Annotated in this window: 51 protein-coding genes and 1 pseudogene (1 of these 52 only partly in view); 31 read left to right on the top strand and 21 right to left on the bottom strand. The window is 63.4% G+C overall.

What is annotated here, in order from left to right; all coding sequences use genetic code 11:
* Both Y88_RS09555 and Y88_RS09560 read left to right on the top strand, forming a co-directional pair.
* The coding region (locus Y88_RS09555) for a TonB-dependent receptor domain-containing protein (protein WP_157132632.1) at positions 1 to 1,168 on the top strand (1,168 nt) is incomplete at its 5' end.
* A 41-nt stretch (positions 1,169 to 1,209) separates the two neighbouring features.
* Entirely contained in the window at positions 1,210 to 2,835 is a 1,626-nt protein-coding gene (locus Y88_RS09560) for an alkaline phosphatase D family protein (protein WP_008068812.1), read from the top strand.
* 215 nt (positions 2,836 to 3,050) lie between these two features.
* Here Y88_RS09560 and Y88_RS09565 read toward each other — a convergent pair whose 3' ends face one another.
* The 7 genes from Y88_RS09565 to Y88_RS09595 all read right to left on the bottom strand — a co-directional run bounded on the left by Y88_RS09565 (position 3,051) and on the right by Y88_RS09595 (position 10,291).
* A complete protein-coding gene (locus Y88_RS09565; protein ID WP_018075912.1) occupies positions 3,051 to 4,526 on the bottom strand; it encodes an NCS1 family nucleobase:cation symporter-1 in 1,476 nt (491 codons plus the stop codon).
* Between the two features lie 20 nt (positions 4,527 to 4,546).
* Positions 4,547 to 5,344, bottom strand: coding sequence for a pyrimidine utilization protein D (rutD, locus tag Y88_RS09570; RefSeq protein ID WP_026167001.1), 798 nt, complete (start codon positions 5,342 to 5,344; stop codon positions 4,547 to 4,549).
* Positions 5,341 to 5,739: a pyrimidine utilization protein C gene (rutC, locus tag Y88_RS09575; RefSeq protein WP_008068808.1), complete on the bottom strand. Its 399-nt coding sequence runs from the start codon at positions 5,737 to 5,739 to the stop codon at positions 5,341 to 5,343. The genes rutD and rutC overlap by 4 nt, the downstream gene beginning before the upstream one ends.
* A complete protein-coding gene (gene rutB / locus Y88_RS09580) occupies positions 5,729 to 6,448 on the bottom strand; it encodes a pyrimidine utilization protein B (RefSeq protein WP_008068805.1) in 720 nt (239 codons plus the stop codon). The genes rutC and rutB overlap by 11 nt, the downstream gene beginning before the upstream one ends.
* 41 nt (positions 6,449 to 6,489) lie before the next feature.
* Positions 6,490 to 6,879: a VOC family protein gene (locus Y88_RS09585; RefSeq protein WP_008068802.1), complete on the bottom strand. Its 390-nt coding sequence runs from the start codon at positions 6,877 to 6,879 to the stop codon at positions 6,490 to 6,492.
* Entirely contained in the window at positions 6,876 to 7,916 is a 1,041-nt protein-coding gene (locus Y88_RS09590) for an isopenicillin N synthase family dioxygenase (protein WP_018075913.1), read from the bottom strand. The genes Y88_RS09585 and Y88_RS09590 overlap by 4 nt, the downstream gene beginning before the upstream one ends.
* A gap of 134 nt (positions 7,917 to 8,050) precedes the next feature.
* Complete coding sequence (locus tag Y88_RS09595; RefSeq protein WP_008068798.1) at positions 8,051 to 10,291, bottom strand: TonB-dependent receptor; 2,241 nt, start codon at positions 10,289 to 10,291, stop codon at positions 8,051 to 8,053.
* 409 nt (positions 10,292 to 10,700) lie between these two features.
* Here Y88_RS09595 and Y88_RS09600 point away from each other — a divergent pair, with 409 nt between their 5' ends.
* The gene (locus tag Y88_RS09600) at positions 10,701 to 11,381 is read left to right on the top strand and encodes a response regulator (protein ID WP_169333632.1); all 681 of its coding nucleotides are present in this window, start codon (positions 10,701 to 10,703) and stop codon (positions 11,379 to 11,381) included.
* 418 nt (positions 11,382 to 11,799) lie between these two features.
* Here the strand turns inward: Y88_RS09600 and Y88_RS09605 are convergent, their stop codons facing one another.
* Positions 11,800 to 12,072, bottom strand: a complete 273-nt coding sequence (locus Y88_RS09605; RefSeq protein ID WP_157132627.1) for a hypothetical protein — start codon at positions 12,070 to 12,072, stop codon at positions 11,800 to 11,802.
* Positions 12,073 to 12,247: 175 nt separating this feature from the next.
* Here Y88_RS09605 and Y88_RS19185 point away from each other — a divergent pair.
* Positions 12,248 to 12,981 (top strand): annotated as a pseudogene (locus Y88_RS19185) (IS5 family transposase).
* Between the two features lie 89 nt (positions 12,982 to 13,070).
* Complete coding sequence (locus Y88_RS09620; protein WP_008068791.1) at positions 13,071 to 14,996, top strand: AAA family ATPase; 1,926 nt, start codon at positions 13,071 to 13,073, stop codon at positions 14,994 to 14,996.
* Between the two features lie 340 nt (positions 14,997 to 15,336).
* Here the strand turns inward: Y88_RS09620 and Y88_RS09625 are convergent, their stop codons facing one another.
* Positions 15,337 to 15,693: a MarR family winged helix-turn-helix transcriptional regulator gene (locus Y88_RS09625; RefSeq protein WP_232281001.1), complete on the bottom strand. Its 357-nt coding sequence runs from the start codon at positions 15,691 to 15,693 to the stop codon at positions 15,337 to 15,339.
* Positions 15,694 to 15,846: 153 nt separating this feature from the next.
* On the opposite strand from Y88_RS09625, the gene Y88_RS09630 reads away from it, so the two are divergent.
* On the top strand, positions 15,847 to 16,218 hold the full coding sequence (locus tag Y88_RS09630) for a VOC family protein (RefSeq protein ID WP_008068760.1): 372 nt from the start codon (positions 15,847 to 15,849) through the stop codon (positions 16,216 to 16,218).
* A gap of 17 nt (positions 16,219 to 16,235) precedes the next feature.
* On the opposite strand, the gene Y88_RS09635 is transcribed toward Y88_RS09630, so the two are convergent.
* From Y88_RS09635 to rutA, 3 genes are all read right to left on the bottom strand, one after another.
* Positions 16,236 to 16,688 carry a tRNA (cytidine(34)-2'-O)-methyltransferase gene (locus Y88_RS09635; RefSeq protein WP_008068759.1) on the bottom strand — a complete coding sequence of 151 codons (453 nt, stop codon included), beginning with the start codon at positions 16,686 to 16,688 and terminating at the stop codon, positions 16,236 to 16,238.
* A 53-nt stretch (positions 16,689 to 16,741) separates the two neighbouring features.
* The gene (locus tag Y88_RS09640; protein ID WP_018075919.1) at positions 16,742 to 18,349 is read right to left on the bottom strand and encodes an ATP-binding response regulator; all 1,608 of its coding nucleotides are present in this window, start codon (positions 18,347 to 18,349) and stop codon (positions 16,742 to 16,744) included.
* Between the two features lie 112 nt (positions 18,350 to 18,461).
* Positions 18,462 to 19,544: a pyrimidine utilization protein A gene (gene rutA, locus Y88_RS09645; protein ID WP_018075920.1), complete on the bottom strand. Its 1,083-nt coding sequence runs from the start codon at positions 19,542 to 19,544 to the stop codon at positions 18,462 to 18,464.
* Positions 19,545 to 19,930: 386 nt separating this feature from the next.
* Here rutA and chrA point away from each other — a divergent pair, with 386 nt between their 5' ends.
* Entirely contained in the window at positions 19,931 to 21,256 is a 1,326-nt protein-coding gene (gene chrA / locus Y88_RS09650) for a chromate efflux transporter (protein WP_269724241.1), read from the top strand.
* A 47-nt stretch (positions 21,257 to 21,303) separates the two neighbouring features.
* Here the strand turns inward: chrA and Y88_RS09655 are convergent, their stop codons facing one another.
* Complete coding sequence (locus Y88_RS09655; protein ID WP_026167004.1) at positions 21,304 to 21,612, bottom strand: alkylphosphonate utilization protein; 309 nt, start codon at positions 21,610 to 21,612, stop codon at positions 21,304 to 21,306.
* A gap of 546 nt (positions 21,613 to 22,158) precedes the next feature.
* On the opposite strand from Y88_RS09655, the gene Y88_RS09660 reads away from it, so the two are divergent.
* The 12 genes from Y88_RS09660 (at position 22,159) to Y88_RS09715 (ending at position 34,554) form a co-directional block, all read left to right on the top strand.
* A complete protein-coding gene (locus Y88_RS09660; protein WP_008068753.1) occupies positions 22,159 to 22,470 on the top strand; it encodes an STAS domain-containing protein in 312 nt (103 codons plus the stop codon).
* Entirely contained in the window at positions 22,467 to 22,835 is a 369-nt protein-coding gene (locus Y88_RS09665; RefSeq protein WP_008068752.1) for a response regulator, read from the top strand. Before Y88_RS09660 ends, Y88_RS09665 begins: the two co-directional genes overlap by 4 nt.
* On the top strand, positions 22,832 to 24,820 hold the full coding sequence (locus Y88_RS09670; protein ID WP_008068751.1) for a chemotaxis protein CheA: 1,989 nt from the start codon (positions 22,832 to 22,834) through the stop codon (positions 24,818 to 24,820). The genes Y88_RS09665 and Y88_RS09670 overlap by 4 nt, the downstream gene beginning before the upstream one ends.
* Positions 24,817 to 25,281: a chemotaxis protein CheW gene (locus tag Y88_RS09675; protein WP_008068750.1), complete on the top strand. Its 465-nt coding sequence runs from the start codon at positions 24,817 to 24,819 to the stop codon at positions 25,279 to 25,281. Before Y88_RS09670 ends, Y88_RS09675 begins: the two co-directional genes overlap by 4 nt.
* A 43-nt stretch (positions 25,282 to 25,324) precedes the next feature.
* A complete protein-coding gene (locus Y88_RS09680; protein WP_008068749.1) occupies positions 25,325 to 27,130 on the top strand; it encodes a methyl-accepting chemotaxis protein in 1,806 nt (601 codons plus the stop codon).
* The gene (locus tag Y88_RS09685; RefSeq protein ID WP_008068726.1) at positions 27,127 to 27,621 is read left to right on the top strand and encodes a chemotaxis protein CheW; all 495 of its coding nucleotides are present in this window, start codon (positions 27,127 to 27,129) and stop codon (positions 27,619 to 27,621) included. The genes Y88_RS09680 and Y88_RS09685 overlap by 4 nt, the downstream gene beginning before the upstream one ends.
* A gap of 71 nt (positions 27,622 to 27,692) precedes the next feature.
* Positions 27,693 to 28,502, top strand: coding sequence for a CheR family methyltransferase (locus tag Y88_RS09690; RefSeq protein WP_008068724.1), 810 nt, complete (start codon positions 27,693 to 27,695; stop codon positions 28,500 to 28,502).
* A 4-nt stretch (positions 28,503 to 28,506) separates the two neighbouring features.
* The gene (locus Y88_RS09695; RefSeq protein ID WP_008068722.1) at positions 28,507 to 29,580 is read left to right on the top strand and encodes a protein-glutamate methylesterase/protein-glutamine glutaminase; all 1,074 of its coding nucleotides are present in this window, start codon (positions 28,507 to 28,509) and stop codon (positions 29,578 to 29,580) included.
* 16 nt (positions 29,581 to 29,596) lie between these two features.
* A complete protein-coding gene (locus tag Y88_RS09700; protein WP_008068721.1) occupies positions 29,597 to 31,360 on the top strand; it encodes a methyl-accepting chemotaxis domain-containing protein in 1,764 nt (587 codons plus the stop codon).
* 20 nt (positions 31,361 to 31,380) lie between these two features.
* Complete coding sequence (locus tag Y88_RS09705) at positions 31,381 to 33,483, top strand: bifunctional diguanylate cyclase/phosphodiesterase (protein WP_008068719.1); 2,103 nt, start codon at positions 31,381 to 31,383, stop codon at positions 33,481 to 33,483.
* 89 nt (positions 33,484 to 33,572) lie between these two features.
* Positions 33,573 to 33,809: a hypothetical protein gene (locus tag Y88_RS09710; RefSeq protein WP_008068713.1), complete on the top strand. Its 237-nt coding sequence runs from the start codon at positions 33,573 to 33,575 to the stop codon at positions 33,807 to 33,809.
* Positions 33,810 to 33,948: 139 nt separating this feature from the next.
* Positions 33,949 to 34,554: a hypothetical protein gene (locus tag Y88_RS09715; RefSeq protein WP_008068707.1), complete on the top strand. Its 606-nt coding sequence runs from the start codon at positions 33,949 to 33,951 to the stop codon at positions 34,552 to 34,554.
* A 9-nt stretch (positions 34,555 to 34,563) separates the two neighbouring features.
* Here the strand turns inward: Y88_RS09715 and Y88_RS09720 are convergent, their stop codons facing one another.
* The 4 genes from Y88_RS09720 to Y88_RS19715 all read right to left on the bottom strand — a co-directional run bounded on the left by Y88_RS09720 (position 34,564) and on the right by Y88_RS19715 (position 39,246).
* Complete coding sequence (locus Y88_RS09720; protein WP_008068705.1) at positions 34,564 to 36,963, bottom strand: TonB-dependent receptor domain-containing protein; 2,400 nt, start codon at positions 36,961 to 36,963, stop codon at positions 34,564 to 34,566.
* Between the two features lie 31 nt (positions 36,964 to 36,994).
* The gene (locus Y88_RS09725; RefSeq protein ID WP_232281002.1) at positions 36,995 to 37,978 is read right to left on the bottom strand and encodes a FecR family protein; all 984 of its coding nucleotides are present in this window, start codon (positions 37,976 to 37,978) and stop codon (positions 36,995 to 36,997) included.
* A 48-nt stretch (positions 37,979 to 38,026) separates the two neighbouring features.
* Complete coding sequence (locus Y88_RS09730; protein ID WP_008068701.1) at positions 38,027 to 38,542, bottom strand: RNA polymerase sigma factor; 516 nt, start codon at positions 38,540 to 38,542, stop codon at positions 38,027 to 38,029.
* 65 nt (positions 38,543 to 38,607) lie between these two features.
* Positions 38,608 to 39,246 carry a M23 family metallopeptidase gene (locus tag Y88_RS19715; RefSeq protein ID WP_018075923.1) on the bottom strand — a complete coding sequence of 213 codons (639 nt, stop codon included), beginning with the start codon at positions 39,244 to 39,246 and terminating at the stop codon, positions 38,608 to 38,610.
* Between the two features lie 172 nt (positions 39,247 to 39,418).
* On the opposite strand from Y88_RS19715, the gene Y88_RS09740 reads away from it, so the two are divergent.
* From Y88_RS09740 to Y88_RS09785, 10 genes are read left to right on the top strand one after another with little or no spacing between them, the layout of a single operon-like run.
* Positions 39,419 to 40,231, top strand: a complete 813-nt coding sequence (locus Y88_RS09740; RefSeq protein ID WP_026167006.1) for an aldolase/citrate lyase family protein — start codon at positions 39,419 to 39,421, stop codon at positions 40,229 to 40,231.
* A gap of 6 nt (positions 40,232 to 40,237) precedes the next feature.
* Positions 40,238 to 41,077, top strand: coding sequence for an inositol monophosphatase family protein (locus Y88_RS09745; RefSeq protein WP_008068694.1), 840 nt, complete (start codon positions 40,238 to 40,240; stop codon positions 41,075 to 41,077).
* Positions 41,074 to 43,005, top strand: coding sequence for an SLBB domain-containing protein (locus Y88_RS09750; protein WP_008068692.1), 1,932 nt, complete (start codon positions 41,074 to 41,076; stop codon positions 43,003 to 43,005). Before Y88_RS09745 ends, Y88_RS09750 begins: the two co-directional genes overlap by 4 nt.
* A complete protein-coding gene (locus Y88_RS09755) occupies positions 43,002 to 44,126 on the top strand; it encodes a capsule polysaccharide export protein (RefSeq protein WP_008068685.1) in 1,125 nt (374 codons plus the stop codon). Before Y88_RS09750 ends, Y88_RS09755 begins: the two co-directional genes overlap by 4 nt.
* Positions 44,123 to 45,082, top strand: coding sequence for a glycosyltransferase family 2 protein (locus Y88_RS09760; RefSeq protein WP_008068684.1), 960 nt, complete (start codon positions 44,123 to 44,125; stop codon positions 45,080 to 45,082). The genes Y88_RS09755 and Y88_RS09760 overlap by 4 nt, the downstream gene beginning before the upstream one ends.
* On the top strand, positions 45,079 to 46,389 hold the full coding sequence (locus Y88_RS09765; protein ID WP_008068683.1) for a hypothetical protein: 1,311 nt from the start codon (positions 45,079 to 45,081) through the stop codon (positions 46,387 to 46,389). The genes Y88_RS09760 and Y88_RS09765 overlap by 4 nt, the downstream gene beginning before the upstream one ends.
* A complete protein-coding gene (locus Y88_RS09770; RefSeq protein WP_008068682.1) occupies positions 46,386 to 47,399 on the top strand; it encodes an NAD-dependent epimerase/dehydratase family protein in 1,014 nt (337 codons plus the stop codon). Before Y88_RS09765 ends, Y88_RS09770 begins: the two co-directional genes overlap by 4 nt.
* Positions 47,396 to 49,231 carry a thiamine pyrophosphate-binding protein gene (locus Y88_RS09775; RefSeq protein WP_232281003.1) on the top strand — a complete coding sequence of 612 codons (1,836 nt, stop codon included), beginning with the start codon at positions 47,396 to 47,398 and terminating at the stop codon, positions 49,229 to 49,231. Before Y88_RS09770 ends, Y88_RS09775 begins: the two co-directional genes overlap by 4 nt.
* Positions 49,228 to 49,644, top strand: a complete 417-nt coding sequence (locus Y88_RS09780; protein WP_008068678.1) for a GtrA family protein — start codon at positions 49,228 to 49,230, stop codon at positions 49,642 to 49,644. Before Y88_RS09775 ends, Y88_RS09780 begins: the two co-directional genes overlap by 4 nt.
* The gene (locus Y88_RS09785; protein WP_008068672.1) at positions 49,641 to 50,603 is read left to right on the top strand and encodes a class I SAM-dependent methyltransferase; all 963 of its coding nucleotides are present in this window, start codon (positions 49,641 to 49,643) and stop codon (positions 50,601 to 50,603) included. The genes Y88_RS09780 and Y88_RS09785 overlap by 4 nt, the downstream gene beginning before the upstream one ends.
* Here Y88_RS09785 and rfbG read toward each other — a convergent pair.
* Entirely contained in the window at positions 50,555 to 51,673 is a 1,119-nt protein-coding gene (gene rfbG / locus Y88_RS09790; RefSeq protein WP_232281004.1) for a CDP-glucose 4,6-dehydratase, read from the bottom strand. The two genes, Y88_RS09785 and rfbG, sit on opposite strands and share 49 nt — an antisense overlap.
* Complete coding sequence (gene rfbF, locus Y88_RS09795; RefSeq protein WP_018075924.1) at positions 51,658 to 52,431, bottom strand: glucose-1-phosphate cytidylyltransferase; 774 nt, start codon at positions 52,429 to 52,431, stop codon at positions 51,658 to 51,660. The genes rfbG and rfbF overlap by 16 nt, the downstream gene beginning before the upstream one ends.
* A gap of 26 nt (positions 52,432 to 52,457) precedes the next feature.
* Here rfbF and Y88_RS09800 point away from each other — a divergent pair, with 26 nt between their 5' ends.
* Together Y88_RS09800 and Y88_RS09805 are read left to right on the top strand one after the other, a co-directional pair.
* The gene (locus Y88_RS09800) at positions 52,458 to 54,098 is read left to right on the top strand and encodes an ArnT family glycosyltransferase (protein ID WP_008068669.1); all 1,641 of its coding nucleotides are present in this window, start codon (positions 52,458 to 52,460) and stop codon (positions 54,096 to 54,098) included.
* Positions 54,099 to 54,208: 110 nt separating this feature from the next.
* Positions 54,209 to 55,423: a sensor domain-containing diguanylate cyclase gene (locus Y88_RS09805; protein WP_008068668.1), complete on the top strand. Its 1,215-nt coding sequence runs from the start codon at positions 54,209 to 54,211 to the stop codon at positions 55,421 to 55,423.
* A 61-nt stretch (positions 55,424 to 55,484) separates the two neighbouring features.
* Here the strand turns inward: Y88_RS09805 and Y88_RS09810 are convergent, their stop codons facing one another.
* Complete coding sequence (locus Y88_RS09810) at positions 55,485 to 57,308, bottom strand: putative bifunctional diguanylate cyclase/phosphodiesterase (protein WP_008068666.1); 1,824 nt, start codon at positions 57,306 to 57,308, stop codon at positions 55,485 to 55,487.
* 284 nt (positions 57,309 to 57,592) lie between these two features.
* Positions 57,593 to 57,671 carry the 3' portion of an alginate export family protein gene (locus Y88_RS09815; RefSeq protein WP_008068663.1) on the bottom strand. The gene runs 1,466 nt beyond the window's last position, so the window shows 79 of its 1,545 coding nt (coding positions 1,467–1,545); the start codon falls outside the window, past its right edge; its stop codon occupies positions 57,593 to 57,595.

Below are 57,671 nucleotides of genomic sequence, written 5' to 3' on the forward strand. Positions count from 1 at the left end.
GACTCTGAATGCGCAGAACTGGCGCGCGGACAACAATTACGCGACCTGGACCCTGTTTCAGCAGCACCCGGAATATTTCACAGCCGACACGGTCGGGAACCTGCAACGGCGCTATCTCAACGATCACCGTATCCGGGAAACGGTCGCGGCAGGATATCTGGAAGCCCAGGCACAGATCAACCGGCTGAAATTTGACATCGGCCTGCGGTATGAAGGGACACGCGAAGGCGCTCTGGTCGCCCAACCGCATTCGGCACAGGAAATGGCCGCGACCGGTCTGACCGCCGGAACGGTCGACTATGTCAATTACCAGTACAATTACGGCCGCCAACTCTGGAAAACCGGCAGCTATGGCGACTGGTTCCTGAGCGGTGGGGTGAAATACGATCTCAACCGCCATCTCGTCGCCCAATTCGCGTTCAGCCAGGCGATTTTGCGGCCCGACTACGGCAATCTGGGCGGGGCGATCTCGATCAACGAAAGCTCACAGACCGTCACCGTTCCCAACCCGCTGCTGAAACCCGAACATTCGACCAAGTACTATCTCAGCCTGCAATACTACCTCGAACCGTCGGGGATCGTGGCAGCTTCGGCCTATCGCCTCGACGTCAAGGACATGCAGGTGACAGGCATCTCGGTCGGCCCCGAAAGCGTGGGCTATGGCCCGAACGATTACGCCGGATATACTTATGTCAGCACGATCAACCAGCCCGGCGTCAGCACCACCAACGGCGTGACGCTCGAATACGACCAGCAGATGACGTTCCTGCCCGGCGTACTCAAAGGACTGGGCTTGCGTGGATCGTTCAACTGGGTCGATCCCGACAGCGTGCGCGTCAATCTCCCGATCTATTCGGCGAACTGGGGCGTGCGGTATGGGCGCGGTCCGATCGACGTGCAACTGACCGGGAATTTCCAGTCGAGCTATCGCACTAGCGCGCTCAGCAATACGCCGACGACGCCCGCGAACGGCATTCTCTATCATGCCGATCGTACGCTCTGGAATGTCAGTGCGACCTACAAAATCTCGAAGACGTTCGCGTTCCAGATCGCCGGACGGAACATCTTCAACGCGCCCGACATCGTCTATTCCAACGTGCGCAGCCGGGTTCAGCTTTACAGCGTCTATGGCTCGATGTGGAACGTCGCGCTCAAGGCGACGTTCTGAACCGTTCTCCCAGCCTCAGCATTTCCCAGGATCATCATGATATGGCGTTGAAAATCGATCGTCGCACTCTCGTTCTTGGCGGCAGTCTCGGGCTCGGAGCCTTGCTTGTCGCGCCCGGGATCGGCCTTGCGCAGGTCATGGCGGCCAAGGGCTTTACCCACAGTGTCGCCAGCGGCGAACCTGGCCCGGATTCGATGTTGCTGTGGACGCGCTATGTCCCTGCCGGGGGAGAAGACACCATCCGTCTGGATGTCGAACTGGCGCTCGATCCCGATTTCGCCGGGGTCGTGGCGGGCGGTTGTTTCCGTACCGGAGCCTATCGCGACTGGACCGCGAAAGTGACCGTGGACGGGCTCAAACCCGGCACGGTCTACTGGTACCGCTTCATCGCCCCGGACGGATCGAAATCGCCGGTCGGACGGACCAGGACTTTGCCGGAAGGCGCGGTGGATCGTTTCGGGCTGGCGGTCTTTTCCTGTTCCAACGTTCCGGTCGGCTGGTTCAATGCCTATGGCCATGCCGCCGCCCGTTCGGATCTCGATCTGTGGATGCATGTCGGCGACTATATCTATGAATACGGTCCTGCAGGTGGCCATGACGCGGCTTTGGCCGAGCGCCTGCACCAACCCGACCACGAAATCCTTTCGATTGCCGACTATCGCATGCGCTATGCCTGTTACCGGGCAGATCCCGACTTGCAACGGCTGCACCAGATGGCGCCGATGATCGCGATGTGGGACGATCATGAATCGGCCAACGACAGCTGGGAAGGTGGCGCCCAGAACCATCAACCGGACAGCGAAGGCGACTGGAACCTGCGCCGCGCGGCTGCGATGCAGGTCTATCGCGAATGGATGCCGGTTTCGGACGAGCCATGGAAAGCCTATCAGGTGGGCACTCTGGCGACGCTTTATCGGACCGAATCCCGCCTGCTTGCGCGGACCCGCCAACTCGACATGAAACCCGCCTATGACGCGGCCGACCCCGATGCCGCGCTCAAGGCCTTCCGCGACAGTGTGTGGACCGACCCGTCCGACACCATGCTCGGCAGCACGCAGGAAAGTTGGCTTGCCCACGCGATGAAGGCCAATGCGCATGGCGGGGGTTGGCAAATGGTCGGCATGGGCACGATCCTTGGCCGGACGGTCATGCCTGCCGATGCGGTAAGCTGGTTGCGTCCCGGCGCCGGCGCGCATCAGATCCAGAGCACCCGCAACAGCGTGCGCGCGGCAAAACTCGGGTTGCCGATGTGGATGGATCGCTGGGACGGTTATCCCGCAGCCCGTTCGCGCCTGTTGAAATCGGCACAGCAGGCCGACGCAGATCTCGTCATGCTGTCGGGCGACAGCCACAACGCCTGGGCCTTTGCCTTGCGTGAAGACGGCCGTCCTGCCGGTGTCGAATTTGCCGGGCACAGTGTCAGCTCGCATGGCCTCGAAAGTGGTTTTGCCGCCGATCCGAACGTCGTTGCACGCGGATTCGTCGCGGCCAATCCCGAAATGCAATGGGCCGATACCAGTCGGCGCGGATACATGATGATCGACATCACTGCCCAGCGCGTGATGGGCGAATGGCTGTTCATGGACACGGTCGCCACGCGCAGCTTGGCCTTGTCAGGCCTTCACCGCATGACGGTGGAGCGCGGACGACGCGCTTTTACCGTGTGACGGTTGAAATCGGACGGCGACGGGCTTGTATCGCCGCCGTCCGAGGACGCCACATCGCGTGGGGATCGTGGCAAGAGCAACGCGATGAAGCCCCACACGGCCAGGGTAATACGATCTCCTGAATATCTATCTGCCGTTAAAAGAGAGATCATGGTGATTTATATCATGATGTTGTTGAAATAGCAGGCATTTGCGTATCGTTTCACCGGAAACAACTATCCGCATGTTTCGGGTGCGATATCGCCGAGTGAGGCGGCACTGCGATGGTGCGTCGCAGGGGAAAGCAGGGCATAGACCGCCCCCCCGACAAGGAACCCGACGAACCAGGCATATGGATAAAGCGCGGTCAGGCTTGCAGGAATGGCCGAAGCAGTCGACGGGGCGACGGCGGCGATGAAGCCCGGCAGGCTGGGCGCGACACCGGCGGCAAGGGCGGCCAGTGCGGCAGGATTGACGCCGCCGCGATAGGCATAGATGCCCCGTTCGTCGTACAGGGCCTGCGCATCGAGGCGCCCGCGACGAACGAACCAGTAATCGACAAGGATGATGCTGCCGACCGGACCGAGCAGGGCCGAATAGCCGATGAGCCAGGTGAAGATGTAGCCCGAACTCGTCGCCACCAGTTTCCACGGCATGATCGCGACGCCGATCACGGCGGTGATCATCGCGCCGCTTCGATAGCTGACATGACGGGGCCAGATCGCCGAAAAGTCATAGGCCGGTCCGACAAGATTGGCGGCGATGTTGCACGAAACCGTGTCGATCGAAATGACCAGCAGGCCGAGCAGGACCGGCCACCCTGTCATGCGGTCGGCGAGCACGAGCGGGTCGTGGATCGCCACGCCATAGACCGTCATCGTGGCAAATCCGGTGACGATGCTGACCAGCCCGAGCAGGGCCATCGGGATCGGCAGGCCGAGCGCCTGCCCCACCATCTGATCGCGCTGCGACCGGGCGAACCGGGTGAAATCGGGAATGTTGAGCGAAAGCGTGGCCCAGAACCCGACCATGGCAGTGACGGCGGGAAAGAACTGCGCCGCAGAGGAACTGCCCCCGGCATGGACGATCCGCGAATAGGCCGCGCTCATCCCGCCCAGGCGGTCGATGGCCCAGACGAACAGGGCGATCAGCAAGGCAACCTTGACCGGCGCGGTCCATGTCTCGAACCGCCGCACGGCGCGCATGCCCTTGGTCACGACGAAAAGCTGCAAGGCCCAGAACAGCAGGAACGCGCCAAGCTCGATCCCGGAAATGCCGACGACGGGCAGGGGCGCGCCGTGCAAGGGCCCCAGTCCGATGCGCCGCCCGAGCGCGAGGAGCGTGTTTCCCCCCACCCATGTCTGGATCCCGTACCAGCCACAGGCGACGATCGCGCGCGAAAACGCGGCGATCTTGGCGCCCCCGGTGCCGAACGACGCTCGGGCCAGCACGGCAAAGGGAATGCCATAGCGCGCGCCCGCATGGCCGATCAGCGCCATGGGGACGAGAATGATGACATTGCCCAAGAGGATGGCCCCGATCGCCGCCAGCGGCGACAGGCCCTGTTCCATCAATCCGCCTGCCAGAAGGTAGGCGGGAATGCAGATCACCATGCCCAGCCAGAGGAAGGTGAAATGCTCCCAGACCCAGTCCCGCTCGCCCGGAGGCGAAGGAAGCAGGTCTTCATTGCCGAGATTGGACGTGGTCTCCATGGTCGGGCCTTGTTCCTGCATCATGCGTCCGGCAGCGTCGCCAGCCAGTCGAGGACGGCGCGGTTGAACGCCTCGGGACAAGTGATGTTGCAGGCATGCCCGCCCCACGGCATCCGCGCGAGCGTCGCATGGGGCAGCCCCCGCATCAGCACCTCCGAACAGGCCGAGGGCACCAGCATGTCATCGTCCGCCGCCACCACCAGCGTCGGCGTCGCGATCGTGGGGAGATCGTCGAGAATGTCGAAATTGAGCAGGGCATGGGCGCGGCGGCGCAAGGTTGCCTCGCCCTGAAACTCGGCGACCTGTTTGGGCAATTGGGCGTCGAGGTCCGCGTCGTGGCTCGATACCCAGACCGGCGGGAACAGGAACACCGGCTGCGCGCGGAGATAGGCTTCCGGCCCGCCCGCTTCGAGCACGGCCATGCGCATGGCGATGCAGCGGCGGAAATGCGCGTCCGTCCGCGCCCATCCGTTGACCGAGACGATCCCCGACAGGCGCTCTGGCGCGCGGCGAGCGAGGGCAAGCGCGGCAATGGCTCCGGCGGCGTGACCGACCACTACCGCCTTGTCGAGGCCGATTTCGTCCATCAGGCGCTCGATATCCTCGCCCAATCCGTCGGCGAGCAACCCGTCGCGCGTCTCCGGCTCGCTGTGGCCGGTACCGCGATGGTCATAGAGGAAAATCCGCGCCTTTTGCCCGAGCGCCTCGATATGCGGTTTCCAATAGGCGCCGTGTCCACCCAGCCCCGCCGACAGGATCAGCGCGGGGCCTTCCTTGGCGCCATGGGCTTCCCAATAAAGCCCGGACGGTCCGGTCATGCCGCGCTCTCCGCCGCGATGCACGCGATCGAGGCGATTTCGACAAGGCATTCGGGCTTTACCAGCGTGCACTGGATGCAATAGCGCGCCGGTTTGTTGCCGGGGAAATATTCGGCATAGACCGCGTTTACCACCGCATAGTCGGCCCAGTCGCGCACGAAGATGTGATTGAACGTGACGTCGACCATGGTCGCCCCGGCCGCTTCGAGCGTGATGCGGATGGCTTCGAGAACGTGGCGTGCCTGAGCCGCCGCGTCGCCGGGGTAAAGCACCACGCCGCCTTCGGCCAGAGCCAGCATACCCGACACGAAAACCATGCCGTTGGCCTTGGTCCCGGCCGAATAGGGAGCGATGGGGGTGGGGAACTGCGGCGGATTGATCGGTTCAAAGGGCATTGGTGGTTTCCTTTTCGGCCGATGCGTCCAGCGCCCCGACCCAGTCGCAGAAAGCATCGACGGTCGAGACCCAGCCGAAGAACTTCTCGATGTTGTAGATGCTGGCGCGCTGGATGAATTCCTCGCCCAGTTGATGGGTCGCATCTTCCAGCATCACTCCAAAGTATTCGAGGTGGAACCCGTCGCGCAGCGTGGATTCGACGCAGACATTGGTGGCGATGCCGACGAAAACGAGCGTGCGGATGCCGCGCGAGCGCAGGACGCTGTCGAGCTGCGAATTGAAAAAGGCGCTGTAGCGGGGCTTGGCCACGCGAATGTCGCCTTCGCGCGGTTTCAGCGCATCGACGATGTCATAGTCCCAGGTCCCGCGGGCCAGCAGCTTGCCCGAGAGTTCGGGGCGCTGGCGCATGGCCTTGAGCGCGTTGGACTTGTGCCAATTGGGTGATCCCGGACCGCCCGCCTCGACATAGTCGGGGTCCCATCCGTTTTGCAGATAGACGATCTGGATGCCCGAGGCCCGCGCGGTGTCGAGCACTTTGGCAATCCGGGTAATCGTCTGGGCCGCGCCCGAAATGTCGAAGCCCGCCAGATCGACATAGCCGCCGAGCGAGGCATAGGCGTTCTGCATGTCGATCACGATGACGGCCGTGGTTGCCGGATCGACGGCAAGCGGTTCGGGCCGGGCGGGAAGGGGGGGGATCTGGGTCATGGCGAACCTTTTTCAGCTTTTGTCGAAAGAGGGAGAGAAGATCATTCCATCACATTGATCCGGAACACGTTTCCTTCCGGATCGAGCAGGACGGACTGGTACCACCCGTAATAGGTTTCATAAGGCGGCTTCACGAGCGTGGCCCCTTCGCCGACGGCAGCGGCGGTGCGTTCCTCGACCGCGGCGCGGTCCGCCACATCGATGTTGAGCAGGAACTTGACCCCGCTCGCCGGGGCATAGGCATCGAGTTGCAACAGGCCATAGGCGTCGAGCGCGTTGAAACCGATGTTGCTCTGTCCGGTGGCGAGTCCGATGAAAATGGGCGAGCGGATTTCGGGAATTTCGGCAAAATCGAACACCCGGCGATAGAACCCGCTCAACCCTTCGATATCGGCGGCAAAGACATTCACATAGGACAGCGTCGCGCTCATGCGGCGGTCTCCCCAAGGATCGTCTCGGCCCCGTCCTTGGTTCCGCCAAGGGTCGTCTGCTGCACGAATTTGGCCGTCAGGTGATCGCCTGACGTGATCGGCGGATACCTCGCGGGCTGGTCCGGGCTTTGGCAACTGTCGAGACAGGAGACCACCGCGTCGTAATTGGGCTGATAGAAATAGACGAGCGACACGCGCGACGCCTGATCGGCTAGATCACGCGGCGGATTGACCACGCGGTGAAGCGTCGAGATCCACTTGTCGTTGGTCCATTGCATCATCAGGTCGCCGATATTGACGACGAACGTGCCCGGAATGGCCGGAACATCGACCCAGTTACCTTCCCGGTTGCAGACCTGAAGGCTGCCGGGCACGTTTTCCTGACGCAGGATGGTGAGCGCGCCATAATCGGAATGGGCCCCCGCGCGCATTTGTCCGTCGAGCGGCGCATCGGGCTGGTTGGGGTAATGGAGCGCGCGAAACATGCTGATATGGCGATCGCCGGTCGGGTCGAACCAGTTTTCCGGCAAGTCGAGCGCCAGCGCGAAAATGCGCATGAGATCGCACGACAGGCGTTCCATTTCCGCAAAGTATTCCGACCATACCGTTTTCAGCTCAGGCAGGCTTTCGGGCCAGAGATTGGGCGCGAAATGGGGTCCTGCTTCGGCGTTGTGGTAATAGGGATCATCGGCAGGCACATTGAGCGGCCCGATGCTGAGCGATTCCTTGAGATCGGGCGGCGCCACTTCGCCCAGCGAATAGGAAAGCCCTTCGTCGCCCACTGCGCTGTACCCGCGCACCTGATCGGACTGGGGGCGATTGAGAAGCGCCTTTTCGCTTGCCGGCAGGGCGAAGAAGCGCCGCGACACTGCATAAGTGCGCTCGATCAGGTCCTGCGGCACACCGTGGCCGGAAATGACCAGAAAGCCGATATCGGTACAGGCCTTGCCCACCGCTTCGGCAACAGCGCGTTTTCCTTCCTCGGTCCCCAGGCGATAGGGGGTGAGGTCGATGGTCGGAACATCAGTCAACATCATGATGAAACCCACTTTGCTGTGTCTGGGCCACACGGGCGGGTTTGGGATATGGGCCAGCCTGAGCGCAGGTTCGCGCTGTGCCAAGCTGGCCCGTCGGCATAAGTCGAAAGTTTAGGTCGCAAAGAGCGCGGGGATCAGAAGTTGACCCCGATGCGCCCGATCACCTGCCGGGGCGGCACCACCGATTCAAACACCCCGCCCACGCCAAAGTTTTCGGCATAGCGCGCGTCGATGGCATTGCTGCCGAGCAGGTTGGAGACGTTGAGTTCGACATACCACGGCCCGTGCTGGGGCTGGAACCGGGCGTTGAGGTTCATCAGGAACTGGTGCGACACGCGGTCGACCAGCGGATTGTTGAACACGCGATACCAGAAGGCCGAGCGGTAATTGGCCTGAATGAAGAAATCGAGCTTGCCCACGTCGCGGATGTCGGTGGTCTTGCTGATCGAGGCCGAGGACGAGAAATGAGGCACGCGGCCGAGCTGGTTGCCCTTGATATTGGTAAAGGCCTGCGCACGTAGGGCAAGGTCGTTGCCCAGGAACGGACCGCCCGCGTCGCGGTTGATGATCTGAGCGGTATAGGGGTCGATGACCTGGAAATCGCTGTCGACTTTGCTCCACATGCCGGTGGCATTGGCGTCGATGCGGAACCCTTGGGGCAATTTCACCGCCGCTTCGCCTTCGACGCCCCAAACGTGGCTCTTGGGTACATTGGTCATGCCGCCCTGATAGGGGATCGGGTCTTCGGAATCGGCCTGAAGATTGCGGTAATCGTTATAGAATCCCGAAACGTTGAGGCGCAGCGTGCGGTTAAAGAATTCGTTCTTCGCCCCGATTTCATAGGCGCGCACGAATTCGTGGCTGAACGAACGCGGCACCACGGTCGCGCTGGGGTTGAGATTGGTGCCGCCCGGCTTCACCCCGGTTGAAAAGCTGGCATAGACCGTGGTCGTGCGGGCAAGATCGTATTCCACCGAGACTTTGCCGGTGACTTTCTTGAACTCGCTCGAAAGCGGGACCGGCACGATGTAGAAGGTCGAGGTATCGGCCGAATACTTGTCCCAGCTATAGCGGATGCCGCCGGTGATGCGGAAATTGCTGGCGAGGTGCAACGTCGCCTGCCCATACCCGGCAACCGAGGTGCGCCGCGAATTGGAATTGCTTTCGAACGCAAGACCGGCGGCGTAAAGCGCCGTCTGTTCCGCCGCGCTGGGGAAGAAATTGACGTTGTAGTCGATCCGCTGCGCCGAGGATTGCTGCGTTTCGAAATACCGCTCCATGCCCCAGGTGTGGAGGAAGAACGCACCCGCGATCCAGTCGACCAGCCCGCCCGAGTGCGAGATGTTGAGTTCTTCGGTCACCGAATGGTTCTGCGTCAGCTTGACCGGCTCTTCGTCCTTGTAGCCATAGAGCGAGAGCGCCAGCGCGCGGTTGACCATGTCCCCCGAATTGGCCGCCTGCATATAGACGTACTGGAAACTGGTGATCGACTTGAGCGTGACATAGCCCAGGTCATAGGCGACCGTGCCCGCGACGATACGGCTGCGCACGGTCTGGGGCGTTGCGTAATCGTTGCTGGTGGTGCGGATGTCCGACGTGTTGTCGTACATGTTGCGAATGGCAAGGCCGTTGGAATCGTTGTTGAAAATCTCGGCCCAGATATTCACGCTCAACCGGTCGGTTGGCTTCCACAGGGCATTGATGCGGCCGGTATAGCTGTTCTGGCTACCGACATTGCCCCCGGCGGCGGGCTGGTTGGGGGCATTGTACCACCCGTCGTGGGCGTCATGCTGGAACGCGGCGCGAATGGCAAAGCGTTCGCCGACCGGCACGTTCACCATGCCCCGTTCGCGGTTGTAGTTGTAACTGCCATAGCTGCCTTCGGCCGAGCCCTTGAACTTGCCCAGAACCGGGGCCGAAGTGGTCACGTTCATCGCGCCGCCATCGGCGTTCTGGCCGTTCACGGTGCCTTGCGGACCGCGCAGCACTTCAAGCTGATCAAGATCGAGGAAACTGGCGGTCAGCGCGACCGGGCTGGCGATATAGACGCCGTTCTCGACGAACGCGACGCCGGGCTGGGCGCTGTTGTTCTGCACCCCATCGTAACCGACGCCGCGAATGGTGACGTTGAGGGGGTAGGGACCGGCATTGGTGACGGTCATGCCGGGGATCTGCTTGTCGAGATCCTGGATCGAGCGGATATTGGAATCCGCCATCTGGTCGGGGGAAAGCGCCGTGATCGCGATCGGCGTCTTTTGCAGCTTGGTATTCACCTTTTGCGCGGTGACGGTGATTTCCGCAAGCGATCCGACCGATCCGTCGCCGTCGGCCCCTTCGGCCCAGGCGGGACCGCCCAGAGTGACTGCGCCGGCCAACGCAGCAAGGACGTATTTCGGCCGATGATTTCTAATCACACTCATGACAACGATTTCCCCCTTCAACCCTGATGCGGGCCTTGTTCTGTGAATCCCGGACCCGATTGTTCGGGTTCCAGCGCGGTTCTTTGTCGTTTGTTATGGAATGAAATCGGCAGGCACAGTGCGGCGGACCACCCTCGTCCAGACCGCGTCATCGTGTTTCAAATGCGTTGCAGGGGGTAGCATCCGGCAAACGGCTGCGCCTCTAAACTTGCTGACTATCCCCTTGGTTGAGGCGGAGAATCCACGCAATTGCGCCATTCCACCCTTTGTGCTGCATCGCGGCATAAGTGGTTGACGCAAGGTCAGAAGGGTCCATCATACCCTGATGCTCGACAGCTCCATGGATCGGTCCGCGGCGGACTGGATGCCGCGTTCTGCCTGCCGCCAGAGGCAGGAGACGCCGTTGTTGCGCCTGATGATCGCCGACGATCATCCGATCTTTCGCAGCGGCCTTAAATGGGCGCTCGAACAATTTCCCGAAGTCGGCGAAGTCCGCGTGGCCAGCAGTTTCGAGGAATTGACCGCGATCCTGCCCGAATGGGCGCCCGACATCGTCATTCTCGATCTCAACATGCCGACCCTGACCGCGCCGGAAAGCCTGCGGTACTTGCGCCAGCGGCACGGCGGCCTGCCGGTCCTGATCCTGTCCGCCTCGGGCGAGCCCGACGACGTCATCGGCACCCTGCGCGCCGGAGCGTCAGGTTATATTACCAAGGCTTCGGAAGTGTCCGAACTGCTGGCCGCGGTCAAAGTCATTCTCGACGGCGGCGTCTTCCTTCCCGACGGCATCATCGCCGCCCGCTGTGACCCTATCGGCCCGGCCCGACCGGCCGAACCATCCCCATCGGTTCCCCGCCTGACCCGGCGCCAGTACGAAGTCCTGACCCTGACTCTGCAAGGCCACGCCAACAAGGTCATCGCCCACAACCTGTCGATGAGCGAAGGCACCGTCAAAACCCACCTCTCCGCCGTCATGCGCCTCTACGGCGTCAACAACCGCGTCCAACTCCTGCGCGAAGTGGAGCGGGTGGGGTATCGAAGCTGACATTTTCGGATGGGCGGCAATGCACCCCATCCCGGTCGTACCCAGTAATCCGCCCTCAATCCTGAACCTGTCAATTCCGGCGCGCTGTCAGCGGTAGGTCAGCAAGTGGGACATTTCTACCGTTCACCGGCGACGTGGCGAACGGCAGGTCTTGTCGAATGCCGACGTTCAACATTTGCTTCCCCGCTCTCATGCGCCGACTGGGATTGAGCCGCTGGCAGACTGGTCGCTCTTGAAAGTTTAACCACCGAAATTGGACATTCGTCCGGCTGGTCCGCCGAGCCGCTAGGCCAACCTTGCAGGCTGGATACGCGCCAGCTCGTCGAAGCTGGACCGCGACCCCAAGAGTGGGCATATCCCACGCTGATCGAAAGCTGCTAGGCGGCGTGGACAAATTCCGTCTGCATGAGGCCGTCCGTCAATCTCCGGTGAACCACGCTGTGGTAACGATGAATTGCTCAGCATGTTTGGGCGATCGGAAGGGGCCGACCATCCGCCCCTCGTGTCGTTCCCTGAATTCGGTTCCAGCTACCCATTCGCTTTCAAGCAAATAGGTTTGCCCGTTGTCGAACTCGCGAATTTCTGCCGAGCGCTTCCCGTCTCGACTGTATAGCGTCGTGGTGACTTGATACATTGCTCCATCGAGTGACCTGTCGCTCGCCCGTCCAAACAGCTTCTTCCACCAGCCCATAGTCACTCCTGAGGTCGGGCACTTTATCGGATAGTTGTGGAATCTCCAGCGCCTGCAAAGGGCAGCGGTGCGAACACGATTGACGCGGGTCGCGGCGATTGATTCAAGGCTGCTTTTGTAGGCAGGCTTGAGCAGGGGCGATCTCACTGAAGCGGAATGGCGTGTTCTGAAGGACTTGCTGCCGATTGAGCCTGAAAACCGAGGTCGCGGCAGGCTGCCCGAGCAGAACCGCTCCATCATCAACGGCATTCTCTGGCGGCTCCGCTGCGGCGCTCCGTGGCGCGACGTCTCGTCCAAATACGGCAGTTGGAACACCATCTATCGTCGGTTCCGGCGGTGGATCGAAGCCGGAGTCTGGGAGGCTGTCGCCGTGACGTTGGCCGAGATCATGGCAGACAGCGGCCACTACAGCATCGACAGCACCACAGTCCGCGCCCACGTCTCGGCAGCGGGCGGAAAGGGGGGACTCATCGACGCGCTCTTGGCCGCTCGCGGGTCGGGTTCACCAGTAAACTTCACTGTCTGGCTGATGCCCTTGGGCGACCAGTCGCCTTCCACCTGACGGGCGGCGAGGCGGCAGATTGCAAGGCGTATGATGATTTGATCGACCTGCCTGAGCAGGCACCCGACGCCTTCCTTGCGGACAAAGGTTATGACGCCGACGCCATCCGCGCCAATCTGGCCGAACGAAGGATCAAGGCCGTCATCCCTGGCCGATCAAACCGCCGCGTGAAGATCGAATATGATCGGGCGCTCTACAAGCAGCGCAATCGCATCGAGCGCATGCTCGGCCATCTCAAGATCAACCGTGCCATCGCCACCAGATACGACCAACTTGCCAACAGCTTCCTCGGCATGGTTGATCTCGCAACCGCCAGATACCGGCTCAAATTTGTCCACGCCGCCTAGCGAGGTCGACTCGTTGCGCGCCGACCCATTGCTTGGGAGGTCCGCAAGAAACCATTGTACTACCCGCCCGCTGGACGGTTAGATAGATCATGCTCCTGAAAAAAATCACCATCGAGAATGTGCGCAGCTTCCTAGATCGTAGGGAGATGGTCTTCGACGGCCCCATATCAATCATCATCGGACCCAACGGCGGAGGAAAGACCAACCTCCTCGACGTTGTTAATACAATGCTCCGGCGTTATTTGTTTGCAACGCGATACTTTACACAGAAGTATGATGCCGAACAGAAAGTCCAGTGGGAGTTGCGACATAACGACCAGCTCAACAACATGCGCTTGGAAAAGCACAGCGACGCCCGCAGTCTTCCACAGCATGTTTCGATTGAAGTGGAGGTCTCGCAGGGCGATCTCGACAACATGGCGCAGATTCAGCGTGACGCGGACGAACTGCGGAAAGCGTCGAAGCGCCGTTTCGTCCACAACCCCTGGGAGGGCGTTGGAGCGTGGAAGATCGAGAACATCCTGCCGGAGACGAGGCTTGTTTATGAGTGGAAGAACGGTGCTTTTCAGCCTGCACAGACCGAGGAAGCACAGCACTTTCTAAGCTATTTGCAGATTTTCGAGCTGGACAACGATGTGCGCGCCGAAGTTGGCAAAGATGCGCTCAAACTCTCGATGGTCTATCTACCTGTCAACCGATCAGCGAGTGGATTCCAAGGCTCGATCGGCCTCGCGAACTACAACGATTACGATCAGAAGCGGTCGCTTGATGCGGTGACCTCCCGCAACGGCGGTAATATCATATCGCTAGCGATCGGACGACTCGCGAAAAAATATCGGCAACTTCAGGAAGACGATAATACAAGCGCCAAAAAGAAATTTTACGCCGACAAGAACCTGGATGAGCTTTCCAAGGCCCTGAAGGAAATCGGGTACGAGTGGGAACTTACCTGCACCGACCCAATGAACAACACGTATGATATCACTTTGCGGAAGCAGGGCACATCCTTCCTTGTAAGTGCAGCCTCGTCGGGTGAGAAAGAGCTTCTGACCTACCTATTCGCGATTTATGCGCTGAATGTCCGCGATGCTTTAATTATCGTTGACGAGCCGGAGTTACATCTCCACCCACGCTGGCAAAAAACCCTATTCAGACTTTTTGAACGGCTGGCCGACAAGACAGGAAATCAGTTCGTGCTGGCTACTCACTCGCCCACATTCATCTCGCCCGCATCGATCCAGTATGTGTCTCGCGTCTATATTGAAGAACAGAAGAGCAGCATCTTGCGACTTAACTCGGCCTATCTCCCCAATGCCAAGCATTTGTTTAACGTGGTTAACAGTCAAAACAACGAACGCATATTTTTTACTGACAAGGTTGTTCTTGTTGAAGGACTGTCGGACCTTATTTTCTTCGAGCGTGTACTTGATATCGTAAGCGCTAAGGCTGGTATCTTGCGCGAATCCTCTCTTGAAGTGGTGAGCGTCGGCGGCAAGGGTCTTTTTCCAGCATACAAGCAACTTCTGGGCGCATGCCATGTTGAAAGTGCAATCATTGCAGACCTCGATTACGTCGAGCAACTCGCAACAGGCGATATCAAGGCGCTGTTTTGCCTGAATGCGCAGGAAATAAAAGATGACGTGATCAACAACGTAAAAAGCATGGATGGGAATGCTCTGGTTGCTCGCATCGACGAAGCGATAAGTTCTGGGTCGTGGGACGATGCGCGAGATGTTTGGGATTACATCAAGTCAAGGAGGCGGCGGCTCTCGGCTGAGCTATCGAAAGAGAACGAGCAAAAGCTGCAAGCTTTCCTCGCGGAGCAGAGTGCGGCACAAACCTTTGTTCTCCGCAAAGGGGCGCTCGAAGCTTATCTGCCCGACGGCCTAAGGGACAAAGACCTGAACAAACTAATTGCGTTCATCCAGTCTGACGACTTTTGGGATCGGCTTCCGGCAGACGGGCGGCAGGAGATCGAGCAGATAGCCAAGAATCTGCTCCGCATCCATACGTAAGCTCCGTCCGTGGAGGCGCCGGAGGCAAAGTAACAGCCAGGGCTTCACCCGACGCCGCGCACTCGACCTCAAGTAAACAGTCGTCTTCCCAGCAAGAGTCCGGCGCTTACAAGCCTCCTCTCGAACGGCCGCTTTCGGGTAGGCGCTAACTCGCGTCGAACGACCAGGATTAGGGCGCGTTGCTGACGCCTCGCTTCGGCGCATTCCATCGGCAGCTTGTGTCAGAAGCAGACGTTCGCGTTGGCTGATCTGAGCGACCGGGATTGGTCGGAATCCCCGTCAGCATTGCGGCTTAAAGCCGAACAGGTGGTCTCTCCAACTTCATTCCTGCCAACTGCGGCTATCGAAGGGCATTGGCGAACCGAATCAGGGTTGTAGCGACAACCTGGGGATTGAGGGGGGCCGCAGCGTCGACGAGGAGCGCTTCGATATCGGCGACAATCGCAGATGCTGCATGCAGGGCATGTTCGCCGGAAGGTGTCAGTTCGGTCTTTTGCATGCGACCGTGTTCGGGATGGGGGGTTCGCTTGATGAAGCCGGATTTTTCGAGTGTGACCAGGATCGCCTGCATCGTTTGGGGCGTCACGAACGCCTGTCGTGCCAGTGCGGCATTCGAGGCGCCCGGTTCGATGTTGAGATAGGCGAGCACCGCATATTGCGGTGTGGTGAGGGCAATCTTGCGCAGTTCGGCATCCATGCGGGTCCTCAACGCCTGTTGTGCCTGTTTCAGCGCAAAACCGATCGTCGCATAGGGATCTTTCATCCGCACATCCACCTTGACATATAAGGGCCCTTACATAATATCAGGACGCTGATACTAGCCAATCCCGTCGAGGAAGGAAATCCCAACATGCCGCATGTGATTGGGCCTGATTTCATTGGCATTCAGGTCGAAGACATCGAGGCGGCGCGGACGTTCTACGCCGACGTCGTCGGGCTTCCGCTTGCACCCAGGAGCCCGCCGGGCGCCTTTGTGTTCGATACCCGGCCGGTCCCCTTTGCTGTCCGCACGCCCGTCGTGGATCTGAAAGCGACGGACAAATTGGGCTGGGGCATTGCGATCTGGTTCGGTTGCGATGATGCCGATGCGCTCCACGGCCATCTCGCAGAGCAGGGCATCCAGATCGAATTTGCGCCGAAGGATGGGCCGTTCGGTCGCTACTTCGCGTTCCGTGATCCCTTCGGCTATTCGATTACCGCCCATACGGTCGGGACGGCCTGACTTCGGCCCGCGCCGGATCACCCCGGCAATCCGCCCGTTTGGCGCAAGGCTTCGCCCAGAGCGAGACCGGCGGACATGGCAAGGTTCATCGAGCGGACTTCCGGGCGCATCGGGATGCGGATACGGGCCGTGCAGGCGTCGGAGACGGGGGCGGGGACGCCTGCGCTTTCCTTGCCGAAGAGAAGGATATCGTCGGGGCGGAACGCGAAGTCATAGACTGATTCTGCGCTCTTGGTAGTGAACAGGACCAGTCTTTGCGCGCCGATGGTGGCGCGAAATGCGTCGAAGTCGGCGTGACGGGCGATGGTGACGTGGTCGATATAGTCCATCGCGGCCCGGCGCACCCTGCGGTCGTCCCACGTGAAGCCCATGGGCTCGATCAGATCGACAGCGGCGCCCAGACACGCGCCAAGGCGGAGGACGGCGCCGACATTTCCGGCAATTTCCGGTTCGAAAAGAGCAATGCGCATGGCGCCAGATAGTCGCCAGCCCGCCCGCCATGCAAGCGGGGCGGAATCACGCATCAGGCGCCGCTTTCCCCGACGGCCTGCCGATGCTGTTCCAGTTCGGCATGAAGCACCGCGTTGAGGACGTCGGGCAGGATCGGTTTGTTGAGGATGCGACGGCGAGAGCGGTTGAGGCTGCGCATGCGTTCAAAGTCGTGATCGCCGGACAGGACCACGCCCGCGATCCTGCGGCCAAAGCGGCGTTCCAGTTCGTCGAACAGGTCGAAACCGTTCATGCGCCCGTCGAGGTGGCAATCGGCGATGAGCAGGTCAGGGGGCTGGTCGGCAATGCGCGAAATCAGTTCGGCGCCCGATCGCGCCACCAGCACTTTGCAATCCCAGGCGCGCAGGATGCGGACATAGGCATCGGCCACGTCGGGATCGTTTTCGGCAACCGCCACCCGGCATCCCAGCGGATGGTCGGGGCGCTCGGGCGGCTCGTGCCGCTCTTCGGCTGCGTCGGCGGCAAGGCGGGGCAAGTCCACCCAGAACACCGATCCATGATCGACCACCGAACGCACCCCGACATTGTGGCGCATCAGCCGGGCCAGTCGCTCGACAATGGCAAGGCCAAGGCCAAGGCCACGCACCGACCGGTCGCCGACGGCGCTGCCCGCTTGCGTGAATTCCCAAAATATCTGGCGCTGTTGCCCGGTCGGAATGCCGCGCCCGGTGTCCCACACTTCCAGCCGGATGGTGTCGCCGCGCGGACGCGCCGCGATCAGCACCGATCCGCGTTGCGTGAACTTGAAACTGTTGCTGACCAGATTGCGCAGGATGCGTTTGATCAGGCGCGGATCGGTGCGGCCGACAAGATCGGTATCCTTGACCACCAGACGCAGCCCGCGTTCCTGCGCCTCTGCAGTGAAATCGTCGAGCAGCGAGCGGAACAGCGACTGAATTTTTACCGGGCGCATGTCGGCGCGCAAGGCTCCGGCATCGAGGCGGCTGAATTCGAGCAAGTCGTCGAGCAAGTCCATGCTCGACCCCAGCGAACGGCGGATGCTGGCGATGGTCCCCAGGGCCGCTTCGCTGTCCACTTCCTGTTGCAGATTGCGCAGCAGCAGGGCCATGGCCTGTAACGGCTGGCGGATATCGTGGCTGGTCGCGGACAGGAATTTCGCGGTGGAGGCGGCGGCGATTTCCGCCCGGTCGCGCGCGGCGGCCAGATCGCGCGTGCGTTCGGCGACCAGGCGTTCGAGCCGGTCGGCGGCCTCCACCCGTTCGGTGATGTCGGTATGCGTCCCCGCGATCCGCACCGCTTTCCCGGTGGCATCGCGCAGGGCCGATCCGCTCGATTGAATCCAGCGCCACCCGCCCGAGCTGTGTTTCAGACGGAATTGGGTACGATAATCGGCCCCCCTGTCAGAGATGAATTCGGCAAGCACCGCGCGCACGTTCTCGCGGTCGTCGGGGTGGAGCAGGGCGAAAAAGACGTCGATATGCGCTTCGAGATGATCGGGCGGCAATCCCACCAGATCCCACCACCGCGCCGAATAAAAGGACTGCCCCGTCGGCACGTCCCAGCCCCAGATCCCGTCATTGGCCTTGAGCGCGACCAGTTCCAGCAACGACCGCCCGTCGTCGTGAATGTCGGTCCAGAAGTCACTGATTTCACTTGCCATCGTGTCCGGCCCCGGTCGTGCATCCACGCCCGGTCATGGACCTTTGCAAGGCATGAGGGCAAGCGTCAGACGGCGGACAGCCGATAAAGGAAGGCCGTCCGCCGCGCGAGGATCACGCCGTTTCGGCAACCCGCACGCCGGTGCGGGTTTTCATCAACGGCTGAATACGGGTGCCGAAATCCTCGACGCCCTTGAGGAAGTCGTCGAACGTCAGCAGCACGCCGCCGGTGCCTTCGACTTCGGCCATTTCGTCGAGCATGGCCGCGACTTTGGCATAAGAGCCGACCAGCGTGCCCATGTTGATGTTCACCGCCGAGGTGGCGTCGCTCATCTGGCGGGTGTTGGTGGTGGCCGAGACATTGTTGGCCGCCGACTGGTTCGACAGCCACTTGAGCGCTTCCTGATCGGCGCCCGCGCAATAGTTCAGCCACTTGGCTTCGGCGGCTTCGTCGGTTTCGTCGGCAATAATCATCATCAGGACGAACGTATCGACCTTGCGCCCGGTCTTGGCGGTCGCCTTGGCCAGACGTTCGTTGACGGCGCGGAAGGCGGTCGGGGTGTTGACGCCCTTGCCGAAACAGAACGTGTAGTCGGCATATTGCGCGGCAAAGGCGAGCCCTTCGTCCGAAGACCCGGCGCAGATGATCTTCATGTCCGCCTGCGGCTTGGGGCTGACGCGGCAGTCGGTCATTTCGAAATATTCGCCCTTGAAATCGGACACGCCGGTTTCGAAAAGCTCGCGCAGGATCTGCGCATATTCGCCGAGCATGTCATAGCGGCGGCCATAGTGTTCGTCGCCCGGCCACATCCCCATCTGGTCGTATTCGGCCTTTTGCCAACCGGTGACGAGATTGAGCCCGAAACGCCCGTGGCTGATGGAATCGATGGTCGAGGCCATGCGCGCGACGATGGCGGGCGGCATGACCAGCGTGGCGGCGGTCGCATAGACTTTCACCCGCTCGGTCACGGCGGCGAGCCCGGCCATCAGCGTGAAGCTTTCCAGATTGTGTTCCCAGAACTGGGTCTTGCCGCCGAAACCGCGCAGCTTGATCATCGTCAGGATGAAATCGAACCCGTACTTTTCCGCCTTGAGCGCGATCTCCTTGTTGAGATCGAACGAGGGCATGTACTGCGGCGCCGTTTCCGAGATCAGCCAGCCATTGTTGCCGATGGGCAAGAAAACACCGATTTCCATTTCAAGTCTCCTGATCCGGCGGAATCGTTCGTCACAGGCGGAAATGGTCGCGGATCGCGGGTGCATAGACCCGAGCGCATGGCCACCGATGGTGCCTGCGCGTGGACGTTCCGATCAATCCCCGTTCTGTTTTGAACGCCTGTGCGGAACCGCTTGCACGACCTCCGCCCGGCACCGGCATGACGATGCGCCGGTTGCCCTTTGCTATGGCAATTCGCCCGTCGGCGGAAAGGCGGTCAATAAGGCTAGGTCGATGGTTTAGGCGGCAGGCTGAAATCCGTTGGCAGGGTTTTGGGCCGCTGATAAAGGGAAGCCACCGGGACCAAGCAACCTCCCGATCAGGCTCTTCGCCCAAGTGTTGCCTTGAACGTCCGGTTCCCCGGATGATGAGAGTGCGAAGAGTGACAGAGACCCCTGTTTGCAGCTTTGGCGAACTTGCGCGAGCGTTCGCCCGTATCGGATGCATGAGTTTCGGCGGCCCCGTCGGCCAGATCGCGTTGATGCACCGCGAGCTGGTCGAGGAACGCGGATGGATCGATGAACAGCAATTCCTGCACGCGCTGAATTTCTGTCACCTTCTGCCCGGACCCGAGGCGACGCAGCTGTCGATCTGGGTCGGATGGAAGCTCCATGGGGTGAAAGGGGGCGTCGCGGCGGGGCTGCTGTTCATCATTCCCGGCGTGCTTGTCATTCTGGGCTTTTCGATCTTTTACGGGATCGCGGCGAAACTCGGTTGGTTCATGGCGGCGTTCGCCGGGATCAAGGCCGCCGTGCTCGCGCTTGTCGTGCAGGCGATGCTGCGGGTGGCGGGTCGTGCGCTCGGCACGCCGTTCAAGAAAGCGGTGGCGGTGGCGTCCTTTGTCGCCTTGTTCCTGTTCGACCTGCCGTTCCCGCTGGTCGTGCTGGGGGCAGGGGCGCTCGGTGCGCTGGTCGAGGCGAAGCGGCCGCAATGGCTGCGCCTGCCGCCGATGCCTGAACCCGACATCGCCTCGCCCCGACCATGGGGAGCCTCAGCCAAGGCAGTGCTGATCGGTGGGGCGCTTTGGGCCGCGCCGATTGTCCTTATCCGCGCCACGCTGGGGCCCAAGCATGTCCTGTCGGAACTGGGCAGTTATTTCTCGCAACTGGCCGTAGTCTCGTTCGGCGGAGCCTACGCCGTCCTCGCGTCCATGGCACAGCAGGCGGTCGAGCACTTCGGTTGGCTGACCGCCGGGGAAATGGCCGATGGGCTGGGGCTTGCCGAAACGACGCCGGGACCGTTGATCATGGTCACGCAGTTCGTCGGCTATCTCGCAGGCTCGCGCGCACCCGCGCCGTTCACGCCGCTGGTGGCGGGTACGCTCGGGGCGCTCGTGACCACCTGGGTCACGTTTGCGCCGTGCTTCCTGTGGATTTTTACGTTCGCCCCGTGGCTGGAACGACTGGAAGGGGCGCGGCGGCTGAAAGGCGGGCTGGCCACGTTGACCGCCGCCATTGTCGGGGTCATTGCCAACCTGTCGCTGTGGTTTGCGATCCATGTCCTGTTCGCGCGGAACGTGGATCGATCGTTCGGGCCGGTGCATCTGCTGACACCGGTTCCCCAAAGCCTCGACTGGCACGCGGCGCTGCTGGCCGCCTTGTCCGCATTCCTGATTTTCAGGCTGCGGTGGAATGTGATCGGGGTTCTGGGCCTTGGCGCCGTGGTCGGCGTCGTTCTGGGCGCCGTTGGGTAACGAGGGCCGGGTAAGGGGGCGACCGGACCAGAGCCGGTCGCCTTGCCTCAATGCTTGCGGACGAATTCCGCGCGCAGGACGAGGCCCTTGATGCCTTCATAGCGGCAGTCGATTTCCTGCGGGTCGCCGGTCAGGCGGATCGACTTGATGACGGTGCCCTTGCGCAAGGTCTGCCCGGCGCCTTTGACTTTCAGATCCTTGATCGTGATCACGCTGTCGCCGTCGGCGAGCACGTTTCCGGCGGAATCACGCACTTCGACCGCATCGGCCGCAGCCGCACGCGCCGCCGCTTCGCCCGCGGGCAGCCATTCGCCGCTGGCTTCGTCGTAGACATATTCTTCGTTTATATCACTCATGTTCTCGCCCTGTGCCTGTCGTGTTCCGGGCCCCATAGGACAAACTCCGGAAAAATGCGAGTCCATGGGACTGTTTCACGACTACGCGAGGATTGATAATATTTGTTATGTTAAATCGCGAATTCGCCGGGAACTCGGACATCGCTTCCATGCCATGTCTATGACATTGCCGGAAAATCTTTTCGCGGGTCCATCGCAAAGATTGGGAAAACACCACCCCCGCCATGCGCGGCAGAGCGTAAGCGGGGCGTTGCGGGATTCACTTTCGATTTACCGGTCGGGTTTTTGGGGCCCAGCCATCCAGGCTTTTCGGATCAGGTGAAAAGTCAACGAAATTGGCGAGTCTGCGGCGATCAGCGTGGTGAACGGCATCGGTTAAGATCGTTGAAACAGGCGATATTTCATCATTGAATCAATCTGGTGATCGGCCCCGTTCCCTTTGCGGCGGTGCATTGCGATGCGCGGAAAACACGTAAAATCCCCGCAGCAAATTATCAGCCGGGATTGTGCGATGCGGCATCATAACAATTCACCAGGTCGGCCCGCATGTCCATTTCCGTATCCTTTGGCGATCGCGTTTCGCTGCAAACCATCACCCCTCTCTGGCAGTCGTTTTGCGACGCCTTTGCCCGCGATGACGACGAGATCGTCATAGACGCATCCGAGTTCGTCGACGGGGATTTCAGCGCGATCCAGCTGCTTGTTGCCGCCCGCGCACAGGCCCGGCGCATGGAGCGCCCGATCCGTCTCGCCCATCCGGCCAATCCGGCGCTGGCCGCCCTGCTCGGCCGCGCCGGGTTCGCCCCTTCGTCCCCCGAAGACGTCGATTTCTGGTTTCATGGAGTACTTCCCGCATGAGCGCCTCGATCCTCACCGTCGATGATTCCCCCAGCCTGCGCATGGCCGTTCGCATCGCGCTGACCGGTGCGGGCTATGCCGTGACCGAGGCGGGCGACGGCACCGAAGGGCTGGCCAAGGCGGGCGCCGAGCGCTTCGACCTTATCATCACCGACCTCAACATGCCGCGCATGGACGGGCTGACAATGATCCGCGAACTGCGCAAGTCGCCGACCAACACCGGCGTCCCGATCATCTTCCTCACCACCGAAAGCGAGGACGGGCTCAAGGCGCAGGCCAAGGCCGCCGGGGCGACCGGATGGCTGGTGAAGCCCTTCAATGCCGACCAGCTGGTAAAGATCGCGCGCAAGGTGCTGGGCCGTTGAGCGGGAACGATCCCGTCGCCGCTTTCCGGGTAGAAGCGGCCGACTTGCTCGAACAGGTCGAACAGGCCCTGCTCGACCTGTCGAGCGATCCGGGCAATCGCCCGCTCGTCGACGAAGTCTTTCGCGGGCTGCACACGCTCAAGGGCTCGGGCGCCATGTTCGGTTTCGACGCTCTGGCCGGGTTCACCCATCATTGCGAAACCGCGTTTGACCGCGTGCGCAAGGGCAAGGCGACAGCGACGCGACGCCTGATCGAAGTGATCCTGTCGGCCCGCGATCACATGCAGGCATTGATCGATGCGGGCAGCGATGCCGATGCAGCATTGATCGATGCCGGAACCGGCATTCTTGCCGATCTGGAACAGGCCGTGAGCGAAGGCGAAGGCACACCCGCTGTCGCGCCTTCGCCCGGCAAGGGCTGGCGCCTGACGTTCAAGCTGCCTCCCGGCGCCATGGCCAACGGCACCAATCCCCTGCCCCTGCTCGACGAACTGCGCGATCTGGGTCAGTGCACGATCACGGCCCGTCTCGACGACATGCCCACGCTCGACGAACTGGTCCCGACCGAATGCTACGTCTTCTGGGACGTGGAACTGATCGGGGATGTCGGGCGCGAAGACATCGAGGATGTCTTCATCTTCGTCATCGACGACATGGAACTCGCGATCGCACCGCTCGATACGCCCGACGAAGCAGCGCCGGTGGAGGACGATGTCGAGGATATGCCCGAGCCTGCCGCCGCCGCATCGGCGGGGCGCGCGGCCAAGTCCGCGCCCGGTCAGGAAAGCGTGCGCGTTCAGGCCGAACGGCTTGACGAATTGATGAACCGCGTGGGCGAACTGGTCATCGCGCAAAGCCGCCTCGACCAGCTTTCCGCCGGAAAGGGCGTGGTCGACGCGGGAACCCTGCGCGCGGTATCCGAGGACATTCAGCGCCTTTCGGCCGAATTGCGCGACACCACCATGGCGCTGCGGATGATGCCGGTGTCGAACCTTTTCGCGCGGTTCCGTCGTCTGATCCACGATCTTGCCCACGAAACCGGCAAGACGATCGAACTCGTGACCGAGGGCGAAGCGACCGAAGTCGACAAGACCGTGATCGAGCGGCTGGCCGACCCGATGATCCACATTATCCGCAACAGTTGCGACCATGGCCTTGAAACCGGGGACGATCGCGTGCTGGCGGGAAAATCGGCGGCGGGACGCATCACCCTGTCGGCGCGACAGGCGGGCGGCGAAGTGTTGATCGCGATCACCGACGACGGGCGCGGGATCAACCGCGCGCGTGTCCGGGCCAAGGCCGAAGCGCAAGGCCTGATCGAGCCGGGCCAAACGGTCAGCGACAACGATCTGCTTCACACGATCTTTGCGCCCGGTTTCTCGACGGCGGCGGCGATCACCAACCTGTCGGGGCGAGGCGTCGGCATGGACGTCGTCAAGCGCAGCATCGAAAGCCTGCGCGGGACGATCGACATCGACAGTGTCGAAGGCTCGGGCACGACGATGACGCTCCATCTGCCGCTAACCCTGGCAATCATCGAATGCATGCTCGTGCGCGTGGGCGACGGTCGCTATGCGATCCCGCTTTCGGCGGTCGAGGAATGCCTCGAACTGCCCGCGTCCGAAGTTCCGGCAACAGCGCGGCGCAATTTCCTCGACGTGCGCGGCGAACTGGTTCCCTATCTGCGCCTGCGCGACAGCTTTGCCAGCACCCATCCGCCCGACCTGTTCCAGAAAGTCGTGATCGTGGGACAGGGACGCGGCCGGGTCGGACTCGTCGTCGACCAGATCATCGGCAATACCCAGACCGTCATCAAGTCGCTGTCGCGCTTCCACGCCGGGCTCGGCTCGTTTTCGGGCGCGACCATTCTGGGCGACGGCACGGTTGCGCTGATCCTCGACATCGCCAGCCTGATCGCCGGGGCGCAGAAATCCCAACGGTCGCTGAGCGGACGTCACCATGACCATGCGGGAGAAGCGGCATGATCCTGCCCGAACGCGTGCTCACCTTCACGCTCGGCGGCGAAGGCTTTGCCATCGATGCCCAGTGCGTGCGCGAAATCCTCGAAGTCCCGGCGATCACACGCGTGCCGGGCGCCCCGCCCTTTGCCGACGGCCTCGTCAACGTGCGCGGCGCGATCGTTCCGCTTGCCGATCTGAGCGTTGCGTTCGACCTCGAACGCACATGCCCCGATCACGAGGATACGCGCGTCATCGTCATCGAGACTCTTGTCGCCGACGAGCCCGCAACGATCGGGATCCTTGCCGAAAAGGTCAACAATGTCATCGCGATGGACGGCGTCACGGTCGAGGCCGCCCCACCCGTCGGGATGAAATGGCGCAGCGATTTCATCACCGGGATCGCCCGCCGCGACGGCCGTTTCGTGATCCTGCCCGATCTCGCGCGGATTCTTGCCGAACATCTTGCCCAGTCCGCTCACGCGTGACCGGTCCCATCCCTTTCACACATCTGCCCGGAGGGCGTCCCTCATGAAAGCAACCATCAAGGCAAAACTTGCCGCGACATTCGTCCTTCTCGTGGCCCTGCTCGTCGTCGTCGTCGGCCTCAGCCTCGCACGGCTGAGCACGCTCAACCAGGCGATCACCGATGTCATCGCGGGTCCAGCCAAGCGCCAGGAACTGGCCCTCTCTCTCGACGGCAAGATCAACTACGCCCTGCGCCAGGAAAAGAACATGGCGCTGGCAGGCGATGTCGATACGGCCCGGAAATTCGATGCTGAACTGCTCAAGACGCGCAGCGAGGCCCAGACGCTGATTGCGGCAGGCGTATCCCATGCCTCGCCCGAAGGCGCGCCCATCTGGAGCAAGATCCAGGCCAGGTGGGCCGAGCTTCTGCCTGTCGAGGATGAGATCCGCTCGCTGAGCCTTGACGGCAAGAAGACGCAGGCCGGCGAACTGTCGATGACCCGCGCGCGGGACGCGGCCAATGCCATGAGCGAGCAAATCGCCCAGCTCGTCGACATTGCGCAAAAGGACATGACCAAGGCAGATGCTGACACCAGCGCTCTCTATGATGAAGCGCGCACCACGCTGATCATCACCGCCCTCATCGCCATTGCCATCGCGGTTTCGGGCGGCGTGTGGATCTCGCTCACCATTTCCCGCGGCCTTACCAAAGTGCGCGTCGCCGTTGATGCCGTGGCGATCGGCGATCTCGATCAGGAAATCGTCATCAACAGCAACGACGAAATCCGCGAACTGGTCGACACCGTCAACCGCATGACCGCGAACCAGCGCAAGACCGCCGATCTCGCTGACCGCATCGCTGGGGGTGACTTGACCGTCAATCACACCGCGCTGTCCGACAAGGACCGCCTCGGTCACGCGCTGATCGCGATGATCGAACGCCTGCGCAGCGTGGTCGGCGATGCTCTGGTCGCTGCGGGCAATGTCTCGGCCAGTGCCCAGCAGATGGCCGCCGGATCGGAAACCCTGTCGCAGGGCGCAACCGAACAGGCTTCGGCCACCGAGGAAGCGTCGAGCTCGATCGAGGAAATGGCGGGCAATATCAAGCAGAACGCCGACAACGCTGCCCAGACCGAAAAGATCGCGCGCCAGTCGGCCAAGGATGCCGACGTCAGCGGCAGTGCCGTGCGCAAGGCGGTCGACGCCATGCAGGTGATCGCGACCAAGATCTCGATCGTGCAGGAAATCGCGCGCCAGACCGACCTTCTCGCGCTCAACGCGGCGGTCGAGGCGGCCCGTGCGGGTGAACATGGCCGCGGCTTTGCCGTCGTCGCCAGCGAAGTGCGCAAACTTGCCGAACGCAGCCAGGAAGCCGCGACCGAAATCAGCTCGCTGTCGACCGACACGGTCAAGGCCGCTGCCGAAGCCGGCGAAATGCTGACGCGCCTTGTCCCCGACATTCGCCGCACCGCCGAACTGGTCTCCGAAATCAGTGCGGCCTGTCGCGAACAGGACATCGGCGCGGCCCAGATCAACACCGCGATCCAGCAGCTCGACAAGGTGACCCAGCAGAACGCGGGCGCGTCCGAGGAAATCTCGGCAACGGCCGAGGAACTGGCGTCGCAGGCCGAAGAACTGCAGGCGAGCGTCGCCTTCTTCCGCACCGACGAGCATGGCGGCCATGCCGCACCCCGTCGCGCGCCGGTCGCACGCCCGGTCGCGGCAGCCCCCCGTCGCGCACCCGCCGTCGCCCGGACCGTGCGCCCCGGCTCGATCGCGGATCAGCAGGCCCGCGTACAGGGTTTCGCGCTCGACATGACCCAGGGCGGCGCGGACGCCGAAGACCTCGATTTCGAGCAGGTCGCGTGACCGGCGCCGATCCGATCCAGGCCGTGACCTTCGGCATCGGATCCGAAGTCTTTGCGGTCCCGGTCGCCATCGTGCGCGAGATCCTCGACTATCAGGAACCATTCCGGCTGCCCAATGCACCGGAACACTTCCTGGGACTGATCGATGTGCGCGGCGTCGGCGTCCCGACGATCGACCTGCGCCTGCGCCTTGGCCTTCCCGCCAAGGCGCCGACGCCCCTCACCCGCATCCTGATCGCCGAATTGCCGCAAGGCGAAGGCCGCGAACCCCTGCTGCTCGGGCTCATCATCGATCGCGCCCTGGTGGTCAGTGCCTTTGCCCGCAGCGATCTCGAAACCGCACCCGACATCGGGGTGCGCTGGCGATCGGATTATATCACCGGTGTCATCCGACAGGACGGGGGCTTTGTCGTGATGATCGACATCGCCCGCGTGCTGACGAGCGAGGACACTGCACTTGTCGCTGCCGCCCCTCGCGGGCAGGCTGCCTGAGGAACCGCGCCTTGGCCCTTTCCGCCCCCGCCCTGAACCGTACGCCGTCTCCGTCAGGAGCGAGCATCAGCATGCGGCAATTCCGCCGGATCGCCGAATTCATCGAAGGGCACACCGGGATCAGGATGCCCGAAACGAAAGTGCATCTGATCGAAAGCCGCTTGGTCAAGCGGATCAGGGCGGCGGGTTTCTCCAGCATCGACGCTTATTGCGACCATATTCTCTCGATCGGCGTCGATGACGAGGATGTCACGGCCTTCATCAACGCGGTGACCACCAACAAGACGGATTTCTTTCGGGAATCCTCGCATTTCGATTACCTTGCGCGCGCGATCCTGCCTGCCTTGCGCGCGGAGGGCCGATCGCTTGTCCGATGCTGGAGCGCGGCGGCCTCAACCGGCATGGAGGCCTATACCCTGGCCATGGTCCTCGCCGATTTCATGGACGGGACCGACGGCCAGGATTTCTCGATCCTTGCGACCGATATCGACACTGCCGTTCTGCAAGAGGCATGGCGCGGCATCTATTCGCTCGCCGCGCTCAAGCCGGTGCCCCCGGCGCTGCGGGCACGCTATGTCGCCTCTGCCCGCGACCGCAGCCGCAAGGAAGCGCGGATCGTTCCGGCCCTGCGCCGGAAAGTCACCTTCGCCCGGCTCAACCTGATGGACAGCCATTATCCGGTCGGCGATCCGATGGATGTCATCTTTTGCCGCAACGTCCTCATTTATTTTGAAAAAGAGACGCAAGCCGGTGTCATTGCCCGCCTTTGCGACAATCTGCGCCCGGGCGGGCACCTTATCCTCGGGCATTCGGAATCGATCAGCGGTCTCAATGTGCCGCTCGTTCCCGTGTCCAACACCGTATTCAGAAAGAAGGGCTGACCGCATGGGCCGCAAGATCCGCGTCCTGGTCGTGGACGATTCCGCCAGCGTTCGGCAAACGATGACTGCAATCCTGTCCGCCGATCCCGAGATCGAGGTGATCGCGGCGGCCAGCGATCCTTTCGCCGCCGCCCGCTACATCAAGGACGAGCTGCCCGATGTCGTCACGCTCGACGTCGAAATGCCGCGCATGGACGGAATCACCTTTCTGCGCAAACTGATGAGCCAGTGCCCGGTGCCGGTGGTCATGTGTTCCTCGCTCACCGAAGAGGGATCGGAAACCCTGCTTCAGGCGCTGGAGGCGGGCGCGGTCGACGTGATCCTGAAACCGCGCGCGGGTGTCGCCGATTTTCTCGCCGAACAGAACCAGCGCATCCGCGACGTGGTCAAGGGCGCGGCCCATGCCAAAGTCTCGCGCCGTGCCGACCGCGCGCCGCTGCGTCCCGAAGGCAAGCTGACCGCCGATGCCATGCTGCCCCCGCCCATTGCCCGCGCGATGAGCCGGACGACCGAGATGGTCGTGTGCATCGGCGCCTCGACCGGCGGGACCGAAGCCTTGCGCGAAGTGCTCGAAGCCCTGCCCGCCAATGCGCCGGGCATCGTCGTCGTCCAGCACATGCCCGAACAATTCACCCGCTCGTTCGCCGCACGGCTCAACGCCCGTTGCGAAGTGGACGTGAAAGAGGCCGAGGACGGCGATACCGTCATGCGCGGTCATGTCCTGATCGCGCCGGGCGGACGCCACACCCTGCTCGCGCGGCAGGGCGCCCGCTATGTCGTTTCGGTGCGCGAAGGGCCGCTGGTCTCGCGCCATCGCCCTTCGGTCAACGTGCTGTTCCGCTCTGCCGCCCAATGGGCCGGGGCCAATGCGGTCGGCGTGATCATGACCGGAATGGGCGACGACGGCGCACAAGGTCTGCTCGAAATGCGGCAGGCAGGCGCACGAACCATTGCACAGAACGAAGCCACCTCGGTCGTCTTCGGCATGCCCAGGGAAGCCATCGCGCTGGGTGCTGCCGAGCGGATCGTCCCTCTCGGCGCGATTGCGCGCGAGATGATCCAGGCAGGCATGCGATAAGGGGAGAAGACATCTGATGCGGCACGAAACCTTTCCCGACACGACCCATTTCATCCCGCCATCGGCGCTGGGCGAAGGCGTAACCGCGCAGGCGCGCGCAGGCCTTGCGGGCATTGTCGAACGGCTCGATTCCCACTTCATGCCCGCCGGGCTTACGCTGGCGCGGCTGGTCGAAACGATGGGCGCGGTTCTGGGCGGTCTCGACGCGGTGACCCGCGCTTTCGGCCACGGGGCCGAAGGCACCGATGCGGCGGACAACCTGCTTTCCGCCGCCCGCCGCCTGTCCGAAGCGCCCGACCGGCAGGCCGGACGCGCGGTCCAGATCGCGGCCATGCTCGACATCACCCGCAAATTGTCGGCAACCAGCAGTGAAATCGGCCGTGTCCTGACCGTTTTGCAGTTCTATGCCGTCAATCTGAAGATCGCGGCAGCAGGCGCCGACGAATTCATCGAATTTGCCGGAGACATGAGCGTCAAGCTCGCGACCGGGGGCAAGGAAGTCGATCTCTTCAAGCGCGAAGTCGCGACCATGCTCGCCAGCCTCAGCGAGATGCGATCGGTCGACGAAGTGCTCGCCCGCGAATGTGCGCGGGTCGTCCCCGCCGTCCCCGACCGGCTCGCGGTCGAAGTCGGCCAGCTTCGCAAACGGCAGAAAAACCTGACCGATGTATCCCGCAACGCGCGCGAGATCGTCCTGCGCCTGCAAGGCGGCGTCGGCCGGGCTCTGGGCGCGATCCAGATCGGCGACATTGCCCGGCAAAGGCTTGAGCATGTGCTCGACGCATGCCGGGTCTTCGACGAAGTCATGGCCCATCCCGAAACGCGTGATCCGGCCGGGACGCGCGGCCACATGCTCCATCTCTTTGCCGCCCAGCTCGACGACCTGACCCATGAATTCAGCGACCAGACCGGCGAACTGCTGAGCGCGCTCGACGTGCTCGCTCCCGATTGCGACACCTTGCTCGATCAGGGCGGGCGCCACGGAACCGTGCAGGACAGCGGCCTGTTTCTGCGCGATCTCGACGAATGCATTACCGGCGCACACGGGATGACGCGCCAATTGCACCGCGCCGACGAAAAGGCAGCCGAAATCGCCGATGTCGTCCTGCGCATGGCCGCCACTTTGCGCGAGCGGGTGCAGGTGATCGAGGAACTGCGCTTCGAAGTCGATTACATGGCGATCAACGTCAACATTCGCGCCCGGCGCGATGCCGCGATCGGCAAACCGGTCGCGGTCATTTCCGACGAGATCCGCGTCTGTTCGCAACAATTGGCCGATCTGACACTGGCGATTTCGGAAGTCGCCGACGAACTGGGTCAGGTCAGCCAGGGCTTTGAAGCCCAGCGCGCAGGCGCCGACGAACCCGATGTCGACGAAACGCTCTCGGCCGCGCTCTCGATCATCCGCGACGGCTCTCGCCAGGCTGAAACGGCCATGTCCGGACTCGATACCAGCGCGCAGGACATTGTCGCGATGATCCACGGCGCGGTCGACGAACTCTCGATTTGCGGCACTCTGACCCGCAATTTGCAGAGCCTGACCCGCACCTTCACCGACATGGCCGATGCAGGCGAACCGATGATCGAGGATTGCATCGACCATCCCGTCGTCGCGATGATGGATACCATGGGGCGCAGCTATACCATGGCCAGCGAACGCGTGGTTCACGACCGGTTCCTGCTGCCGGGCATGGAACCGCTGTGCAAGGCCCCGGCGGCGTCTGCTTTCGATGCGGGAAGCGACGAGGACGACGACGATTTCGGAGACGTGTTCCTGTGAAGGCCGTTGATGCGTCCGGAATGGCATGCGGTTCGGCGCAAAGCGCGCCGGGCGATGCGACGCGGCCTGCCCGCGCGGGCGCTGTTTCCCCGACGGATGCGGGACTTTCCGAACGGTTGCGTCCGGCCGGGCTGGCGGTGCTGTGCATCGGCCCGGACGGCTGCATCACCTATGCAAACGACAGTTTCCTGCGTTGTACCGGGCACAGCTTTCCCGACATCAGCGGGCGGCACTATTCCTGCGTCGTCGATGTGCCCGTGCTCGAAGACATGGACTTCCTGCGTCCCGATGCGGCGACCGCCAACGCAGGTGCGGGCGACGGCGAACGCGCCGGGCCCATTCCGCTGATCCGCAAGGACAAGGAGACGTTCTGGTCCTACGGCACCTTGCAGCCGATGACCGGAGAGGGGCAGGACGGCACCTGCCTTGCCTGCCACGCGTTCGACGGACCGGGCCGAATGCTGTTCGAACAGGCGGCGATGATCCGGGGGATCGACCGCCATTTCCTGATCGCGGAATATGCGATCGACGGCGCCCTCATGGCCGCCAATGCGCGGTTCCTCGAAGCCTTTCACTATCGCGCCGAGGACGTGATCGGACAGGATCACGCCATTTTCCTGAGCGAGGCTTATGCGGTCACATCCGAATATGCCAATTTCTGGAAATCCTTTCGCCTGGGCGCGAGCCACAGCATCCACGATGTGCGGTTCGGTCGGCATCGCCGCGAAGTGTGGATCGACGCGGTCTATTTCACTGTCGCCGACAGCCGGGGCACCCCGGTCAAAGTGGTCCAGATCGGCCGGGATCTCACTCTGCAAAAACAGGCGGAGCAGGATCGCGCGCGGGAATTCGCGCGGGCGGAAAGCATCGATTGCCTGACCGGGCTCGAAAACCGCACCTCGTTCATGCGCTCGGTGCAGAAATACTTCAATCCGGTCACCAATTGCACCCCGTTCTCCGGGCTGCTCGCGGTCATCGACATCAACCGCTTTTCCGCGATCAACACCGCCTACGGCAACGAAGCGGGCGACGCGATCCTGTGGGTCGTCGCCAAACGGCTGAAGTCGGCCTTGCGCAGCCATGACATATCCTCGCGGATCGACAGCGACATGTTCGGCGTCTTCATCGAAAGCCTTCCCCCCGGCACCGACGGGCACAAGACGGTAATCGAACGCATCCTGCGCGAAATTTCGGCCCCCATCGAATTCGGCGACGAACAGATCGCACTGACCGCATCGGCGGGCGTGGTGACGGGCGATGGCTGGAAACTCGCGCGCGAGGCGGGCGAGGACGACATCCTTGCCTGCGCGCAGGCCGCGCTGAAAGCGGCCAAGACGCTCGACCTCAACGCCTATCGCCTGTTCGACATCGAATTCGCCCATGCGGCCAAGCGCCGGATGACGATCGGGCGCGATCTCGACAGCGCGATGCAGGCCGAAACCATCACCCTGCACTATCAGCCGGTGGTCTCGTTCACCGACAAGCGTCCGGTCGGCTACGAAGCGCTGGCGCGGTGGACCCACGACACCATGGGACCGATCGCGCCGCCCGAATTCATCTCGATCGCCGAAGAGACCGGCGCGATCCATTGTCTGGGCAAATACCTGTTCGACAAGGCGGTGAAGTTCGCGTCCACGCTCGACGACAACCTGTGGGTCGCCATCAACGTCTCGCCGATCCAGTTGCAGCGCAAGGAATTCTCGACCGGCGCCATGGACATCGTCCGACGCTACGGCATCCATCCCCACCGCATCGACATCGAGATCACCGAAAGCGCCTCGCTCGACATGTCGCGAACGGTTCAGGACAACCTGCGCAATTTGCGCGACTTCGGCTTCAGCATCTCGCTCGACGATTTCGGCACCGGGTTCTCGTCCTTGTCGCAACTGCTCAACTTGCGCGCCGACCGGATCAAGATCGACCAGAGCTTCACCCGGGGATGCCTGCAATCGCCCGAAAAAGTCGGCATCATCCGCTCGATCCTGGGTCTGAGCGCCGCGATGGGGATGCAAGTCGTCGCCGAAGGGATCGAGACCCCCGAGATCTCCGACCTGCTTCAGGACCTGGGCTGCGACTATGGACAGGGATACCTGTTCGGAAAACCGATGGATCTCGGCGGCTGATCCTCTGAAACCTCATGGTGGTTGACGAGCCGAGCCGTGTTGCCGCACTCGCGATGCGAACACGCTTTTAAGAACAGGAACGACACACCATGACCACGACGACGCAGGACCCGCGAGACCACTTTGCCCATTGCATCCAGGTGTTCGGCGGAGTGACCGCCGCGTCCCGCCGCCTCGACATCGACGAACGGGCCCTCCGGCGTTTCGTCAACGGTGAACGCCCGGTCAGCCAGAACCTGCTCGAGGATACCGCAAAGGCGCTTCGCCTCCTGATTGCCGAAGCCGAAGCTGCGGAAAAAGGGATCGCAAGCATTCTGGGTTCGTGACCGGACAAGCGTCCCGGCGACAGGCAGTGCCAGGCGTGACACTTTGCCCGAAGGCAAAGTGTCACAGATGACAAAAGCACTTCGCCGCCATTTCCGGGGATTCCCAAGAGTCACGATTTGTGCTTGTTTGCGGCTCGTTATGTTTCATTCGATCCGCCTCTCGTCCCAAGGAAATGCGTCCGGCATGGCCGCGCTGCTGGACGCGATTGCGCGGGCCAGCGCGCGGCCGCGCTATGCCTTCATGCTCTTGTGCCTGATCGCGGAAGTTGCCGACGGCAACGGGCAGGCAGGGCCCTTCGTGGCGCGCGGGAACACCTTGCTCACCTTGCGCGACTGGCTGAGCGAAGGTCTTCTGCCGATCGGGGCCCGCGATCCCCGGCGCAAGGCCTTGACCGAGCGTGTGCGCGACGATCTTGCGCGCAAGGGCAAATTGACCGCGAACCCTGATGAGGCGGATGCCTCGATCGCAATGGAAGCGCGCGACCGCATCCGTTCGTCGACCAAGACCAACCTCAGCCGCGCGGCATCCGAAATGGTCCGTGCAGGTCTCCTGCGCCGTCATTACGCGGGCTATTGCGTCGATCATCACAACCGCGGCGGCCATCGGCATGTTGTCTATGAACTGATCGGCGAAGCCCGCTGCCTACTCGGCCTTATCCCCGGACAGACGGACGTACGCGCGACCCACCCCGAAATGCCGAGCCCGCCGCCCGCATCACGGCAGGGCGAATTCGCGTTCCACTAGGCTGTAAACTCAGAACGCGAAATCGAAACCGAGGCGGAAGCTGCGGGGGCGAAGAGGCGTGATTTCGTCGTGCGTGCGCAGGAGAAAGGGCGAGCCCAGCGCGAAACGGTTGCCGCGAGCGTCCGAGAGATTGGTGATGCTGAGCGTCAGCGACCGGCTGGTATTGCCCACTTTGAAATCGAGGCCGGTGTCGATGTAGTTGCCCTGCAACTGGCCCAGAACCGACCCCACGCCCAGCGTCGATTTGCCGGTATAGCGCGCATAGGCCGAAACATCGAAGCGGTCGGTTGCGCCGATCGGCATCTCGTACTTTGCCCCGATCCGCCCGATCCAGTCGGCGACATTGGGCAACCGGCTGCGGTCGATCGCCGCGTCGAACAGGCTTGTCGCCAGATCCGACGGCTGAGTGATATGGCTTTCGTTGGCAAGGACCGAGCCTTCGAGCTGCAGGCCCGGCAGGGGCCGCCAATGCCCGGCGAGGCTGAACGACAGCACGCGTCCGTCGCCGATATTGGCGGTGGTCGGAAACCCGAAGCCGTCGATGAGGTCGGCCTGAATGTTCTGCCAGTTGCTCCACGACACGGTGAAGCTGCTGTCGAAAGTCCGGCCCGTCAGGCGCATGCCGCCTTCGACCGTGCGCACGCGGTCGCCCTGGAACCGTTCGATGTAATCCTGCCGGATGGCGATGCCGCCGGGCCGGAAACTTTCCTGGTACCGCGCGAAGAGCGAGACTTTGTCCCACGGGCGCCAAACCAGCGCCGCAGACGGCAGGCCGCGCATTTCGGTACGCGAGACCCCTGCCGTCGGATCGATGCGCAAGGCCTGATCCGTGGCGACGTCTTCGGACTGCCCGGCAAGGCGGGACCGGGTAAGCCGCCCGCCGAGCGTCAGCGTCAGCCGTTTCTGGAGATGCAGCGAATATTCGCCGTAGAGCGTTTCCTCGTCCACCCGGTTGCGCACGCCGCTCAGATAGGCGAGCGCGACAGGACCGCCCTCTACGCCGACCGCAGCCATGACATTGCTGGTGTCGGTGCCCCCCATCTGGCGGCGGATGCGGTCGTCGTTGTGCAGCACGTTGAACGCGATCAACCATCCGGTGCCGTCGCGGCGGGACTTGGCCAAGCGGACTTCCCCGGTGAACATGTGGATCCAGTCCTGCTGGGTGAAGGCCGTCTGATAGGCGCCCGACATCGGCGCGACCTGTGGATGGGCGGCGTCGGTCAGCGCCGCCCCGGCATAGCGTTCGAACACATGCTGGTTGGCATAGGAAAACGACGTGGTCAGTTCGAGCTCGTTCCACCGCTTGCCCACGACCAGTTCGCTCAGGAGGATGGCATTGGAAAAGGGTTGGGCAATCGCGGTCGCGCGGGTCAGACCATTGCCTTCCCGGTCCGCATACTGGCTGTCGTCGCCCCCGATCCGCTGGGACAGGGCCGAGACGTCGATGGTCCAGTCGTTGCCGGGCTTGTAGCGCAAGGCCGCCCGCCCGCCATAGGTACGCACGGTGTTGATGTCGCTCAGCTTGCGCAGGGTATCGTCGATATAGCCGCCATCGAGGCTGCCGAAACCGAGCACACGCAAGGCGAGCTTGTCCTTGACGATCGGCACGTTGACGATCGCGCCGCCATCCCCGCCCGGTTGCCCGTGCTGCACGAACGTGGTCCCGCCCCAGAGCTGGCCCCCGAATTGCCCGAGATCGGGGGCATTGGGAACGACGCGCACGACCCCGCCCATGGACCCGGCGCCGTAAAGCGTCCCCTGCGGCCCTTCGAGCACTTCGATGCGGGCAATGTCATAAAGACGCAGGCTGGGATCGGGCGCGCTGTAGGTGATGCGGCTGTTGCCCCAATACTGGCCGACCGTGGCCTGGGTGGGCCCGACGAAACTGGAATCGGCAATCCCGCGAATGAACAGCTTGTTGCGGCCGGGCCCGAGATGGGTGGACGAAACGCTCGAGAGCCGCACCTCGATCGCGTCAGTCCCCTTGGCGCCATCGGAAGTCGATACCGCATCCCCGACAATGACCTCGATCCCCCCCGGATAGAGATCGAGCGGCACCTTGCGTTTGGTGCCGGTGACGACCACCCCTTCCCCGGTAGTTTCCGGTACCAATGCACTGCGCGATCGCGGGGCAGAGGCCTGCACCGGGGGAGGCGACGACACGGCATCGACGACGAAGACGCCCGGCGCGACTTCGCGCGCCTGAAGCCCGGTATCGGCAAGCATCCGGGCCAAGGCCTGTGCCGGAGGATAATGCCCGGCGACGCCCCTTGTTGGACGGCCGGTCATCGCGGAATCGCGAAAGGCAATGCTGACACCCGTCTGCCGCGCGAGCGCACGCGCAGCCGGGCCTGCCGTCATCGCACCGACGGAGACCTCCACGCTGACTTCGCGCGCCAAAGCCGGCACGCTCCACAAACAGAGCGTGCCGAAGATGAGCCTACGAGCTCGAACCACGTGCTGGCTGCACCCTCCATACGCTGCCGTTGCGGACAATTGTGAGACCCACGATGGCCTGAAGCCGGGAAAGCACCGCGTCCGGTGTCCCCTTGATCGACAGCGTGCCGGAGAAATGGCGCGCGCCTACCTGCGGATCGACAACGATTACCACGCCAAGATCCCGGGAAAGATCGGCCACCACCTGGGACAAAGGCGCGTCATCATAGGTGAGCACATTGGCTTGCCACCCGCCGACCGCCGCCGGATCGGCCTTGGCCAGAACGGGAACCGCTTCGTCCCCGGCACGGGTGAGCCGGTCGCCCGCGCCGAGGCGGATTTCCCCGCCCCGCGCGTTGTAGAGCACCGCTCCTTCCGCCACCGCGACGTCAAGCACGCCCGCCTGCTGCTGAACGTCGAAAACGGTGCCGACATCGACGAGTCGGGTATTGCCGCTGGTCACGACGAACGGGTGATCGGCGTCATGATGGACGCGAAACAGGATTTCGCCGCCCTTCATCTCGATCTCGCGCGGTCGCGACGGGCTGAACCGGATGCGCGTGCCCCCGTTGAGCAGGATCTGCGACCCATCGGCGAGCGTGATCTCGTGCCGCTGGCCGGGCGCGGTTGCAAATTCGGTCATCGGTTCGGGGCGCAGCGCGAAATAGCCGCCCAACCCGGCCGCCAGCAGCAAGGATGCAGCCAAGGCGCCCATCCAGGGATAGTGCCGTCCGCCGAGCCCGACCACAGGCGCCTCTGCCCCCATGTCGTTGGCCGCAACCACGGGTGCGACCTCGGGACCTTCCTCAAGGAAAAGGCGTCTCGCCCAATCGTCGTCGTCGAGCGCCGCGTCATAGGCATCGAGATGCGCCGGATCGGCCTCGAGCCAGTCGGTGAGCGCATCCCAATCGGAAAAATCGGGGTCGGCCGCGCGAAGCGCCCAGCGGCGCCCTTCCTCGCGGATCATCTCTGTCGGTTGCCGGGTCATCGGCCCCGCCTTGCCATCATGGCGCCCTGCCTGTCATTGCGCATAAGGTCATTCCGCATCGAACCTGGCCCTCAACTGTGCCAAGGCGCGCGACGCCTTCTGCAAATCCTTTTCCACCGAACTCAGGCTGACGCCCAGTTCGCGCGCGATCGCCACTTGTCCCACGCCTTCGAGCCGACATCGGCGAAAGACCTGCTCCACCCGCTCGCCAAGGCCCGCCAGCGTCCGTGTCGCCTCGTCGAGCCGTTGCCGCGCGATCAGGGCGCGTTCGGCAACCGGCGGCTCATGCTCGCTGACGCTCGTGTCGTGCCAGTCGAACTGGCGGCGTTCGCGGCTGACGTCGCTGCGTCGCCGGTCCCGCATCAGGTTCTCGGCCGTCCGGAACAGATAGGCCAGCGGATCGGCAACAGGCGAACGCGGCATCGATGCGACCCGTTGCCACAGGTCGTGGAGCATGTCCTCGGCATCCTCCCCCGCCCCCCGCGCCCGCAGGAACCGGAGCAGGCGCACGCGCTGGTCGAGCAACACACGTTGCAGACCACTCGTGTTTTCAACCTGATCCATGGACGGCAGGAAAGCATCCCGCCGCCGCCTTGCCAAGCCGCGCCCGCTACGCAGGTCCCGCCCGGTCATTGGCCGCTCCGGCGAACGACCACATCCGCATCGGGCAGGACGGCATCCCCACCGGGGCGATCGAGACCGCTGTTCCGTGCCTGTGCAAAGGCGGAAATGGTGGTGCGGGGGCTCGTTTCCCCGCCCGGCACGGCAAAGGTCTGCGCAAATTCACTCTTTGCGGAAAATCTGCGAGTATTACCCATGAAAACCAGAGGGTTGACGGCAATTCCTCCAGATCGCACTTCAAAATGGAGATGCGGGCCGGTCGACCGGCCGGTCGAGCCCATCAAGGCAATTTCCTGCCCCTGTGCCACGGTATCGCCGGGCCCGACGACGATGCGGGACAAGTGGCCGTAACGCGTCCGGGTTCCGTCGGCATGCAGGATCTCGACCAGATTGCCATAGCCGCCGCGCCATCCGGCAAAATCGACCTGCCCCGACGCTGCGGCAAGGATCGGCGCGCCCTGACGTCCCGGTATGTCGATGCCGTCATGCATGGCGCGGGTCCCGCGCAAAGGATCGATTCGCATGCCGAACCCCGATGAAATCGCAGGCAAGGCTGCTCGGACATGCGCAGGCCGCGCGACCGCCGTTGCCGACAGCATCGGGACCATCGCCAGCAGCGGAAAGAGAAAGGGGCGCATCATCGTCATCACATCGACATGACGAAGGCAACGTCGCCGAACCGTAATTCATTCCCGACCGGACCGAAAAAATCCTCGTGCCGCCCGTCGATGCGCTCATGTGGCCGGCGCCTTACGGGTTTGCCTGCGCCTTTCCGTCTTCTCTCCGAACGCCTCGTTCTGACAGCACGGAGAAACACAGGTGAATCCCACAGAAGCACGGATGCTCGACATGCTCAGGAAAGGCCGCGACCATTACGGCGTGGTCGCGATCAAGGCCGAATTCGAAGCGGAAGGCACCCGGCCCGACGAACTCCTGCGTCTGCTTGACCTGACCGCGCGCGCCGACTTGAAGCTGGCGCTGAAAATCGGCGGCTGTGAAGCGATCTCCGACCTCCACGCCTCGAAGCTCTATGGCGCGGGGTACATCATCGCGCCGATGGTCGAGACGCCCTATGCCCTGTCGAAATTCGCCGACGCGCGGGACAAGGTCTATGGCACCGGCGCCCAGACGACCCGGTTCCTGTTCAATCTCGAAACCCTCTCCACGCTTGCCGCACTGCCCGCAATGCTGCCGATCGCGGCCGAACGGCTCGACGGGGTGGTATTCGGCCGCGTCGATTTCACGCTGTCGCAGGATCTGCCGCGCGGCGCCATCAACGAACGGGTCATCACCGACGCCGTGCTGACCACCGCGCAGGCCTGCCGGACGCACGATCTCGAGCTCGTCGTGGGCGGTTCGGTCGCGCTCGACGCGCTCGGCCCCTTGCGCGAAGTGCGCGAAATCCGTCTCGACCGGTTCGAGACGCGCAAGGTCGTGTTCGATGGTGCCGCAGTCGAAAGCGCCGCGTTTGAAGCAGGCATCGCCAACGCCGTCGCATTCGAACTCTGCTGGCTGGAAAACAAGCGCGACTACTATCAGGCGATCGCGCAGGAAGACGCCGCCCGGATCACCATGATGCGCGAACGCAGCCTTCAGGCCGCCCGCGCGCGTTCGGCATCGGCTGCGGCCTGATCCCCCATGCCGCTCGATGACGCTGTTGCCGCTCTGCTGCGCTCGGTCGCGGCAGAGGTGGTCATGCCCTCGTTCCGTCGGCTTGCCGAGGACGACATTGCCGAAAAGAGCCCGGGTGAAGTCGTCACCCGGATCGACCGCTTGTCCGAAGAACGCCTGCGCACCGGGCTCGAGGCGCTCGGGACAGGCGCTCGGGTGATCGGAGAGGAAGCCTGCGCCGACGATCCCGCCCTGCTCGCCGAAGCGGGCAAGGGACTGGTCTGGCTGGTCGATCCCCTCGACGGAACCGGCAATTTCGCCTCGGGGCACCATCCCTTCGGGATGATGGTCGCCTTGGTGGCCGACGGCGTTCCGCAGGCGGCATGGATGCTCGACCCGGTGACGGACCGCCTGTGCCACGCCGAGCGGGGCAAGGGCGCGACCGTTTCCGGGCAACGGGTCGCGGCGCAAGGGACAGGCGCACCGACGCCTGTCGCCGCGCTCGCGACCCAGTTCATGGCCCCCGACGTGCGCTTGCGCGTCGCGGAAGAGGCGCGGCGTCATTTCACGCTCGAACCGATCCCGCGCTGTGCGGCTGAAAGCTATCCCCGGCTGGTGCTGGGCCGCAACGACATGGCCCTCTTCCAACGCATCCTGCCCTGGGATCATGCCGCCGGGGTGCTGTTTGTCGAAGAAGCGGGCGGCGTCGCCACCCATTGGGACGGATCGCCCTATCGCGTCGGCGGCCCCGCGCCGGGTCTCCTCGTCGCGGCGAACCGGTCCGCGTGGGATCTCGCGCACGCTGCACTCTTTCCCGTCCTGCAACCGATCGCTCCGCTCGACTGCCTGAAAGCCATTGCCGCATGACTTCGAGATTCCGCTTCGTTTCGACCGGCACACGGATCGGCCAGACCCCGCGCACGCTGGGACTGGGGATCGCGCTGGCCGTCACCCTGTCGTCGGGCGCGCAGGCCCAATTGACCTCACCCATCGGGTCATCGTCCCAGACCTCCACGCAAAGCGCCACCCCGTCGTCCTCGCAGGCGACGATGGCCGTGCCCCAGACCCAGAGCGCGGGCGGATACGCCCCGACGGTGATCGAGCAACCCGCCAGCGACCCGCGCGAGGCCATTCCCGCCGCGATGCAGGGCGCCGGCCCCCTCTCCAATCCCCCCGAAGCGCCGCCACCGCCTGCGCCACCAAGCGAGTTTGAGACTTATGTCTCCAAGCTCGCGGGCAAGCCGCTGCGCCGGTTCGGTTCGGACCTGCTGCTGCCCGAAGCCCGCGATTTCACTTTGCCCGGCACCACCGCCATTCCGGGCGACTATCGCCTCAATCCGGGCGATCAGCTTCTGCTCAATCTCGCCGGATCCATTCAGGCCTCGGCCCTGCGCCTGACGATCGACAGCGAAGGACGCATTTTCGTGCCGCGCGTCGGGACGATCACCGTCGGCAGCCTGCGCTACGCCGACCTTGCCGCGACGATCACGCGCGAAGTCGGGCGGCAATATCGCAATTTCACAGTCGATGTCTCGGTCTCGCGCCTGCACGGGCTGACGGTCTATGTCACCGGCTTTGCCCGCCGTCCGGGCGCCTATACGGTCAACAGCCTCTCGACATTGGTCAACGCGGTCATGGCCGCCGGGGGCCCGGCCGCAGGCGGCAGCTTCCGCTCGATCCGGCTGAGCCGGAACGGCAGGATCATTTCCGACTTCGACTTCTATGACCTGCTGCTGCGCGGGGACAAGAGCGGGGACAAAACGCTCCAGAACGGCGACGTCATCTATGTCGCTCCGTCGGGCAAGCAAGTCGCGGTCCTGGGCAGCGTCAACCGCGAGGCGATCTTCGAAATCGCGCCGGGCGAAACGCTGGTCGATGCCGTTTCCGATGCAGGCGGGATCAATACCGTTGCCGACGACAGCCGCCTGATGGTGCTCGACACGCTCGACCGTACGACCGGCTGGCAGCAATTGAGCGCCGCCGACGCGCGCAACCGCAAAGTGGAACGCGGACAGATCGTGCGTGTCCTTTCCGATGCAGGGATTGCCCGGCCGATCGACAGCCAGCCGGTGCTGGTGACGGTGGGCGGCGAAGTCCGCCATCCGGGCCGCTATTACTTTGCGCCCGGAACGCATCTTGCCGACGTGATCGAACGCGCCGGCGGCCTTACCTCGCAAGCCTTTCCCTATGCAGGCGTCATCACCCGCGAAAGCGTGAAGGCGCAACAGCGCGAGAGCTTTGCCCGTGCGCTCGCTGACATGGAACTGCTCTTGCGCACGCAGCCGCTGGTCTCGGTCAACCGCGCGCAACTGACGCAGGCAGGCAGTATCGCGCTCATCGATTCCGTCGTGAAGAAAATGCGCGAACGCGAACCGAGCGGGCGCCTTGTCCTCGACATCCCGGTTACTGCGACCAGCCTGCCGGGCGATATCGTCGTCGAGAACAACGACACCATCGAGATCCCCACCCGCCCGGTCACCATCGGCGTGTTCGGTTCGGTCGCAAGCCCCGCTTCGTTCGCCTATCGCGACGGCATGACCATCGGCGATGCCGTCGCCCTCGCCGGGGGTGCCCAGCGGCTTGCCGACAAGAGCGGGGTCTTCGTCATCCGCGCCAACGGCACGGTGATCGCGATGCATAAGGCGACCTACCGGGAAAAGGCCTTGCCCGGCGATCTCGTCTACATGCCGGTCGATGCCGCGCGCGGCGAATTCTGGGCCCGGTTCCGCGACATCACCACCAGCCTTTTCGGCGGGCTCGTCGGTGCCGCCTCGATCAAGGGGCTCGCCGGATGAACCGCATCGACCAAACCCATGCCTTTGCCCTTCGCGTCATGCGTGAAACCCGCATGCGGCGGCGCGCCTATCTGGGAACGGGGCTCGTCCTTGCTCTCCTGACCGCGTTTCCCCAACCCTATGTCGCGCGGGCGCGGATCGTGCCGCAGGACGCAAGTTCGATCGGCCTCAATTCGCTGGTCAATGCCCTGGGCAGCCAGTTTCAGGGCTTTGCCGCCCTGCTCGGCGGGTCGAAGCAGCCGATCGACCTCTATCTGGCGACCGCGCGCAGCCAGGAAGTGGCAAGCGCGGTCATCACGCGGCTCCATCTCGACGACGCGGCCCATTTCGGGTCGGACCGCAGCGCGCGACTGGCGCTCGACCGCATGGTCGACGTCCACTCGCTGACCGGCGGGATCATCGAGATCGAAACCCGCGCCCATGCGCCTGACGAGGCCGAAAAGCTGACCTCGACCTATGTGGAGGCGATCACCGCGCGGCTCAATGCTCTGGCCTCCGAACGCATCACCCGCAAGCGGACCGTCGTCGGCAACCGGTTCCGCGATGCGACCACCCGCGTCGCAACCTCGGAAGCCGCGCTCAACGCCTTTCGCCGGGGCAACAACCTTGCCGCACCCGAAGCCCAGCTCGGCAGCGAGCTGACCTTGCGCGCGGGGCTTCAGGCTCAATTGCAGGCCAAACAGGTCGAATTGCAAACCCTGCAACGCTTTCAGGGGACCGAAAACCCGCAGTTCCAGGCCGTCGAGACCCAGATCGCCGCCTTGCGGACCCAGATCGCGAAAAGCGCGACCCCGGAAACCGGAACCGCCGGCCCCAACGTCGCGGGCCTTTCGGAAATCAGCGCGCATTACCTCGATCTCTATCGCGACTATCGCTTCGCCCAGGCGCTCTACGAAGTCTATGCCCGCGCCTCGGAGGAAACCGAGGTCGAGGCGCTGGCGACCGAGACCGCGTCGGATGCCCAGGTGATCGAGGCGCCCCGGCTCGACCCCGACCGCAAGTTCAACATCGGGGCCGTCGCCATGCTGGCGCTCGTCGGCCTGCTCGCGTTCTTTACCGAGATCTACGCTCCCGCAACGGGCATGCGCCTCCCCCTGCTCGATAGGAAGGACGAGGAATGAACTCGTCCGCCGAACAGCCCCCTGAACTTTCGATCGTCATTCCCTGCTTCAACGAAGTGGAAAACGTCGCGGGGATCGTCGCGGCCGTCGACCGCGAGGCCGCCCGCTGGGCCTATGGGCACGAGATCGTGCTCATCGACAATGCCTCGACCGACGGCACGCGCGAGGCGATCCGGGAGATCTGTGCGACCAATCCACGCGTCTGGGCGATTTTCAACAATCGCAATTACGGCCAGATGCGCTCGCCCACTTACGGCATCTATCAGGCGCGCGGCCGCGCAGTGATCGGCATGTGCGCCGATTTTCAGGACCCGCCCGAGATGATCGGCGAATTCGTGCGGAAATGGCGCGAAGGCGCGATGATCGTCATGGGCCAACGGCGCAGCGAACGTAGCGGCGCGCTCCTGACGCTCGCCCGTCGCACCGGATACGCGCTTCTGGGCCGGATCGCGGACTATCCGGTCCTTCCCGACGTCACCGGTTTCGGCCTGTTCGACCGGCGCGTGGTCGATACCCTTGCGCAGTGGCAGGAACCCGAACCGTTCTTTCGCGGCATGGTCGTCGAAAGCGGATTTTCGATTGCACTGGTCCCGTTTGACCGCCCCGAACGGGCCGCAGGAACCACCAAGAACGGGCTGCGTTCGCTCATGGGCTTTGCCCTCTCGGGCCTTGCCGGGTCGGCCAAGGCGCTGCTCAGGGTGCCGATCGTGCTCGCCCTCTTGCTGGGGCCGCTTGCACTCTTGCTCCTGGCCTTCGGACTGGCGGGCGCGGTGCTCGGCTGGGCCGCGACCCTGTTCCTTTTCGCAGGCGCCATCGCGACCGCAATGTTTGCCGTGATGATGCTGTTCGTCGGGCTGATCGGGGATCAGGTCCGCCTGCTGACCGAACGCACGCGCCACATTCCGCTCGTCATCGAGGAATGCCGCGTCAACGATCCCCGGACCCGCGCCGCATGACACCCGCCGGTCGCCGCCGAACAGGCCCCCCGCTGCTCGAACTCGCGATGATGCTTGCGGTTCTGGCGAGCACGGGATGGACGATCCGCCATCTGCTGGTCGAAGGCTTCCTGCCCCAGCCATTTGTGTTCGACACCAACGACACCTTCATGGACTGGTTCAACACGGCCTATTGGGCGAACCATCCGGGGGCCTACGATGTCTGGCGCAGCATCTATCCGCCGCTCTCGTTCGTGTTCCTGCGGCTGTTCAGCCTGTCGGACTGCTATGTCGCCTCGCCCTTTGCCGCACGCGACTGCGACTGGCTGGGACAAACGACGATCGCGCTCTGCTATGGGCTCGACATCGTCGTCGCCGGGCTCGCGTTCTATCGCAGCGACCGTCGAACCGCGCTGCCGCGCACGCTCGCCTTTTCGTTCGGCCTGCCGCTGCTGTTCACGCTTGAACGCGGCAACCTGATCCTCGTCTGCTTCATCTTCTTTGCCATCGCCCATGCGCCGATCACCCGGTCGCGCATGATGCAGGCACTGGCAACGGCACTGACGATCAATTTCAAGCCGTACCTGCTGCTGCCCGCACTTGCGCAGGGGGTGCGGCGGGAATGGCGCCCGCTCGAACTCGCCGGACTTGCGACCATCGCGGTCTATCTCGTCACGCTGGCTCTGGTCGGTGCGGGATCGATCGGCGAACTGGTCAGCAACACCACCAACTGGGTCACATTCGTCGGTGGGCAGGTGTGGAACGAAATCAACTATTCGACGAGCTACGCCCCCTTTCTGATGCTCGACAAAACCGGCGTGCCGCTGCTCGACTTCGTCCCCTCGCGCATTGTCGAAGGCGTCGAAACATTCGTGCCGCTGGCAATCCGTTCGACCCAGATCGTGGCGCTCGCGTGTCTGGGCGCGGCGGCCCTGCGTCCCAAGGCGCTTTCCCACGCCCGCATCGCGGCGGTCATGCTGGGCGCCTATCTCGTGACCCAGTCGCCAGGCGGCTATACGCAGGCTTTCCTCGTGTTTCTCGTCCTGCTCGAACCGGCACGCGGGATCGGATCGCGGATTGCGGTCCTGCTCTCCTATACGCTGCTGCTCGCCGGGGACCGGATGGTCGCCCCGATCCTGCGGATCAATTCGGAAAGCTGGCTCGGCGGGCACCCCGTCACGCCTGAATTCGGCCTCACCATCGGCCATTTCCTGCGCCCGGGCATCATCATCCTGATCGTCTGGGTGCTCTCGCTCGACGGCGTTGCCCAGGTGCTCGGCACGTTCCGCCACCACGCCCGCCCCCGCACCACCGGAGCCCCGGCATGATCCCTCCCGTCGATCTCGAAACCATCGACCGGGCGCTTGCCCCGCTATGGCCCCGCATCGACGGTGCACGCCTGTTCTTCACCGGCGCGACCGGGTTCATCGGCCGCTGGATGCTCGAAGCACTCGTCCGCGCGCCGATCACGCTCGACGTCACCGTGCTCAGCCGCGATCCGGCAGGCTTTGCCCGCCGCGCGCCGCATCTTGCCGCGCGATGCACGACGATCGAGGGCGATGTCCTGCGCGGCTTCACCCCGCCGCCGGGACGTTTTACCCACGTCATTCACGGCGCCACCGATGCCAGCGCCCATCTGACCGCGACCGATCCGCGCCGCATGTTCGACACCATCGTCAGCGGAACGCGCCATCTGGTTGATTTTTCCGTCGCCCACGATGCCCGGTTCCTGTTCATGAGTTCGGGCGCGGTCTATGGTCGCCAGCCACCCGAGCTGGCGCTGGTCAATGAAGACTGGATCGGCGGGCCCGATCCGCGCGATCCGGGCGCGGTCTATGCCGAAGCCAAGCGCGCCGCCGAAATGCTGGTCGCGATTGCCGCCCGGCAACATGGCCTCGATGCCGTCACCACGCGGATCTTTGCTCTGCTCGGCCCCCTGCTGTCGCTCGACATCCATTTCGCGGCGGGGAATTTCATTCGCGACGCCATCGCCGGACGCCCGATCGTGGTAGAAGGTTCGGGACAGGCGGTACGCTCCTATCTCTATGCCGCCGACCTTGCGGTGTGGATGTGGACCGTCCTTCTCGCCGCCGAACCGGGCAGCACCTACAACGTCGGATCGGAAGAGGCAGTCTCCATCGCCGAGCTTGCCGAGCGGACTGCCCGCATTCTTCGCGCGCCCGGCGTCCGCATTCTCGGACGCGACGATCCGGGCTGGAACCCCGGCCGCTATGCCCCCTCCACGCGTCGCATTCGCGAGGATCTGGGCCTTTTGCAGACTGTCGACCTCGACATGGCGATCCGCCGCACCGCCCTTGCCAATGGATGGACCCGATGACCCAAGTACCCCCTCCCACTGTCAAACTGTCCGACTGGCTGGCCCAATGGCTGGTCGATCACGGCATTGCGGATGTCTTCATGCTGACCGGCGGCGGCGCGATGCACCTCAACCATTCGCTCGGCACGCATCCTGGCCTCAAGACCACATTCACCCATCACGAACAGGCGCTGTCGATGGCGGCCGAGGCCTATGCCCGGCTCACCAATCGTCCGGCAGTTGTCAATGTCACCTCGGGCCCGGGCGGGACCAATGCGATCACCGGCGTCTATGGCGCCTATGTGGATTCGATCCCGATGCTGGTAATTTCGGGCCAAGTAAAGCGCGAGACCACCGTGCGTTCGACCGGCCTGCCCCTGCGCCAGCTCGGCGATCAGGAACTCGACATCGAGGATCTGGTCAGTCCGGTCACCAAATATGCCGCGATGGTGACCGATCCCCGCGCGATCCGCTATCACCTCGAAAAGGCGCTGCATCTGGCAACGAACGGGCGCCCCGGCCCGGTCTGGCTCGACATTCCACTCGATGTTCAGGCGGCCCGGATCGATCCCACGGACCTTCCCGGATTTGACCCGATCGAACTCGACGAACCCTGGCGGGAAACCGATCTCGACGCGGCGGCCCGGCTTATCCTCGACCGCATCGCGGTGGCCGAGCGGCCCGTCATCCTGGTCGGATCGGGCGTGCGCCTGAGCGGCGCCCATGACGCCTTCATCACTCTGATCGAGCGGCTCGGCATCCCCGTCGTCACCGCGTGGAACGCCCACGATGCGCTGTGGAACGACCACCCGCTTTATGCCGGGCGCCCCGGAACCGTCGGCGACCGGGGTGGCAACATGGTGACGCAAAGCGCGGACCTGCTGCTCGTTCTGGGAAGCCGTCTCAACATCCGCCAGGTCAGCTACAACTGGCAGAGCTTCGCCCGCGCGGCGTGCAAGATCTGGGTCGACATCGACCCGCTCGAACTGCGCAAGCCGACGGTTCGGCCCGACATCCCGGTCGTTGCCGATCTTGCCGATCTGCTGCCCCGGCTCAACGCGCTTGCCTATGCGGGGCCGACCATGGCCCATCGCGAATGGCTGCACTGGGCGCGCGAACGCAATGCGCTTTTCCCCACGGTCCTGCCCGAATATCGCGACCATGGCCCGACCAATCACCCCTATGTCGCGATGGACGCCCTGTTCGACGCGCTGGACGATGACGACATCGTCGTCACCGGCAACGGCAGCGCCTGTGTCGTCGGGTTCCAGGTTGCCCGCATTCAGAAGGGGCAGCGGCTGTGGACGAATTCGGGCTGTGCGACGATGGGCTATGACCTGCCCGCCGCGATCGGAGTCTGGGCCGCGACCGGAGGTGATCGCCGCGTCATCTGCATCGCGGGCGACGGCAGCATCATGATGAACCTTCAGGAAATGCAGACCATCGCCGGATACGACATGCCGGTCAAAGTCTTCCTGTTGAACAATGCAGGCTACGTCTCGATCTTCCAGACGCACCGCAAATTCTTCAATGGCGTCGAAGTCGGCGGCGGGCCCAAGAGCAACGTCACTTTCCCCGATTTCGCGCGGCTTTCCGACGCTTTCGGCTTTTCCTATGCCCGCGCCGACAACCATGCCACGCTCGGCGCGGCGATTGCCGCGACGCTCGCCGCGCCCGGCCCCGCCCTGTGCGAGATCATCATCGACGAGAACGTCGAATTCGCACCCAAGCTGGGATCGCGCTCGCATCCCGACGGACGCATCACCTCGCCCGCGCTCGAAGACCTTTCGCCCTTCCTCCCGCGTGAAGTGCTTGCCGCCAACATGGCGATCCCGTTGATGGAGGAACCATGAGCACGGTGGCCCTGCTCGACCGCCGCCCGCTGCGTTTCGCCATTGCGGGGGCGCTCAATACCGCCTTCGGGATCGCGATCTATCCCTTGCTCATGTGGGTGATCGTGCCCTTGCGCGCGCATTACATGATCGCGCTGCTGATCGCGCAGGTGCTTGGCCTGTGCTTTGGCTTTGCCACGCACAAGCTGGGCGTGTTCCGCACCCCCGCCGACCGGGCCGTGCGCGAATTCGGCGCCTTTGCGGGGTTCTACCTGTTCAACTATGCAGCGAACTGGGCAATCCTGCCGCTGCTCGTCGAAGGCGCGCGCATTGCCCCGGTCATCGCGCAGTCCGGCTTTACCCTCGTTCTCGTCGCGGGAAGCTGGTTCTGGCACAACCACGTCACCTTTCGTCACAGCGGAGACCGCCGATGACGCTGCCCGCCTTGCGCGAACGGACATGCCCCTGTTGCGGCAACCGGCGCATGCATCCCGAAGTCCGCGCGTCCCAGCCCGCCGAGGCCATGACGCTCGAGGCGCTGCGCCCTTTTTGGACAGGCCTGCGTCAGGGGAAGCCGTTCTTCACCTACCATCGCTGCCTGATCTGCAGGATGCTGTTCTGTGCGACCTATTTCGACGACGCGCAGCTTGCCGATCTCTATTCGGCGATGGCCCCCAACATGGAGGCCGTCGCCGGAGACGCCATCGCCGCCACGCAGCGAGGGTATTATGCCGCCGCGCGCGCCTATGGCGTGGGGACCGGCGACTATCTCGAAATCGGCCCCGACGTCGGCCATGTCGTCCGCTCTGCCGTCGCGGAGGGCTCGTTCGGCCATTTGCACTTGTTCGAACCGAACCGGGCCGTCCACCCGCAACTGGCGCTGGCGGCCGGAAAATGTCCGGCAACGATCCGGGCCGACCTCCACGACTTGGCGGCGGTTCCGGACGGATCGATCGGCCTTGCCGTCATGATCCACGTGCTCGACCACCTGATCGACCCGTTGGCGACGCTTGCCACCGTCCATCGCAAGCTGCGTGGCGGCGGCACGCTGCTGGTCGTCACCCATAACGAAGCGTCGCTGTTGCGGCGGATCATGGGCAATCGCTGGCCGCCGTTCTGCCTGCAACATCCCCACTTGTTCAATCCCGGCACGATGGCCGGGATGATGCAGCGGGTCGGATACCGCGACTGCAGCGTCAGCCGCAGCGTCAATCATTTCCCCATCGACTTTCTGGCGCGGCAGGCGTTCGAGGCCATGGGCATCCATCTTCGCGCCCTGCCGCTACCCGGCCGCAGCATCGCGCTGCGGCTGGGCAACATTCTGGCGCTTGCCCGCAAGCCGGATCATCCGGCTGCGGCAAAAACTCCCGCTTCCGAGGCAAGAGCGGTATAATGCGCGATCTGTTCGAGACTGACCGCGCGGGGGTCTTCCCCGGCGCCGACCCGCTTGTGCCAATCGACGATCCACGCGATCGCCTCGTCGAGGCGCAGCGACGGACGCCAGCCCAGCATCGACCGCGCGCGCGAGCTGTCGAGCCGCAGGAGCCCGGCTTCGTGCGGACGCGGGCCCCCGTCGAGCACTTCGGACGGCACCCCGTCCTGCCAGCCTGCACGCATGCGATCGACGATCCAGCGGACCGGGCGTGCGTCCTCGTCCACGGGGCCGAAATTCCACGCATCGGCAAAGCGGCGCTCGCCGTCGAGCAGGCGCTGCGCAATCATCATGTATCCGCCCAGTGCTTCGAGCACATGCTGCCACGGACGCACGGAGGCGGGCGAACGGATGACCGGCGCTTCGCCGCGCTCGAACGCGCGGACGAGATCGGGAACGAGGCGATCCTCTGCCCAGTCCCCGCCGCCGATGACGTTGCCCGCGCGGACCGAGGCCAGGCCCGGGCCGTCCTTGTGGAAGAACGAGCGGCGCCAGGCCGACACGACCAGTTCCGCGCAGCCCTTGGAACTGCTGTAAGGATCGTACCCACCCATCGGGTCGCTTTCGCGATAGGGCCAGTCCCATTCCCGGTTTTCATAGCACTTGTCGCTGGTGACGCAGATCACACCGGCAACGCCGGGCGTGCGGCGCACCGCGTCGAGAACGTGGACCGTGCCCATGACATTGGTGTCATAGGTTTCGACCGGCTCGACATAGGACAAGCGCACCAGCGGCTGTGCGGCCAGGTGAAAGACGATCTCCGGGCGGCACCGCTCGACAACGGCCGAAACCGTGTCACGGTCGCGCACGTCGCCTTCGACGCTGTCGATCAACTCGTCGAGGCGCGCGGCCGCGAACAGGCTGGGATCGGTCGGCGGCGGCAGGGCAAGCCCCGTCACCTCCGCACCCAACGCATGGAGCCACAGCGACAGCCAGCTGCCCTTGAAACCGGTATGCCCGGTTACCAGCACGCGGCGCCCTGCCCAAAGCGGGGCGCCCCGAAGAGAGCCGCCCATTACCAGCGCTTCCACGGCGCGTTTCCTTCCTGCCAGAGGGCATCGAGGTGAAGTTTGTCCCGCAAGGTATCCATGGGATGCCAGAACCCTTCGTGACGGTATCCCGACAGGTCGCCCATGGTGGCGAGCCGTTCCAGCGGTCCGTTTTCCCACACCGTTTCGGGCCCATCGACGAGATCGAGGACGCTGGTATCGGCGACGAAGAAGCCGCCGTTGATGCGCCCGCCGTCACCGGCCGGTTTTTCGCGGAACGCGGTGATCTTGTCGCCGTCCGCTTCGAGCGCGCCGAACCGTCCGGGCGGCGTCACCGAGGTGACTGTGGCCCGGCGTCCACCTTCCTTGTGGAACCGGACAAGATCGGCAATGTCGATGTCCGCCACGCCGTCGCCATAAGTGAAGCAGAACGGCTCGTCGGGTTCGAGATAGGATCGCACCGCCGCCAGTCGTCCACCGGTCATCGTTTCCGCGCCGGTCTCGACCAGCGTCACGCGCCAGGGTTCATTGCGGGTGCAGTGCACTTCCATCCCGTTGCCGCGCCGCAAGTCGATCGTCACATCGGCGGTATGCAACATGTAGTTCGCGAAGAACTCCTTGATGACATAGCCCTTGTAACCAAGGCAGATGATGAAATCGTTGAACCCGGCAGACGAGTAGATCTTCATGATGTGCCACAGGATCGGCATGCCGCCGATCTCGACCATGGGTTTGGGTCTTACGTGGGTTTCTTCGCCGAGCCGGCTGCCGAGCCCGCCGGCCAGAATCACCGTTCGCATCGTTCCTCCTGCATTTGGTGCTCTGCATGAAGACGGAACCGATCGCGTCCGCCCGTAAGCGGATCGTGCCGATCGCACTCTGCGCGATCCTGCTTCTCGCCGCGGCCCTGCGGGTGTGGCACATCGGCTTCGGGCTGCCGGACCTCAACGACCCGGACGAACCGGTCTTCGTGATGACCGCGCTCGACATGTTGCGCGAACACCGGCTCGACCCGGAATGGTTCGGCCATCCCGCGACTTTGCTGCTCTATGTGCTGGCGCTGATTTTCGTCCTCGTCGGCATGATCGGGTCGGCCTCGGGCAAATGGCACGGTATCCATGCCTTCGTGATGGCGGTCTATGCCGATCCGGGCGTGGTGATCGTGCCCATGCGCCTGTTCATCGTCGGGTGCGGACTGGCGACGATCGTGCTGACCTATCGCCTCGGGCGTCGGGTGGCGGGCCCGCGTGTCGGGCTGATCGCGGCGCTCATGCTTGCCTGCAATGCGCTGCATGTCGAACTTTCGCAGATCATCCGCACCGACATGCTGGCGACCGCGCTAATGCTGTGGAGCATCGACCATGCGCTTTCGATCGCGGGCGACAGTCCCCGGGGCGGCACCCGGCGCGATCATGTCCTGGCCGGGATCGGAGCGGGGCTGGCCTGTGCGACCAAGTGGCCTGCCGTGCTGGCGCTCGTCCATGTCATGACCGCGAGCTTATGGAGCAGTCGGGGCCGATGGCTGCGCCGCATCTGGATCGCGCCGGTGGTCGCGATCATCACGCTGATCGCGGTGTCTCCCTATCTCGTGTTCGATTACCGCACGGTCCTTCACGATCTGGGCGGCGAAGCGCGCAAGCACCACCTCGGCGCGACCGGCCACGGCCTTGGCTGGAATCTCGTCTGGTACATACGCAAGCCGCTTGCCGAAAGTTTCGGCTGGCCCGGCCTTGCCCTTGCCGCGTGCGGCATGGTCGTCGCGATCCGACGCCATCGCATCTTTGCCGTCGCCTTGCTGCCCGGTGCCGTCGTGGTTCTGCTCGTCACCGCCGCACAGGCACTGATCTGGGAACGCTGGGCAGTTCCCTTGCTGCCCGCGATCGCCCTGTGCATCGCACTTGGGCTCGACCATCTTGCCGCGCGCCTGCCGTCTCCCTTGCAGAGGGCAATCGCACTGGCGACGGGGCTTGTGCTGGTCATCGTGCCGATGACCTTGACCGACATCCAACGCACCACCATGCGGGCTGATGATACCCGTCAGGCCGCCAGCGCCTGGGTCCGCGCCCATGTCGCCCCGGATCGTTCGGTCCTTATCGAACAGGCCGCCTTCAGCCTGCTCGATCGCCCTGGCCCTGTCCTGTTTCCCTTGGGAAACAAGGGTTGCATCGAAGTCCACCACGCTCTTTCAGCGCCGCCCTCGTACAAGAAAGTCAACGATATGCGGGCCGATCACGCCATCGTCGACATCGGCAACGTCGATCCGGCCCTGCTGCCCGGATGTACCGCCGACGTCGCCATCTTCTCCCACTATCGCCGCTATGGCGACGAGGCGGCACTCTATGGCCCTGAACTTTCCAATTACCGCGCGCTGCTGCGCAACGGGCGTATCCTGCGCACATTCACCCCCATTCCGGGCCGACGCGGTGGTCCGATCGTCGATGTCGTGCTGATGAGGCCTATCCGATAAGGCAAAATACATGTCATATCGGATATGGAAATGCTCAGGACGATTGTTGCATTTTCTTTATCCATGAGTAATAAGATCGGATACTTCGTCAATTTTCGCGGCGATGATCCTTGCAATACTATCTCGAGCGCATCCCCGAGGACTTTGACGGTCTTGCCTTCGATCCGTTATGCCGGATGGCCTGCGCCATGCCGGGGATTGCGGGGGTCGAAATCACGGTGGAGGGCGCTTCGCGGCGCTGGTCCCATGCCTGCGGCGGGGTGCAACGCCATCTCGTGGGGCAGATCGCCTTCGGCCCCGACGACATCGGCACGCTCGCCCTGCTCGACGAAAGTCCACGCGAGGCATCGGAGGACGAGCGGATCGGCTGGGAACCCCTGCGCACTCTCGCTCACCAATTGCTGGCTCTGCAACTCGATTTCCAGGTCCTGTCCCGGCGGCAGAAATTCTACCAGTTGCTCGCCGACGCTTCGACCGAAACGATCGTCCGCGCCGATCTCGACGGCGTCCGGCGGTATTTCTCCCCCTCGATCCGCGAATTGCTGGGGTATGAACCCGATGAACTGATCGGCACCCGGGCAGCGGACATCACTCACCCCGACGACATCGCCCCGCTCGCGGCCTTGATGAAGACCCTCCGCGAAGGCCAGATGGAAACCGCGGTCTGCGAATTGCGGCAACAGCACAAGAACGGCTCGTGGGTCTGGATAGAAGCCTCACTACGACTGACGCGAAACAGAAATACCGGAGAACCGGATGGTTATGTCGTGTCGGTGCGCAGCATCGACCGACGCAAGGCCTACGAGGCCCGGCTCGAACGACTGGCGGGTAGCGATGAATTGACCGGCCTGCCCAATCGGGCTCTATTCCGCCGCCTGCTTGACGAACGGCTCACCTCAGAGACGCGGTTTGCACTGCTTTACATGGATCTCGACGGGTTCAAGCAAGTCAACGACCAACTCGGCCATCACACCGGCGATATGGTCCTGCGTGCATTGGGCGTGCGGCTGGCCTCGCATTTACGCACTGAGGATGTCGTCGCGCGTCTGGGTGGAGACGAATTCACCGCCCTGATTGATATGCACAGCAAGGGCGATACGCAGGGCAAGAATATCGCGGCCCTATGCGAACGCCTGATTGCAGCAGCGGCCACCCCGTTCTCGACCCCGGATGGCGAAATCACCGTGGGACTGAGTATCGGCATCGCTACATCCTTGGGAAACATCCGCGATGCCGACATGCTGCTTTTCCGTGCGGACCGCGCACTCTATGAGGCAAAGAACGCGGGGAAGAACACCTATCGCTTTGCCGATCCTGCAGGATAATACCAAGCTGCGATGAGTTTCTCTCATTGCAGGTCCGCATAAGGCCCTTCGATGCCTGCGATCAAAATTGCCCGATCGCGTGACAAGTACGAGCCGCAACCAGCATGCTGGCCATGGCGGCGCGATCGAGAGGACGCGCAAAGAGGTATCCCTGCCCCAGCGTGCAGCCCAGATTGCGCAGTTGCATAGCCTGCGACGCGCTTTCGACGCCTTCGGCGACGACCAGAATATCCATGCGGCGGGCGGCGTGAAGCAAGCCGCCGACAATGGCTGCCTGTCGCGCGTCGGTCAGAACGCCGTTGCTCAGCCGGGAGTCGATCTTCATGGCATAGAGCGGCAATGTCAGCAGGGGTTCCACCATGCCGCCGTCCAGGCCGAAATCGTCGAGCACAATGCGAATGCCCCTTGCATGAAGCCCGGTAACCGTCTGCATAAACCCCGCGTCGCGGGTCGCGGCGCAAACTTTCTCGGGAATTTCGATCACCAGTTGCGCCGGGTTGAGCCCATGATGCTCAATGGCATTGGCAACCAGCTTTTCCAGCCGCCCGCCCAGAAAGTCCGCCTTTGACACATTGATGCCGATCGGACCTCCATGCAGGCCGAGCGCCGCCCAATCGCGCATGTCCCGCGCCACCAGTTCGAGCATGCGCGCAGTCAGTTCCGCCGCGACCTTGGGATCGTCGGTCGCATCCTGAAAACTCGCGGCGGAAAGCACGTCGCCCTTCGCCATCCGCAACCGGCACAAGGCTTCAAGGCCGATGATCTCATAGGTGTCGAGCCGGACGATCGGCTGGTAATGCGCTTCGATCCGCCCCTCGGCCAGAGCCGCGCTCAGATCCCGGACCGCCGCGATGCGATGCATGATCCGCGTATCGATGCCCGGCCAATACCGGACAAAACCGCCGCGGCGGACTTCCTTGGCATGATAGAGCGCAATGTCGGCGTTCTGCAGGACGGTTTCGGGGGTGCGGTCGGTGATCGCGACCAGCGCGCCGCCGATAGTCCCGCGCGGGATGATCGTGTGGCCTTCGCACACCATGACCGTGCTCAGCCGGGTCAGGACATCTTCGGCAAAGCCATCGAGATCGCTGAGCGCGGCGGCCGCTTCGACCAGAATGGTGAACTCGTCACCCCCGGTGCGGAACACCCGGTCGGGCGCAATCGAGGCCGCGACCCGCGTCGCGACGGTCTGCAACAACTGATCCCCGATCGGATGACCGAAGCTGTCGTTGGTGACTTTGAGATTGTCGAGATCGAGCACCAGCAAGGCCCACCGCCCCGCAACAGAGCAATCGAGTCCGGCCAGCGCCGCCCCGAATGCCGCCCGGTTGGGCAGGCCGGTCAGCGCATCGACCAGTGCCTGGCGCTCGCGTTCCTGCACGCGGCGGTGCCGGGCAAGGGCAATCCCGCACAGTTCGGTGCAGGCCTCTATGATGCCCTGTTCGTTTGGACCTGGCGCACGCGCTTCCTGATAATAGAGCGCGAACGTTGCGACGACCCGGCCGGAATGGTCGAGAATCGGGGTCGACCAGCACGCGTGCAGACCAAAGGAAAGCGCGAGATAGCGATAATCGTGCCAGCGCGGGTCCGTGGCAATATCGGTGACCACCACCGGTTCGCGCAGATAAGCCGCACTGCCGCACGAGCCGACTTTCGGCCCGATCATCAGCCCGTCGATGGCATCGTTATAGGCCCTCGGCAGGCTCGGCGCAGACAGCGGATGAAGGTATCCTTCGCGATCGACTTCCAGCACCGAGCACAGCAGCCCCGGCGCCAGTTCCTCCACCTGATGGCACAAAGTGTCGATCGTCAGCTTGAGGTCGGCCCCCTTCGCGATCATCTCCAAAATGGTGTTGCGCAGCGCGAGCACCCGTTTCCCTGTCATCGATTGGCCGAAGATTCGATCTCCCGTCCTAGCCGCCGACAGTTAACATTCTGAAAACCGCGCAATCGGTTTACGGCAAAAGATCGACCTTTCCAAGCGCCCTCTCATCAAACGAAGAAGCCGTTGTTTTATATCCGAAGTGGATATTGTTTGAAAGCAAGAAGAACCGGAATTCCTGGTTTTCCCTGATGACGATTCCCACCATCCACTCGGAAAATCCGGATTTTTCTGCTCTGAGGCCCGCTCACTCCGAATGAATATTACCACGCCATCCCACCCCGGGATCAGAATCGGTAGCTGAGCCAGCCCGCCAGAAAGGTTGAGTTGGTAAACCCCGCGCGTTTGAGCACGTCGCCCGCCAGC

The sequence above is a fragment of the Novosphingobium nitrogenifigens DSM 19370 genome (assembly GCF_000192575.1).
GTDB classification, from domain to species: Bacteria; Pseudomonadota; Alphaproteobacteria; order Sphingomonadales; family Sphingomonadaceae; genus Novosphingobium; species Novosphingobium nitrogenifigens.

Bases quoted from the DNA above. Each gene is read 5' to 3' on its own strand.
- Y88_RS09560 (WP_008068812.1), top strand. From the start codon at position 1,210: ATGGCGTTGAAAATCGATCGTCGCACTCTCGTTCTTGGCGGCAGTCTC.
- Y88_RS09565 (WP_018075912.1), bottom strand. From the start codon at position 4,526: ATGGAGACCACGTCCAATCTCGGCAATGAAGACCTGCTTCCTTCGCCT.
- rutD (WP_026167001.1), bottom strand. From the start codon at position 5,344: ATGACCGGACCGTCCGGGCTTTATTGGGAAGCCCATGGCGCCAAGGAA.
- rutC (WP_008068808.1), bottom strand. From the start codon at position 5,739: ATGCCCTTTGAACCGATCAATCCGCCGCAGTTCCCCACCCCCATCGCT.
- rutB (WP_008068805.1), bottom strand. From the start codon at position 6,448: ATGACCCAGATCCCCCCCCTTCCCGCCCGGCCCGAACCGCTTGCCGTC.
- Y88_RS09585 (WP_008068802.1), bottom strand. From the start codon at position 6,879: ATGAGCGCGACGCTGTCCTATGTGAATGTCTTTGCCGCCGATATCGAA.
- Y88_RS09590 (WP_018075913.1), bottom strand. From the start codon at position 7,916: ATGATGTTGACTGATGTTCCGACCATCGACCTCACCCCCTATCGCCTG.
- Y88_RS09600 (WP_169333632.1), top strand. From the start codon at position 10,701: ATGCCGCGTTCTGCCTGCCGCCAGAGGCAGGAGACGCCGTTGTTGCGC.
- Y88_RS09605 (WP_157132627.1), bottom strand. From the start codon at position 12,072: ATGGGCTGGTGGAAGAAGCTGTTTGGACGGGCGAGCGACAGGTCACTC.
- Y88_RS09620 (WP_008068791.1), top strand. From the start codon at position 13,071: ATGCTCCTGAAAAAAATCACCATCGAGAATGTGCGCAGCTTCCTAGAT.
- Y88_RS09625 (WP_232281001.1), bottom strand. From the start codon at position 15,693: ATGGATGCCGAACTGCGCAAGATTGCCCTCACCACACCGCAATATGCG.
- Y88_RS09630 (WP_008068760.1), top strand. From the start codon at position 15,847: ATGCCGCATGTGATTGGGCCTGATTTCATTGGCATTCAGGTCGAAGAC.
- Y88_RS09635 (WP_008068759.1), bottom strand. From the start codon at position 16,688: ATGCGCATTGCTCTTTTCGAACCGGAAATTGCCGGAAATGTCGGCGCC.
- Y88_RS09640 (WP_018075919.1), bottom strand. From the start codon at position 18,349: ATGGCAAGTGAAATCAGTGACTTCTGGACCGACATTCACGACGACGGG.
- rutA (WP_018075920.1), bottom strand. From the start codon at position 19,544: ATGGAAATCGGTGTTTTCTTGCCCATCGGCAACAATGGCTGGCTGATC.
- chrA (WP_269724241.1), top strand. From the start codon at position 19,931: ATGAGAGTGCGAAGAGTGACAGAGACCCCTGTTTGCAGCTTTGGCGAA.
- Y88_RS09655 (WP_026167004.1), bottom strand. From the start codon at position 21,612: ATGAGTGATATAAACGAAGAATATGTCTACGACGAAGCCAGCGGCGAA.
- Y88_RS09660 (WP_008068753.1), top strand. From the start codon at position 22,159: ATGTCCATTTCCGTATCCTTTGGCGATCGCGTTTCGCTGCAAACCATC.
- Y88_RS09665 (WP_008068752.1), top strand. From the start codon at position 22,467: ATGAGCGCCTCGATCCTCACCGTCGATGATTCCCCCAGCCTGCGCATG.
- Y88_RS09675 (WP_008068750.1), top strand. From the start codon at position 24,817: ATGATCCTGCCCGAACGCGTGCTCACCTTCACGCTCGGCGGCGAAGGC.
- Y88_RS09680 (WP_008068749.1), top strand. From the start codon at position 25,325: ATGAAAGCAACCATCAAGGCAAAACTTGCCGCGACATTCGTCCTTCTC.
- Y88_RS09690 (WP_008068724.1), top strand. From the start codon at position 27,693: ATGCGGCAATTCCGCCGGATCGCCGAATTCATCGAAGGGCACACCGGG.
- Y88_RS09695 (WP_008068722.1), top strand. From the start codon at position 28,507: ATGGGCCGCAAGATCCGCGTCCTGGTCGTGGACGATTCCGCCAGCGTT.
- Y88_RS09700 (WP_008068721.1), top strand. From the start codon at position 29,597: ATGCGGCACGAAACCTTTCCCGACACGACCCATTTCATCCCGCCATCG.
- Y88_RS09705 (WP_008068719.1), top strand. From the start codon at position 31,381: ATGGCATGCGGTTCGGCGCAAAGCGCGCCGGGCGATGCGACGCGGCCT.
- Y88_RS09710 (WP_008068713.1), top strand. From the start codon at position 33,573: ATGACCACGACGACGCAGGACCCGCGAGACCACTTTGCCCATTGCATC.
- Y88_RS09715 (WP_008068707.1), top strand. From the start codon at position 33,949: ATGTTTCATTCGATCCGCCTCTCGTCCCAAGGAAATGCGTCCGGCATG.
- Y88_RS09725 (WP_232281002.1), bottom strand. From the start codon at position 37,978: ATGACCCGGCAACCGACAGAGATGATCCGCGAGGAAGGGCGCCGCTGG.
- Y88_RS09730 (WP_008068701.1), bottom strand. From the start codon at position 38,542: ATGGATCAGGTTGAAAACACGAGTGGTCTGCAACGTGTGTTGCTCGAC.
- Y88_RS19715 (WP_018075923.1), bottom strand. From the start codon at position 39,246: ATGACGATGATGCGCCCCTTTCTCTTTCCGCTGCTGGCGATGGTCCCG.
- Y88_RS09745 (WP_008068694.1), top strand. From the start codon at position 40,238: ATGCCGCTCGATGACGCTGTTGCCGCTCTGCTGCGCTCGGTCGCGGCA.
- Y88_RS09750 (WP_008068692.1), top strand. From the start codon at position 41,074: ATGACTTCGAGATTCCGCTTCGTTTCGACCGGCACACGGATCGGCCAG.
- Y88_RS09755 (WP_008068685.1), top strand. From the start codon at position 43,002: ATGAACCGCATCGACCAAACCCATGCCTTTGCCCTTCGCGTCATGCGT.
- Y88_RS09760 (WP_008068684.1), top strand. From the start codon at position 44,123: ATGAACTCGTCCGCCGAACAGCCCCCTGAACTTTCGATCGTCATTCCC.
- Y88_RS09765 (WP_008068683.1), top strand. From the start codon at position 45,079: ATGACACCCGCCGGTCGCCGCCGAACAGGCCCCCCGCTGCTCGAACTC.
- Y88_RS09770 (WP_008068682.1), top strand. From the start codon at position 46,386: ATGATCCCTCCCGTCGATCTCGAAACCATCGACCGGGCGCTTGCCCCG.
- Y88_RS09775 (WP_232281003.1), top strand. From the start codon at position 47,396: ATGACCCAAGTACCCCCTCCCACTGTCAAACTGTCCGACTGGCTGGCC.
- Y88_RS09780 (WP_008068678.1), top strand. From the start codon at position 49,228: ATGAGCACGGTGGCCCTGCTCGACCGCCGCCCGCTGCGTTTCGCCATT.
- Y88_RS09785 (WP_008068672.1), top strand. From the start codon at position 49,641: ATGACGCTGCCCGCCTTGCGCGAACGGACATGCCCCTGTTGCGGCAAC.
- rfbF (WP_018075924.1), bottom strand. From the start codon at position 52,431: ATGCGAACGGTGATTCTGGCCGGCGGGCTCGGCAGCCGGCTCGGCGAA.
- Y88_RS09800 (WP_008068669.1), top strand. From the start codon at position 52,458: ATGAAGACGGAACCGATCGCGTCCGCCCGTAAGCGGATCGTGCCGATC.
- Y88_RS09810 (WP_008068666.1), bottom strand. From the start codon at position 57,308: ATGACAGGGAAACGGGTGCTCGCGCTGCGCAACACCATTTTGGAGATG.